Genomic DNA, 55,678 nt, shown 5'->3' on the forward strand with positions numbered 1-55,678 from the left:
GAGAAGGCGACCGTCCACGACGTGCTGCCCTCGTAGTCGACCGGGCCCTCGAAGCCGAACAGGCCGTACAGGACGTGCGTGATGCGATCGGCCAGGCTCGGGTCACCGACCATGCGCTCGGGGTGGACGCTGACGATGACGAGACCCAGCGCGAGGGAACCGGCGCCCATGAGAACGAAGTTGGCGAGCGCGCGCCAGCGGCTGCGCGGATCGGGCAGGGACGTGAACTGGTCCCGGTGCAGCAGCAGCGGCGCCAGGAGCGCCAGCGAGATCACCGCGCCCAGGAGCGAGTGCCGGTACGTGAACTGGGCGACGGCACCGACCGGCAGCAGCGCGACGGCGGCTCGCCAGGCGCGGCGCTTGCGGCGGCGCAGCCCGTGCGCGAGCAGCAGCAACAGCAGACCGGCACTGAGTGAGAGCGCCGCAGCGAACGGGCCCAGCGCGCCCGGCAACACCTCCGCGATGGCATGCACCCGGCTGCGCCGGAAGCCCGTGAAAACGCCTGCCAGCACGTCCAGCAGCCCGACGAACGCACAGGCCCTCGCGATCACGGCGGGCACGGCGTCGGGGCGGGAGGCGCAGACCGCCCGCCGCAGCCGGTTGCGCAGCAGCCCGTCCGACCTGTGCTCAGTGAGGTTGTCGGCCATTTCCTTCACCGCTTCGCTCCGTCCCATGCGTGCTGCCTGCCGCAGGAGGAGACAGGTGGGCGTCGCAGATGCCAGACGCGGGCTGGGGGCAGGTTGGCCCACACCGTCCACCTGCCGCCGGCGTAACTGCGTTGGTAGGCGGCCATGACCTCGTGCACCGCGGCACGTCTGCGTGCTTCGGCCTTTGAGGCGAGCAAGGCGCGGGCCCTGCTCATGCCGAGGTGGGCGAAGAACGTCAGGGTGCCACCGGGATGCAGCAGTTCCAGGTACCGGGCCATGATGCGCTCGACCTGCACGGGAGCGAGGTTGGTCAGCGGCAGCCCGGAGACGATCACGTCGTAGTGCTCGTCCGTGCCGAGGTCCTCGACTGACGCCTGATGCACGTTCACCTGCACGGGTCTGTCTGCCAGGCGGGGGTGCCCGGCGACGAGGTTGCGCACATGCGCGGCGCAGTGCGGGTCGGCCTCGACGATGTCCAGACGGCTGCCCCGGGGCAGCTGGGAGATCAGGGTGCGGGTGACACCGCCGGAACCGGCGCCCGCAAGCAGGACCACCAGCGGTCGGGGGGCCTGGGCCCGCACAGGACCGGTCAGCAAGCGGGCCAGGGCGTTGCCGCCGGGGGTGACCGCGGGGGCGGTCCGCAGATCGCGGGCCGCGTCGATCAGGAACATCCAGCCCTCGGCCTGACGCTGCGCCAGGACACGTTCGTGAGAGGTCGTCCAGTCGTTCATGGCTTCGACGCTAGGAACCCGCACCCGCCGGCGGATCAGCCGTTGTGCCACGGTCTCCCCCTACGAAAGTAGGGGGCCCATGCGGCAGATCGTCGGTCAGGTGGTGAGTCCCGCGTCACGCGCCATGAGGGCGGCCTGGACGCGGTTGGTGACCTCCAGCGCGGTCAGGATGCGACTGACGTGGGCCTTGACCGTGCCCTCGCGCATGGTGAGGCGGGTGGCGATGTCGGCATTGGTGTCGCCCCGGGCGAGCAGGGCGAGCACGTCGCGTTCGCGAGGGGTGAGTCGGTCCAGCCGGGCCTGGGCCGCGGTGGCCCGCGGCTGGTCGGACGCGTGATACCGGTCGATGAGGCGACGGGCCGCGGCGGGGTGGAGCATGGCCGACCCGGCGGCAACCAGGTGGACGGCGCGCAGGATTTCAGTGGGGTCGGTGTCCTTGAGCAGGAACCCGTCGGCCCCGGCCGCCAGGGCGTTGTAGACGTATTCGTCGAGGTCGAAGGTGGTCAGAGTGATCACCTTCGGTGGGTGGGGGAGGCCTCGCAGCCGGGTGGTGGCGGTGATGCCGTCCATGCGGGGCATCCGCACGTCGACCAGGGCGACATCGACGCGGTGCGCGGTGGCCTGCTCAATGGCCTGGAGGCCGTCGGCGGCCTGGGCGACCACTTCGATGCCTTCGTCCGCCCCGAGGAGATCGGCCAGGCCCAGGCGGACCAAGGCGTCATCGTCGACGATCATGGCGCGGATCATGTGAGGGTGCCGTTCTGTCCGATGTCGGTGGGATGGGGGAGACGGGCTGCCAGCCGCCAGGCGCCCCCGCCGGCGGGTCCCGCAGCCAGGTGACCGCCGAGGGTCGTGACGCGTTCCCGCAGACCGACGAGCCCGTAGCCTGAGCTGACGGTGTTCTCGCTGGGCGTGCCGGGGGTGTTGGTGACCTCGACGAGTGTGACCGGTGGCCGGTAGTCGATACGCACCGTCACTTGGGCACCGTCGGCGTGCTTGCGGGCGTTGGTCAGCGCCTCCTGGACGATGCGGTAGACGGCGAGGCGGTGCGTGGTCGGAGCCTGTTCAGGGAGGCCGTCGGCCGCTATGTCGATGTGCTGTCCGGCAGAGCGGGCCTCGTCGACCAGTTCCCGCATCTCCCGCATGACGGGCGTGAGTACGGAGCTCGGCCGGGTGGCATCCGGGTCGCGCAGAGCGCCGAGGACGTCACGCAGGTCGGTGAGGGCTTCGACGGACGTGGTGCGCAGCAGGCCGAGGCGTTCGGCGACCGGGGCGGGCAGGGTGTTGCTCTTGGTGGTCAGGACGCCGGTGTGCAGGGCGATCAGGCTCAGGCGGTGGGCCAGCACGTCGTGCATTTCCGCGGCGATCCGGGACCGCTCCGTGGCACGGGCCGCCTCCTCACGGAGCCTCGACTCGATGCGCAGGTGCTCGACGTCGGCGGCCAGGGCCTCCAGCAGGCGTCGCCGATTGCCCAGCCACAGTCCGACGACGACGGCCAGCAGCGGCAGGAGCAGCGTGGACGCGTAGCTCTGGGCCGTCCAGAGCGCGGTGGCCGGGTAACTGAGCAGGTTGGCGCCCAACGCGGCAACGGCGCATCCCACCGCCGCCCGAGCTCGGAGGTCCACCGCCATGCTGAACAGGGCGAGCACCAGCAGCGGCAGCAGCGGCCATCCCCACCACGCAGTGGCCACGGTGACCAACAGCGGCGCGACGGGCCACCGCAGCCGGGGCACGAGCAGGGCCGCTGCGCACAGCACGGCCACCACGGTTACGGGGAGCAGGTAGCGGCCGCCGTCGAGCGACGCTGCGTTCAGCGCGGCGGCCGGCACACACAGAGCCACCAGGCTCACGCGCCCGTAGCCGGTCCACCTTCGGCTTTCTTTCCTGCTCACCCTCGCAAGCCTAGGCAGACGCCGGTGCTCTTTCCGTCCGACGATCTGCCATGCTCACCCCCGACTTTCGTAGGGGGACGTCGTCGCACAACGACGGATCCGATGCCTGACGCCGGTTTCTAGCGTCACCTTCATGAACGACTGGACCACCTCTCACTCTCACGACCGTGTGCCGGCGCAGCGCCGTGCCGAAAGCTGGATGTTCCTGACCGAAGCGGCACGCGATCTGCGGACCACCGGCGCCATAGCACCCAGCGGCAAGGCCCTCGCCCGCGCCCTGACGGATCCCGTACGGGTCCAGCCCGCTCGCCCGCTGGCCGTCCTCGAAGTCGGCGCCGGCACCGGCGCGGTCACCCGAACCCTGATACCCCAGCTGCCCCGGGGCAGCCGCCTGGACATCGTCGAGGCCAACCCGCGCTTCGCCGCCCGACTGCGCCACCTCGTCGACACGCACCCGCACCTGGCCGACCGGCTCGCACAGGTGAACGTTCATCAGGCGGCCGTCGAGGACCTCGACACGGACGAGCACTACGACGTGATCGTCTCCGGGCTGCCGCTGACCAACTTCGCTCCCGTGCAGGTCGAGCGCATCATGGCCCGGTACCTGGAACTGCTGCACCCCGGCGGCACCCTGACCTACTTCGCCTACGTCGGCACCCGCAAGGCCCGGGCCTTGACGGCATCACGCGCCGAAGCACGCCGACATGCCGCGGTGGACGAAGTCATGGCCGCCTACCAGCGCAACTACGCCACCGGCCGTTGGACCGTGTGGGCCAACCTTCCCCCCGCCCACGTCTGGCACCTGCGACTGCCCCTCATCCGCGAGCAGCAGCCACTCCCCGGAGGGCGGCGGTGAGCGCGCTGTCCGTCATCCTCACCCACCTCCCCCCGTCCTCGGCCTACGCGATGCTGGCCGCGGCCGTCCTGGCCGAGTCGATCCTGCTGATCGGCGCCTTCATCCCCACGTTCACCCTGCTGCTGACCGCCGGCGCGCTGGCCCGCACCGGCCACATCGGTCTTCCCCTCGTCATCACTGTCGCGGTCGGCGCCGCGGTCGCGGGTGACTTCCTCGGCCACCGCACCGGCAGGCTCCTCCGTGATCAGCTACGCGCAGGCCGGGTGGGACGTCGTATCCCCGGCGCCGCCTGGCACCGGGCCGAGACCCTGATGGCGCGCCATGGAGGCCGAGCGGTGTTCCTGGCCCGCTTCCTGCCGGTGGTCCGCACCCTCGCCCCCCACCTCGCGGGTGCCACCCGCCTGCCCTACCGCCGCATCGCTCCGTACAGCGTCCTTGCCGCGTGTCTGTGGGCCACGGTCGAAGCCGGCATCGGGTATGCCGCCGCAACATCTCTTGAGCGGGTTCTCACTCTCGGCGGCCCGGCTGTCGCCCTGGTCGTCCTGATCGCGATCGGGGCCACGGTCCTGTCGGTGAAGAAGCGCCGCCGCACTGCTCGACCCCAGACATGAGCGCCGTCCCATGAGGATCAGCTGTGACTCCTGACCCGTGCCTCTCTCGTCAGCGGGCGCCCGGGCCATACCGCGCTCGCGAAGCTGTGAGCACGCGAAAGGGCCCGTACGACCGAAGTCGTACGGGCCCCTTCAGGAGCTCAGCTCAGGCTGTGCTACCAGTCAGGCTCAAGATCACTTCGTGATCTTGGTGACCTGGCCGGCGCCGACCGTCCGGCCACCCTCACGGATGGCGAACTTCAGGCCCTCCTCCATGGCGATGGGCTGGATCAGCTCCACCTTCATTTCGGTGTTGTCGCCCGGCATGACCATCTCCGTGCCCTCGGGGAGGGTCACAACACCGGTCACGTCAGTCGTACGGAAGTAGAACTGCGGACGGTAGTTGTTGAAGAACGGCGTGTGGCGGCCACCCTCGTCCTTGGACAGGATGTAGGCCTGGGCCTCGAAGTCCGTGTGCGGCGTGACCGAACCCGGCTTGATGATGACCTGGCCGCGCTCGACGTCCTCGCGCTTGATGCCACGGAGGAGCAGACCGACGTTCTCACCGGCCTGGCCCTCGTCGAGCAGCTTGCGGAACATCTCGATGCCGGTGACCGTGGTGGTGGTCTTCTCCTGCTTGATGCCCACGATGTCGACGGTCTCGTTGACCTTGAGGACACCACGCTCGATACGGCCGGTGACGACCGTACCGCGACCGGTGATCGTGAAGACGTCCTCGATCGGCATCAGGAACGGCTTGTCGACGTCACGCTCGGGCTGCGGGATGTTCTCGTCGACGGCCTTCATCAGGTCGAGGACGGACTGCGTCCACTCCGAGTCGCCCTCCAGCGCCTTCAGCGCGGAGACCTTGACGACCGGCAGGTCGTCGCCCGGGAACTCGTACTCGGAGAGGAGCTCACGAACCTCGAGCTCGACGAGCTCCAGGATCTCCTCGTCGTCCACCATGTCGGCCTTGTTCAGGGCGACGACGATGTACGGAACGCCGACCTGGCGGGCCAGGAGCACGTGCTCCTTGGTCTGCGGCATCGGGCCGTCGGTGGCGGCGACCACGAGGATGGCGCCGTCCATCTGCGCCGCACCCGTGATCATGTTCTTGATGTAGTCCGCGTGACCCGGGCAGTCGACGTGGGCATAGTGACGCGCCTCGGTCTGGTACTCGACGTGCGCGATGGAGATGGTGATACCGCGCTGACGCTCTTCGGGCGCCTTGTCGATGTTGTCGAAAGCGGTGGCCTCGTTCAGGTCCGGGTACGCGTCGTGCAGCACCTTGGTAATGGCGGCCGTGAGGGTCGTCTTACCGTGGTCGATGTGACCGATGGTGCCGATGTTGACGTGCGGCTTAGTCCGCTCGAACTTCGCCTTCGCCACTGGGGTCCTCCTGTGGAGTGGTTCTGTACGCCTTGGTTCGTCGGCGCCAGGTGATCTTTGCTGTTAAGTCCCGGGCCCCGGGACAAACGCCCGCGAACAACCATGAACGCGGATGAATGCCCCTGGAGGCTCCGGAGTCAAGCCTACGGCGTGGAGACGCGCTCCGTTACTCGCCCTTGGCCTTCGCGATGATCTCCTCGGCGACGTTCCGCGGAACCTCGGCGTAGGAGTCGAACTGCATCGAGTAGCTTGCGCGACCCGAGGTCTTGCTGCGGAGGTCGCCGACGTAGCCGAACATCTCCGACAGGGGCACGAGGCCCTTGACGACGCGGGCACCGGCCCGCTCCTCCATGGCCTGGATCTGACCACGGCGGGAGTTGATGTCGCCGATGACCTCACCCATGTAGTCCTCGGGCGTGGTGACCTCGACGGCCATCATCGGCTCGAGCAGCACGGGGCTGGCCTTGCGCGCGGCCTCCTTGAAGGCCTGCGAACCGGCGATCTTGAACGCGAGCTCGGAGGAGTCGACCTCGTGGTAGCCACCGTCGATGAGCGTGACGCGGACGCCCGTCATCTCGTAGCCCGCGAGGATGCCGAACTGCATGGCCTCCTGCGCACCGGCGTCCACCGAAGGGATGTACTCCTTCGGGATACGGCCACCGGTGACCTTGTTCACGAACTCGTACGAGGCGTCGCCGCCCTCGATCGGCTCGATCGCGATCTGCACCTTGGCGAACTGGCCGGTACCACCAGTCTGCTTCTTGTGCGTGTAGTCGACGCGCTCGACGGCCTTGCGGATCGTCTCGCGGTAGGCGACCTGCGGCTTGCCGACGTTGGCCTCGACCTTGAACTCACGGCGCATACGGTCGACCAGCACCTCGAGGTGCAGCTCGCCCATACCACCGATGATGGTCTGGCCGGTCTCCTCGTCCGAGTGGACCTGGAAGGACGGGTCCTCCTCGGCCAGGCGCTGGATGGCGACACCCAGCTTCTCCTGGTCACCCTTGGACTTGGGCTCGATGGCGACCTGGATGACCGGCGCCGGGAAGTCCATGGACTCCAGGATGACCGGGTTCTTGTCGTCGCTCAGCGTCTCACCGGTGGTGGTCTGCTTCAGGCCCATGACGGCGACGATGTCGCCGGCGCCCACCGAGTCGATCTCCTCACGCTTGTTCGCGTGCATGCGGTAGATCTTGCCGATGCGCTCCTTCTTGCCCTTGACGGAGTTCAGCACGGCGGTGCCGGACTCCAGGCGGCCCGAGTAGACCCGGACGAAGGTGAGCTTGCCGAGGTGCGGGTCGCTCATGATCTTGAACGCGAGGGCGGACAGCGGCTCGTCCTCGGACGGCTTGCGCTTGACCACGACCTCGGGGTCCTTCACGTCGTGGCCCTCGATGGCCTCGACGTCAAGCGGGGTCGGGAGGTAGCGCACGACCGCGTCGAGCAGGGGCTGAACGCCCTTGTTCTTGAACGCGGTGCCACAGAACACCGGGGTGACCGTGGTGTCGCTGGACTTGCCGGACGCGATGGTGATGCGACGGATCGCGGCGTACAGCTGCTCCTCGGTGGGCTCCTGGCCCTCCAGGAACAGCTCCATGATCTCTTCGTCGTTCTCCGCGACGGCCTCGACGAGCTTGTTGTGCCACTCCTCGGCTGCCTCGGTGTGCGTGGCCGGGATGTCGACGACGTCGTACATCTCGCCCTTCGCGGCCTCGGCGGACCACACGAGCGCCTTCATGCGGACCAGGTCCACGACGCCCTTGAAGTCGGCCTCGGCACCGATCGGGAGCTGCATGACGAGCGGCTGGGCGCCCAGGCGGTCCGAGATCATGTCCACGCAGCGGTGGAACTCGGCGCCGGTACGGTCCAGCTTGTTGACGAAGCAGATGCGGGGCACGCCGTAACGGTCGGCCTGACGCCACACCGTCTCGGACTGGGGCTCGACACCGGCGACACCGTCGAACACCGTCACGGCACCATCGAGCACACGCAGGGAACGCTCCACCTCGACGGTGAAGTCGACGTGCCCCGGGGTGTCGATGATGTTGATGGTGTAGTCGTTGTCCTCGAGCGGCCAGTGACAGGTGGTCGCAGCAGACGTGATCGTGATGCCACGCTCCTGCTCCTGCTCCATCCAGTCCATCGTGGCGGCGCCGTCGTGGACCTCACCGATCTTGTACGAAACGCCGGTGTAGAACAGGATCCGCTCGGTGGTGGTCGTCTTGCCCGCGTCGATGTGGGCCATGATCCCGATGTTGCGGACCCTGGCCAGGTCAAGTGAAGTGGTAGCCATAAGGCTTCAGTCTTCTCTCGGTCTCGATGTGGGTAGCGACTACCAGCGGTAGTGCGCGAAGGCCTTGTTGGACTCGGCCATCTTGTGCGTGTCCTCGCGCTTCTTCACAGCGGCACCAAGGCCGTTGGAGGCGTCGAGAAGCTCGTTGAGCAGACGCTCGGTCATGGTCTTCTCGCGACGGGCGCGGGAGTAACCGACCAGCCAGCGCAGCGCGAGCGTGTTGGCACGACCGGGCTTGACCTCGATCGGAACCTGGTACGTCGCACCACCGACACGGCGGGACTTGACCTCGAGGGTCGGCTTGATGTTCTCCAGCGCGCGCTTCAGCGTGATGACCGGGTCGTTGCTGGTCTTCTCGCGCAGGCCCTCCATGGCGCCGTACACGATGCGCTCGGCGGTGGAGCGCTTGCCGTTCAGCAGCACCTTGTTGATCAGGGAGGTCACCAGAGGAGAACCGTAGACCGGGTCGATGATGACCGGGCGCTTCGGGGCGGGGCCCTTACGAGGCATTTCTACTTCTCCTTCTTGGCGCCGTAGCGGCTGCGGGCCTGCTTGCGGTTCTTGACACCCTGGGTGTCGAGCGAACCGCGGATGATCTTGTAGCGAACACCGGGCAGGTCCTTCACACGGCCGCCGCGCACGAGCACGATGGAGTGCTCCTGCAGGTTGTGTCCCTCACCCGGAATGTAAGCAGTGACCTCGATCCCGCTGGTCAGACGCACACGCGCGACCTTACGCAGGGCCGAGTTCGGCTTCTTCGGGGTGGTCGTGAACACACGCGTGCAGACGCCACGACGCTGAGGGGAACCCTCGAGTGCGGGCGTCTTGTTCTTCTCGACCTTGTCCTGCCGGCCCTTGCGGACCAGCTGCTGGATCGTAGGCACTACTTCTCCGGTTTCTGTGTGCCGAATGGTGAAGCTAACCTGGAACGTCGCCGACCCACGCGGTCGGGTGTGTCGAATCCAGCAGACCCTCGCCGCGAGGCGGGAAGGGCGCAGATTACGGTGGCCACTCACGGCCCCGGTGCGGTTTGGAGGCACGCACGAGGGCCAGGGCACACCCCAGGCACAAGGACTGAGCGTACCTACCTCATTCGCTGTGGTCAAAACAAATGGGCAGGCCCGGGCAGAGCCGCAGCAATCATCGTAAATCGCCCGCTCTGCCGGGTGCCCGCATCCGGAGGTCTCAGTCTTCGGTTCTCCCTCTTCGGTTTCAGCCCTCGGTTTCAGCCCTCGGTTCCGGCCCCGTTTCGTCCGCCGGTGCGGCGGGCGGCCGCACGCGTGGCGCGTTCCGCGGCGAAGACGTCCTCCAGGCGGAACAGCAGCGCGCGGCCGGCCCGGCCCGCGGCGGTGAGGCGGCCCAGCTGGACCCACTTGCGGATGGTGGCGGGGGCGACCCCGACCTCGCGGGCGGCGAGCTCACCGGGGATGAGGGCGGGGGCGCCGCCCCGTCGGTCGTACGGCATGGTCATCGGGCGGCCTTCCGGTCGGTCCGCGCGGCCGCGGTGGTACGGCGCTTCCACTCCCCCTCGGTCCAGGTGTGCCGGTAGGCGGGGTCGTCGCGACAGCCGCAGTGCGGGTCCGCGCAGCGGCAGGCCGGGTTGATGCAGAGGACGGCGCCGCGGTCGGGGAAGGCCCGCAGGGACACCGAGTCGCACCAGGGGCAGCGGCCGGACATGCGTACGACGGTCTCGGTGTCACCGAGGGCGCGGGCGCAGCGGCGGGCCATCCGGCGGGCCTCGTCGCGCACGTGGGCGGCGAGGACGGGGTCGGCGGCGACGTCGTCGAGGAGCGCGGCGATCCGGCGCAGCCGCTCGGGGACGGTGGCGCGGCGCGTGCGCGGCAGGCCGAGCCGGTCGCGTACCGCTTCCTCCAGCTCCACCACGCCGTCCGTGATGTCGCGGATGGTGTCGGAGATGTGCAGGCGCAGCGGGGCCGCGCTGTGGCCCGGGGCCGTGAGGCCGTGGCGCTGCTGGAGGAGGAGGGCTTCCTCGCGCTCCTCGCGCAGCCGGGCGCCGAGGTCGGGCGGGGGCGCGGACGCCGGGCGGCCGGTGGCCGAGGTGCGGCCCGGGACGAGTTCGGTGGCGAGTTCGGGGAACTGCTGGACCAGCTGGCCGATCCAGAGGGCGGCTTGCGCGGTCGGCTGATCCTCAGCCAAGGGTGTCTCCCGGGAGAGTGGAGGAGGAGAGGGTGACGGAGCGCGGGGCGGAGCGCGTGGGTGCGGGGGTCGGGACCGGGCGCCCGGAGCGCCAGAGGCGGCCCGCGCAGACACCGTCGAAGCCGCTGTCGGCCGGGGCCACCGCCTCCTCGCAGGGTCGGCGCACGGGACAGACGGCACAGGCGCGCAGCGCGGGGGCGGCCTCGGCGGGGCGTCGGGAGAAGACGACGCGCGGCGGGAGGCCGGCGCAGGCCGCGGCGGAGTGCCAGTGACTCGGGTCGGGCGGGTCGGAGTGCCCACGTGGGCCGGTGGTCGGCATGAGGTCCCCCTGTTGGTTCGGGTCGAGCCTGGTGAGGCGAACACCCCCAACCCTGCCAGATTGCGTGCGCGCCCGCAACGTACTTCGATCAAGGCATCCCCGGAATCTCCTTAAGTTGCACTTATTTTCCTTAGTGCTTGCCCGAGAGCACGTAATTCCGCGCGCGCAAGCAAGCTAAACTTGCCTCCTCCAAGGGAAGCGAGCAGAGATGACCAGCCAGGATCTGGACGCGTTCGCGGCATGGGTCGAGGACCTCATGCGGGAGCGCGGCTACGACATCGACAGCCCTCGCGGTGGGGGCAAGTCCCGGATCGCGGACGAGGCGGGCGTGCACCGCGCGGCCGTCACGCGCCTGCTCCAGCGGCAGAGCATGCCGGACCTCGAGACCACGCGCCGGCTCGCGCGCGTGCTCGGCGTGCCCGTGCGCGACATGCTCATCCGCTCCGGGCGGCTCACCGCCGAGGAACTGGCCGATCCCCAAGCGTACTTGACCTCCCCGCATCCACCGGGCGCGGACATCGGCCGCCGCCCCACCCTCGAGGAGGTGGCCGATCTGCTGGGAGTGCCCGCCGACCGGCGCGAGATGTTCGTCAGAGTGGTGGAGCAGTTCCTGCCGACTGACACGGAGTCGGCGGCTCAGGGCCTCGCGTCCTTCTCGTCGTCCGCCGACCGATCCGCCGACTGATCCCCACGTACGGCTCAACCCGCCGCACGGCCGCCGAGGCAGTGGCATCCGCCCACTGACGGGGACGGCGGCCAGCGTTGCGTTCCCTCCCTTCGCACCACTGGCTCACCTCGCACCACTCGCCCCCCATCTCCGGCAGAGCACTGGGGACGGCCTTCCGACCAGCGCCCCTCCCCCCTTCCGCACCGCCCTTCGGGACTCATCCACCGAATAAGTTGCGTGCGCGCACGATCTCTGTCACAGTTGGTGCAGCGGCGGAGCTGTGCCCGCGAGGCGGGCGGCGCCCGCCCTTCCTCCACGTACCGCGTCTCTCCCGACGTCGTACCGGGCGCCCCTTTCCGTACTCGCGCCCCTCTTCCGCACCCCGCGCCCCGCGCGCCCAGCAGCCCCGAGGTGACCCGGCATGACCACGCCCACCCCACCGAGCGCCTTCCCCGACGTCGAGGCCCTGGTCGTCGACATCCTGGAGGCCGACTCCGCCCTCTCCACGGTCCTCGTCAGCGTCGACGCGCCGGACGGGTTCGACGGCAGGACCGCCGCCGTCCTCGTCAACCGGCGCGGCGGCGCCTGGATCGGCGAACTCCACGTCGACCAGCCGCTGATCGAGCTGGAGGTGTACGGCCCGACCAAGGAGGTCGCGCACACCCTGGCCAACGCCGCCCGCCGCGCGCTGCTCGCCGCGGCCGGCAACCGCTACGGCCGCAACCAGATCACCGAGGTCGAGGAGCAGGACGGCCCGCGCTGGCTGCCCGACTACCTCTACGCCGCGGCCAACCGCTACGTGTGCGTGCTCAAGGTGTTCCTGAACGTCTACTGAGCACCACCCGTGGCGCACTCGCGCCGCCCCACAGACCGAAGGCCCCGTCACCCGGCGGGGCCTTCGTCGTACCCGGAGCACCGCTCCGGGCGCACCCACAGCTGCGCGTCGCCTTGACGCGCCGCCCTCTGGAAAACAAGGAGAACCCCCACCATGGCAGGTACCAACTCCTCCGAGATCCGCATCGCCGGCGTCGGCCGCCTCTACGTCGCCAAGGCCGACACCAAGCTGCCGACGGCCTTCTCCGGCATCTCCGCCACCGACTGGGGCGCCGACTGGACGGACCTCGGCTACACCTCCGGCGACGGCGTCACCTTCAGCAAGAAGGACAAGCTGGAGCCGGTCGACGTGTGGCAGGCCGTCAGCCCGGTGCACTTCGTGTACTCGGACCGCGACCTGACCCTGAAGTTCTCGCTGCTGCAGTTCAACGAGGACACGCTGCCGTTCTTCATGGGCGGCGGCAAGGTCGACCCGGTCGCCGGCGCCACGGACGTCTTCAAGTACGACATCGCGGACCGTCCGTACGCCAATGTCCGCGCGCTCGGCCTGGAGTTCACCGACGTCCAGGCGAGCGACGGCTCCGCCGTGACCTACCGCTTCGGCATCCCGCGCGGCCAGGTCACGGCGGCGGACGACATCAAGCTGGCCCGCAAGTCCGCGGCCCAGCTCGGCATCACCTTCACGGCCATGGCCAACGCCGACGGTTCGGCGCTGGCGAGCTTCGTCATGAAGGACGACTCGTACGCGGCCTGATCCACCGGGCGGGGCGGGTTCGTCCGCCCCGCCCGCCCTCTCCCCGCTTCGACAACACCTCCGACAGCACCTCCGACACCCCTCCGAATACCCCGAGGAGTACGTATCCCCATGACCCGTTTCGACGTCAACGCCGCCCGCGCCCAGCGCCTCGAAGCCCTCGGCCGCACCTGGTCGTTCGAGCTCGACGACGAGTCCTTCACGCTGCCCACCGAGCTGACCCGGGCCACCGCCCGCGCCCTGCGGGGGCTCGACGACAACGACGTCGACGGGCTGCTCGGACTGCTCATGGGCGAGGAGCAGTTCGCCCGCTTCGAGCGGCACGAGGTCACCATGCAGGACATCGCCGCCATCCTGGAGGCCTACGGCAAGGAGACGGGGCTCGGCCTGGGGGAAGGCTGAGCCTCGTCGGGTTCGTCGACGAACACGCCGAGGCACTCGAAGCGGACCTGCTCCGCTACTACGGCATCGACCTGCTCGACTGGCACCGCGAGCGCCTCACCGCGCGGCGGCTCTCGGTGCTCATCAGGCACCTGCCGCGCGACAGCGCCGTCAACCGGGATCTGTACGGCGAGGCCGCGGAGTGGTCGGTGACCGACCATCTGCTGGCCGCCGTCGTGGATCATCTGGCGGCCGCCAACTGGATGTTCGCGTGCGTCAACACGGCCGAGGACGGCGACCAGCCGGAGCCTCCGGCACCGGTGCCGCGCCCGGGCGACACGACGCCGGATCAGGACCCGGGGCACACGTCCGACGGCCCGTCGAACGCGTCCCAGGACACTGGGGCCCCGTCACCGGTCCAACTCGCCCGCTTCTTCGGCTGACCCCGCGGTGCGAGGCCCCACCAGCGCACACCACCACACGGGCGGGGACACGGCGACGGAGCGGGCGTCGGCTCAGTGCGGGCGGCGTGTGCTCGGGGGCCGGCTCGGCTCGTCGGGCCGGTTGTGCGGGGTGTGTTCGTCGCGGCCGGTGTCTTGGTTCCGCTTGTCGGGCGGGTCACGGTCGTCGTCCTCGCGGCGGCGACCGGTCGCTCTGCCCTCCAGTTCGTCGGCGAGTGCCCGGGCCCTGTCCGAGAGGCGGGGTCGGTCCTCGTCACGGGAGGGCCGGGGGTCGGAGGGGCCCTGGGGGCGTTCCGGCGCGTCCGGGCGGCGGTCCTTCTCGCGCCCGGAAGTGTTGTCACCCGGCCTGGTCAGCGGTGGCACGCTGGGGCGGCCGTTGCGCCGGACCACCGGACGCCGGTCGGAGCCCGTCGAACGCTTCTCCCGCACGTCACGGGCGGAGAGCAGTATGTCGCCGGTCTCCGAACCCGTGTCCGAACCCGTCTCAGAGCCCGTCTCCCGCTCCTCACCACCCGCTCCCTCAGGCCCCGGCACCGGCGCCGGTGCACCGTCCGCCACGGACCGCTCCCGTTCGCCCCGCTCCTCTACCCGCGTCACCTCCGAGGGAGGCCGCAGGAGTTGGACGTACGGCAGGGGGATGACCTCGCCGCCCTGTTCGCCCTCGGGGCGGCGGGCCCGGCGGGGGCGGTGGCCGGTGCGGGGGCGGTGGCCCGTGCGGGCGTCCTCCTGACCCTGGAGGTAGGCGGAGGTGATGCGCTCCTCGTAGGCGCGCCGGACGGCGGGCAGTTGTTCGGCGATCACGTCGGCCCAGCCCGCGCTGTAGGCGGCCAGTTCGCGCCGGTCGAGTTCGGCGCGGGGAAGGATGAGGAGGTCTTCGGGGGCGTGTCCGAGCCGGTGGACGAGTTCGGACAGGCGAGCGATGAGGTGCGGCAGATCAGGGGACTGTTCAAGCCAGTCGATCGCACGGTCGTCCCGCGCGTTGCTCGCGTCGCCGTCCACCCCGTAAGGCACCCCGTAGGCCTTGCTCTCGTCCCCTGCCCCATCGCGCCCCCGCGCGAGGACGGCCGCCCGTAGCCGTCCACCGTCGCCTGCCAGGCCCTCCAAGTCCCTTGGGTGGCCTGTTCGTTCACTTTCCATTCACCGACGGGAGAACGGCCGGATCCTAACCCACGAACCTGACGGACCGTTCACTGCGTCCCCCGTATCACCGCAGGTCCGCACACGGGTGAGGGTGGGCCTCCGGGCCAAACACCGCCCGAACCACAGGATTACTCGTACACTAGTTCGAACACGCGTTTCGAACGCCTCCGTAGGCGCCACGTGTACCACCAGCCCAGCGGACACAAGGGAAAGCAGGCCGACATGGCGACTGGCACGAGCAACCACCCGCAGCAGCCGATCGACACCTACACCCGCCTCGCCCATCTCCTGCGCACCCCCGCCGCCAGTCGCGAGGCCCTGATCGACCGGGTGTACGAAGAACTGCTGGACCGGGAGTCCCGCGCCTATGCCGCCGGCTGGTCCGACGCTCTGACCGAAGCCCGCAGGGCCGCACCCCGCGCCGGCTCGTAGCGGGCGGGAGCCGTCAGGAGGTCAGCAGGGTCACCAACTGGTAAGGAACCATGTAGAGCCCGATCAGCAGGACCGGCAGCCCGAATATCACGACCCCCAGCGCCCTGAGGACGAGGACCGGCGTCGGCATCAGCGCGACGGCCCGTGTCGGGCGCAGCGGGTCATAGGTGACCTCGATGCGCTGCGGGTCACCGTCGAGCCGCACGGCGGCATAGTCGGCCAGGATCTCGCGGGAGACACCTTCCTCGTCGGTGAACCGGAAGAACCGCTTCTTTCCATGGGCCCGGTCGAACATGGCCACCACGGTCACGCCCCGGCCCCGCAGTATCCAGCGGTCGCGCACCGCCCCGACCGCGGGGACGACGACCAGAAGGCCCGCGGCGAGCGGCATCACCCCCAGCCCCCACAACAGCGGCTGGGCGGCTTCCCCCGCCAGCGCCAGCACGACCAGGCCGGCGACGTAGACCGCGAGGAAGGCCAGCAATACGGCGCGAGCCCGTGGATCCGCACGCTTCGCCCCGGCGGCCGATCCCAGGGGCAGTACCTCGACCAGCTCCACACCGCCGAGCAGCGCCTCGCCCGGCAGTGCCTGGTTGACCGTGACGACGAGGCGGCCCGCCGCGGTGGCGTCACGGCCCTCGATCCCGAACACCGGGCCCGGTACGCCGTCGCTGCCCCGCACGACTATCTCGACCGTCCGCCGCGAGGCGCCCGTCACCCGTGCCTCCGCGATCGCCGCGACCGGTATCCGGCGGCGCACCCCGTCCCGCTCCAGCAGCACCGCTCTGCCCTGTAGCCAGATCCGGCCGTCGCTCCCGCGCAGTGTGAGCGACGGCAGAGCGGACGGCTCGGGCGAACGGGTCATGACTACCTCTCTCCGGCTGGCAACGGGCGGCGGTGGTCGCTGCCCAGATTCGCACACCCCAGGAGGAGCCCGTGTCCACACCGCCCGATCCGTCCGCCGACATCAAGGAACTCAAGAAGAAGCACGACGAGCAGCAGACGCAGCTCGACCAGCTGACCTCCAAGGTCGGCAGCAAGCTCACGGCCTCCGAGTTCGGAAAGCTGTGGGACCAGAAGAAGCAGCAGGCCGACGACCAGGCGAAGCTCGACAACAACAAGCTCTACGACGACTACGAGGGCTACCAGGCCACGGCACGCACGGGCCAGAAGTCCGAGCTGAACTGGGCCAAGGAGGAGATCAACGGCCTGAACGCCGCGGTCAACACCCTCGAGGCCTCGTGGAGCATCACGAAGCTCGAGCTCAAGCCGCTGTACACCTTCAAGATCAACGACAAGCTCAACGACCTCATCGGCAGGTTCCAGGACTGGGCCGGTCTGCCCAACCCCGAGCGGGAGGCCGAACAGCGGCTCGTGCGGATGGAGACCGGGATCGATGGTCTCAAGACCCGCGCCGGACGCCTGGATACCGCGGCGGGTCATCTTCAGAACCGGGCCAACGACGCGCACGTCCGGATCGGCAAGACCAACAAGCGGATCGACGAGCTTCAGCGCAAGGCTGCCCAGACGCGCCGCGACCTGCGTTCGAACGACGGCTCGGCCCGCTCCACGTCCCCCGGAAACCTCTCCGGCACGGAGGCGGACCTCCGGCGCCTTGAAAACCGCGTCCAGGCCCTGGTGCGCAGCCTCGGGTGAACGCCCGGCCCCATCTGATCGTCGACACCAGGGAGTCCCGTATCCATGTCCCTCAAGAGTGCTCTGCAGAACACATCGTCAACTCTCAGCAGGTTCAAGCAACAGGCCGAGGGAGCCGGTCGCGCCACCGACGCCCTCAAGAGCAAGGCGGGGGCCGGCGCCGGTGACCTCAAGCGCCTCCAGAGCGCCAGTCAGTCCGCCGAGAAGGAGCTGAAGGACCTCAAGACCGCCTCCGACCAGGCCGAGAAGTCCCTGTCCAAGGCCGGAAAGACCGGCGCAAGCGCCGGCAAGAACCTCGGCAAGTACGAGTCGGGGGCGAGCAAGGCGGCCAAGGGCCAGGACAAGATGAACAAGTCGATGAAGGGCAACTTCTTCGGCATGCTCATGAGCCTGCTGCAGCCCCTGATCGAGAAGGTCATCGACATGGCCACCCGGTCGAAGACCATGCAGAAGGTGCTGAAGACGGCCTTCGACGCCATCAAGTCGGTGATCAGCAAGGTCATGAAGGCCATCGGGCCGATCATGAAGAACGCCGCGAAGCTGATCAAGTCGGTCTGGAACGGCATCAAGAAGGCCGTCTCGGCCGTCGTCAAGGCCATCGCCACGGTCATCAAGACCTACGTCAACATCTGGAAGAAGGTCATCAGCACCGCGCTGAAGGCGATCAAGACGGTCGTCAGCAGCGTCTGGAAGGGCATCAAGTCCGTCGTCTCACCCGTCGTCAGCTGGATCAAGTCGGCGATCCCGAACGCCTTCCGGGCCGTCAAGGACAAGCTGTCCAGCATCTGGGGCGGTCTGAAGGGCATCGCGAGCCGGGCCTTCGACGGCATCAAGGGCGCGGTGAAGGGCCCGATCAACGCGGTCATCGGCATCATCAACTCCGCGATCGGCAGGCTCAACGGCATCAAGGTGTCGATCCCGGGCTGGGTGCCGAAGGTCGGCGGCAAGTCCTTCGGCGTCAGTCTGCCGAGGATCCCCGCGCTCGCCACCGGCGGTGTCGTCATGCCCCGCTCGGGCGGTGTCCCGGCGCTGCTCGCCGAGGCCGGTGAGGCGGAGGCCGTACTGCCGCTGAGCAAGCTGGACCGGCTGCTGAAGCGGGCCGCCGCCCAGGGACCGGCGTACGCCGGAGCATCCGGGGCGGCGGGCGGCGCGCTGCACATCGAGCACTACTACGCGGCCGAGACGAGCAGCCCGCAGCGGACCGCGGACGCCCTGATGTTCCTGGCGAAGGCACGCGGATGAGTGCCGCCACGACATCGGCCCGCGCACCCGTGGACCTGTTCGCCGGTGTGGCCTCCGCGGTGAGCTCCTTCCGGTCTCAGGTGCAGCAGGGCGACAACACCCTGCGCGCCCTCACGGACCGGGTCAGGAACGCCGCCACCGCCACCGACCGCCTGCGCTCCGCCACCTCCCCGGTCGCCACCCGTCTGCGCGCGCTCAGGACGAACACGGATGCCGCCGCCCGCTCCGTCACCAGGACCGGGCAGACCGCCACCGGCGCGGTGACCGGAGTGCGGTCCGCCGGCACCAACGCCCGAACCGGCACCAGGTCCCTGGGCAGGCTCAGGTCCGGACTCGGCGGCGTCCTGGCGGTCGTGGGCGGGCTCATCGGCGCCGCCGGAATCGTCGGCGGTCTCCTGAGCACCTTCGGCACCGCCATGGGAATCGGCTCCGGTGTGATGACGGCGATCAACATCCTCACCCGCGCCAACCCCATCGGCTTCGTCACCGGCCTCCTCCTCCCGGTCGCCGGCTGGCTGCTGGACCTCGCGATGAACTCCGAGGCCGGGCAACGGTTCATGGAACAGCTCAGCACGCTCGTACTGAAGTACGTCGAGCTCTACGTGACGATCATGGGCCCCCTGCTGAAAATGATCGGGACGGCGGTGAGCACGTACGTCACCGGCTACCTCGCCGTCATCCGCGGAGCGCTCACCGGCATCGCCGCCCTCATCACCACCGGCTTCGCCGTCCTCAGGGCACTCACCACCGGCGACACCCGCGCCCTCAGCGGCAAGGTGTCCGCGGTGTGGCGGGGGTTCAAGGACGCGGTCGGGCCGGCCCTGAAGTGGATCAGTCAGGACATCCCCCGGATGTTCACCCGGATCAAGGAGGCCCTCTCCGGGGCGATGCGCGGGCTCGGGCAGTTCGTGACGACCGGCGCGCAGACCGTCGCGGGTGTGATCAAGGGCCCGGTCAACGGCCTGATCGCGTTCGCCAACTGGATCGTCGACGGGCTCAACAGCCTCAGCTTCAGCCTGTTCGGCAAGAAGTTCGGCGTCGACCTGGACAAGATCCCGATGCTCGCCGAGGGCGGCGTCGCGATCCCCGGCGCCACCCGCCGGGCGGGCAAGGTACTGCCGCTCACCGCCCTGCACCGACAGCAGGCGCTCGCCCTGCGCAACCGCAACCGGCCCCAACCCCCGCACCGGATCACGAAGTTCCACGAGAGCCGGGGCGCCGGTGCCCACGGCACGGCGGAGGACCTGCTCTTCCTCGCGGCGGCCCACGCACGCACCCCAGCCTGAGAAGTGAGGTGACGGCCCCCATGGCCGAGACGACAACCGCATACACCGAAGACGTGGCCCCCGGCTCACTCATCACCCGCGACGGGCAGATGCAGTGGGCCGGACTTCTGTTGGGCCCCGGCACCCCCTACGAAATCGACCGCGGCGGACTGAGCGGCTGGGAGGACCTGCCCGAGTACGACGCCTCGGACGCCGACCGCCCCACCGCGCACGGCGCCTGGCCGGGCGCCCGCTACGCCCGGCCCCGCAAGATCGGCGGCACGGTGTGGACCGTGCCGTCGGAGGACAGCACCGAGTCCTCGCTCTCCGCGATGCGCGCCCTGCGCCAGGCCCTGCTGCTCGGCGACGCGGAGCGCTGGCTCGCGGTGCGGCTGCACGGCGAGACGCTCGCCGTGCGGGCCCGGGTCAGCCAGCGCGTCCTGGCCGCCGACCGGACGTACACCACACAGGGCGTGGCCAGGGCGTCCGTGCAGTGGTACGCCACCGACCCGCGCCGCTACTCGGTCACCGAGCAGAGCGCGGTCACCGGCGCCCCGCAGCCGGAGAGCGGTCTGACCTGGCCGCTGACCTGGCCGCTGTACTGGGGCCAGTCGGCCTCCACCGGGGACGTGATCGCCGCCAACTCCGGCTCAGCGCCCACGCACCCGGTGATCACGTTCACCGGCCCGTGCGCCAACCCGACGGTGACGGACCGCACTTCCGGCCGCCGGCTGCGCTACGAGATCACCCTCGCCGAAGGCGACGAGCTCGTCGTCGACACCGCCGCCGGCACGGTCACCCTCAACGGCACCGCCTCCCGCCGTGACACGGCCGCGGCGGACAGCAGTCCCGAGGAACTGTTCGCCTTCGAACCGGGCCGCGCCCAGCTGGCGTTCCGGCCCGACACCGACGAGACGGGCGCCCGGATGACGGTCCGCTGGCGCGAAGCGGAGTGGTGATCACATGACCGTACGAGCCGCCTGGCTCACCGAGACCGGCCAGACCCGGGAGGACACCCGCGTCACCCTGTCCGGTCTGCTCACCCCGAACGCCCTGGTCGCGGAGAACATCCCGCTCAAGGCGCGCGGCGGCATCGTCCCCGGTGGCTTCGCGCTCACCGGCACCACCGGCAGCATGACCTTCACCATCGGCACCGGCCGCGCCTTCGTCCAGGGCGGCCGGACCGGCCAGGGCGTCTACCCCGTGGCGGTGACCGAGCCGGAGACCCTGACCGTGCCCGACGGCGACTCCCTGTACAGCCGGATCGACCTCGTCGAACTCGTCGTACTGGACAGCGTCTACGACGGCACCCTGGACACGACCGCGCAGGTCCGCCTGGTCAAGGGCGATGCCTCGGCCACGCCCGTGGCGCCCACCAGCCCCAACGGCAGCGCCCTGCCGCTGTACCGGATCACGGTGCCCGCCAAGACGTCGGCCGGGTCGAACAGCCTGGTCTGGGACACCGCGGTCGTCAGCCTGCGCTACCCGACCGTGGCTCTCGGCGGCATCGTCCCCGCCGAGGGCTTCAGCGGCGCGTACGTGGGCCAGTACCGCGAGGACTCCGCCGGTCTGCTGCAGCGCTGGAACGGCACCGCCTGGCAGTACGCCGAGGGCCGTTCGACCGTGCTGCTCAGCGTCTCGCAGACGTCGGCGCAGTCCGTCACCACCGGCCCGTGGACGCAGATCACCCTGCAATCCACCGACGTGGACGACGCCACCGCCTGGTCCGGATCGAACACCTACACGGTGCCGAGGGCTGGCTGGTGGCGGGTGACCTGCGCGATCACCTGGTTCAACGAGGCCACGACCGGGTCGCGCGGCGCGCGCGTGTACGTCAACGGCTCCGGTGTCCCGCGCGGCACCTGGCTGGTCGGCGCGGGTCCGGGCGCGACCAGCGTGGGCGGCACCTGCCTGCTCAAGCTGGCGGCCGGCGACAAGCTCGCGCTGTACGGGCTGCAGAACTCCGGTTCCACGCTCACCACCCTCGGCGGCTCCGGCTACTCCACCAACCTCACGGCCGAGTGGCTCAGGTCCTGACCGCCCCCTCGCTTCCCCCGTACCTTCCGGAGATCACAGGAGACCAGCAGATGAACCTGCGCAGCTCATGGCTGGCCGAGACCGGCCAGACCCGCGAGGACACCCGCCTCACCCAGCTCGGCGCCACCACCCCGATCAACCCGCTGGAGGTCCGCTCCGGCATCCTCCCCGGCTCCTACGACGGCCTGTACCGCCTCTCCGGCTTCTGGATGGAGGGCGGCGCGGGCACCATGACGGGCAAGGTCCACGAGGGCCGGGCCGTCGTCCAGGCCGACAGCAACCAGGGCGCCTACCCCGTCACGCTCCCCGAACCGCTCTCCGTCACCTTCGTCGACGGCGAGGCCAACGACCGCATCGACCTCGTCGTCCTGAAGATCTCCGACAAGATCTACGACGGCTCCGCGCAGTCCACGGTCTCTCTGGAGATCATCAAGGGCGAGGCGAACGCCACCCCGGCCCCGCCGCCGCTCCCCGACATCGCGCTGCCGCTCTACCGGGTCCTCGTGCGGGCCGGGATCAGCGCCGGCAAGGGCGGCATCAACTGGAACAACGACGTGACGGACCTGCGCTCCACCACCGTCGCGATCGGCGGCATCCTCCCGGCGTACGGCGACACCGGCAGCGGCGCCTACCCGGGCCAGTACCGCGACTCCGGCGGCGCCCTCCAGCGCTGGGACGGCTCCGCCTGGGTCTCCTACCCGAGCGCCCTGGGCGGCATCGCCCCGGCCGGCGCGGTCACCACGGCCAGCTACACCGGGCAGTACCGCGACAGCTCCTCCGGCCAGCTCCAGCGCTGGAACGGCTCGACCTGGGTGTCGTACCAGCCGGTCGCCAACTGGACCGACTACACCCCGGTCTGGCGCTGCGAGAACGGCGCGGCGCCCGCCATCGGCAACGGCACGCTGGCCGGGTCGTACGTGAAGACCGGCAACGTCGTCCAGGTGCGGATCTATCTCAAGATCGGCTCGACGACCAACCTGAGCGCCCAGGACGCCAACGGCGACTGGACGTTCTCCCTGCCCCTCGCGCCGGTGTCCACCGCCTGGAAGCTCGACGGGCGGTTCATGACCGCGGAGGCGCACGACGTCTCGGGGCTCCTCACGTACCAGGGCGCCGGGCAGCTGTCGACGGCGAACGGCGGCATGGTCTGGCGGGTGCGTGACGCCCTCAAGACCAACGGAATCGTGTGGGACAAGGCGGCGCCCTTCACCTGGGCCCTCAACGACGTGCTGACCATCCACGGCACCTACGAGGCCGCCTCCTCCTGAGCGGCGCCCGCGGAAGGACCCGTCATGAACGCACGTTCCGCCTGGCTGTCCACGGACGGCCAGACCCGTGAGGACACCCGGGTCGCCGCCCTCGGTGCCCTCACCCCCACCTCGCCCATCGGCACCCGCTCCGGGATCCTGCCCGGCTCCTACAGCGGGGAGCACCGCGTCTCCGGCCTCTGGCTCGCCGGCGCCCAGGGCACGATGACCGCCACCGTCAGCTCCGGCCGGGCCGTCGTCCAGGCGACCGAGTCCCGCGGCGCCTACCCGGTGGCGGTCACCGACGGCGTCCCCCTCACCTTCGAGGACGGCGACGCCCTGTACGACCGCGTCGACCTCGTCGTGCTGCGGATCCACGACGACGCCTACGACGGCACCGACCGCACCGAGGCCGCCGTCGAGATCGTCAAGGGCAAGCCCGAGGCCACCCCGACCGCGCCCGCGGCACCCGGCCTGTCCCTGCCGCTGTTCAAGGTCGTCGTCCCGAAGGGCCGCAGCACCGGCACCGGCGGCATCGACTGGGGCACGGCGCTGACCGACCTGCGGACCACCACCGTCGCCGTCGGCGGCATCCTGCCGACCCGCGCCGACGACACCGCGATCGGCGCCTATCCGGGCCAGTACCGCGACACCGACAGCGCGCTCCAGCGCTGGAACGGCACGGCCTGGGTGCCGTACCCGAGGGACGTCGGCGGCATCGTCCCGGCCGGCGCGCTCGCCAACGGCGGATACGCGGGCCAGTACCGCGACTCCGCCGCCGGTCAGCTCCAGCGCTGGAACGGCTCGGCGTGGCTGCCGGCCGTGCCGGGGCCGGCGTTCGCCAACACCCTGGACGCTGGGTCGACGGCCTCGACCACGTACACCGCCACGCTCGCGGCGGCGTCGGCCACCCCGCTGACCGTCACCTTCACGGCTCCCCCGTCCGGCTCGGTGATCGTCGGCCTGGGCGCCCGCCTGCTCACCCGGGACAGCGAGACCGCGTCCGCGTACATGTCCCCGCAGGTCACCCAGGGCTCCACCGTCATCTGGGCGGCGGACGACGAGCGCTGCGCGACGAGCTCGGGGGACGTCGGCAAGACGGTGTCGACCCAGCTGCGCCTCAACGGCCTGACCGCCGGCACGACCTACACGGTCACCGCCCTGTACCGGTCGACCAGCTCCCAGGTCACGTGCTGGTTCGACGCCCGGTACCTGCGCGTCGACCCCATCGCCTGAACCCACACCAACCTGAAAGGAGTCGACCATGCCCGTACGTTCCGGCTGGCTCTCCCCCGACGGCCAGTCCCTGGAGGACACCCGGGTCGTCCCGCTCGGCACCCTCACCCCGACCTCGCCCGTCGCCACCCGCTCCGGCATCCTGCCGGGCTCCTCCGACGGCACGTCCCGCATCTCCGGGTTCACGGTGGCCGGCACCGCCAACACCATGACCGCCACGGTCAGTCCGGGCCGGGCCGTCATCCAGGGCCCGGACTCACGGGGCGCCTACCCGGTCGCGCTGACCGAGCCCCTGCCCCTCACCTTCGAGGACGGCGACGCCCTGTACGGCCGCATCGACCTGGTCGTCCTGCGCGTCTACGACGACCCCTACGACGGCGACGGCCGCACGGAGGCCGCCGTCGAGATCGTCAAGGGCAAGCACGAGGCCACCCCGACCGTCCCGGCCACGCCCGCCCTCGCCCTCCCCCTGTACGAGGTCGCGGTGCCGAAGGGAGCGAGCGCGGGCACCAACGGCATCCCCTGGGGCTCCGCGCTCACCGGCCGCCGCACCGCCACGGTCTCCGTCGGCGGCATCCTGCCCGTCACCACGGACACCGCGAACGGCGCCTACCCGGGCCAGTACCGCGACAACAACGGCGTCCTGCAGCGCTGGACCGGCACCGCGTGGGCCGACTACCAGACGCCGGTCGCGGTGGAGACGGCCACCACGGGCGTCACCGCGTCCGGCAACTGGTCGCTGACGGCGTTCAACGCCCGCCGCACCCGCGGCGTGGCCTCCTTCACCGTCACGCTGGCCCGCACCACCAGCAACCTCACCGCCACGGCCGCCGGCACCCAGAACCCGGGCAACGTCGCCGACGAGCTGATCTGCACCCTGCCCGCCGGCTGGCGGCCCGTCACCGAGACCTACGCGACCGCGAGCGACGGCTACGCCGACGGCTCCGTCCGGATCTCCACCGACGGCTCGGTCTACCTGGTCACCTGGTCGACGAGCGGTGTCATCCAGGTCGGCAACAGCCTGCGGTTCTCCACCTGCTTCGTGCTGTGACCGCCGCCTCACCCAGGAGCTGACCGCCGTATGACCACCAACACTCCCTACCGCGCGATCTTCTGCGATCTGCGCGAGGACACCACCATCGACATCCTGCCGCTGCGGGACGTCACCGTCGACGACTACATCGGCAAACCCGGATCCCTCTCCGGCACCATCCCCGTGCCCGACGCGGCGATGGCCGCCCGGGTCCGCCGCATCGAGGAGGGCCGCACCGCGGTCTACCTCCAGCGCGGCAACGACCTGTGGTGGGGCGGCATCGTCTGGACCAGCACCCTGCAGAGCGACGACCGGGGTGTGCTGACCCTCGGCATCCAGGCGGCCACCTTCGAGTCGTACGCGGGCCGCCGCCGCATCCGCGCGAACCTCTACTACAAGGACGCCGACCCGCTGGTCGTGGTCCGCGCGGTGTGGACCTACATGCAGACCCACCTGTCCGGCAGCAACATCGGCGTCAGCTACGGGGACGAGACCTCCAAGATGGTCCGCTCGGGCACCTGGCGCGACGGGGACGAGACGATCTACCTGGAGGCGATCGACGCGCTCGCCGCCATGGACCCCGGCTTCGAACACCACATCGCCGTCTACCGCGACCCGGCCACCGGCAAGCGGGTGCGCCGGCTGCGCCTGGGCAGCCCGACGATCGACACCGGGACCACCGACCTGGTCATGGACCGGCCGGGCAACATCCTGGCGTACTCCTTCCCGCGCGACGCCACCCGCGGCGGCACCACCGCCCGGGCACGCGGCGCCACGGACAACTCCAACCAGGCCGCCGAGTCCCGCCCGCTGTTCGCCGACGCCGACGAGGCCACGGCGCTGATCAACGCGGGCTATCCGCGCATCGACCTGTCCTCGGACCACAACGAGGTCTCCGACGTCGCCACCCTGAAATCCCTGGCCAAGGCCGAACTGGACGAGGCCACCGGGGCGGTGGTGATCCCCGAGATCACCGTCCGCCTCGACGACCTGGTGCCGCCCGCGCTGCTCGGCCGGACCGTCCGCATCCGGATCACCGACGAGTGGTTCACCGAGGGACTCAACAACCGCTACCGGATCATCGGCGTCAAGGTCAGCCCTTCGCAGCGCGGCCGCCCCGACACCGCCGAGCTCTACCTGGAGGAGGTCTGATGCCCCAGCTGCCCGAGGACATCATCGACCGGCTGACCGCGATGGAACGCCGGATCCAGCAGTTGTCCACCGCCGTCAACACCCGGCCCGCCCTCAACAGGGTCTCCAAGGGTGGCGTGGAGATCAGCGACGGCGGCTATCTCACCGTGTGGCCGCCGGAGGGCGGCCCGGCCGTGTTCGCGGTCGGCGCGTGGTCCGGCGAGGAGTACGGCCTGGCCGTGCGCCGCCAGACCGGCTCCATGGCCATGAGCCTGCACAACGGCGACGGCACCGCGACCTCGCAGCAGCCGCTGCGGATCTGGGACCGCAACGGCAAGGAGATCTTCGCCGACGACGTCGACACCGGCGGCCTGGCCCGCCCGTGGCTGTCGATGACCATGCCGACCGACACGGCCCTGGAGCGCTGGCCGCGCACCACGTCCGGGGACTGGTCGACCGTCGCCCGGTCCTGGAACCCGCTGTGGCAGCCGAGGATGCGGATGTACATCTCCACCTCGGTGACCTCCGGCGCCACCGGAGAGGTCCGGATCATGATCAACGACACCCAGTGGGGCGGCACCGTCACCGCCCCCGGGGCGCTCGACTACACCGGCTTCGTCGTCAGCAACTTCAACGCCTCCTTCGGCAACCTGCTGAAGTTCGAGATCCAGGCCCGGGTCACCAGCGCCTCCGGCACGGTCTACGCCCAGCCGCGGATGATGTACGGCCTCCAGACCACCTAGTGCCCCACCAGGCAACGTTCGCGCCCGGCACGCCCTCTCGCCGCACCGGGCACAAGCCCAAGTACATCCAGTACGAGGACGTGCACCCGGCACGCCGAGAGCACGCACCGGACGCCGCTCCTTGACGGGCAAACGTTGCCTGCCGGGGCACTAGCCACCCATTCCAGCACCAACAGCCGCTCCCGTAGCCGCGGAGGAACCATGGACATCGACCCCACCCAGCCCTGGGGCATCGCGATCGACTACGCCGGCCGCGCCACCCTCACCGAGGACGGCCACACGGTCTACATCAACGTCTCCGACACCAGCCTCAGCAGCATCATCACGCCCGACCCGCTCAGCGGCCGCTACCCGTCCGCCAGCGTCACCGCCCAGTTCACCGAGACCGGCACGAACGGCGCCGTGCTGCGCGGCTACGGACGGATCGGCGTCGAGCCAGTCGGCACGGACCCGGTCGCCCCCGACCAGACGGCCGTACCCCGCGCCGTCTCCGCCGCGGTGGCCGACTTCCAGGCCAACACGGCGGCGTACGTGGACCTGTGCGCCCAGTGGTCGCCGGCCGACGGCGGCTCGGACGAGGAGCCGGCCCCGGAAACCACCGCCTGACGCCCTCACCCCCACACAATCCGCACCCCGAGCCGCCCGACCGGCCGGGGTTTTCTCATGCCCGGGAGGCACCGCCCATGGCCAGACCCCTGTCCGCCGACGCCCTCGTGTCCGCTCTGCGGGCCGAGGGCGTCACCGTCGTCGAACACACCGGTTGGCGCACCAACAACCGTAATCACAAAGGAAGTTGGGGCCCTCTCAACGGCGTGATGATCCATCACACCGTGACCTCCGGGACCACCTCCAGCGTCAGCCTCTGCTTCAACGGCCACTCCGCCCTGCCCGGCCCGCTCTGCCACGGCGTGATCGCCAAGGACGGCACGGTCCACCTCGTCGGCAACGGCCGCGCCAACCACGCCGGCGTCGGCGATCCCGACGTCCTCGCCGCGGTCAGCGCCGAGCGCGCCAAGCTGCCCGCCCCGAACCAGTCCACCACGGACGGCAACGCCCACTTCTACGGCTTCGAGTGCGTCAACCTCGGCGACGGCAAGGACCCGTGGCCCGAGGCCCAGATCGACGCCATCACACGGGCCTCCGCCGCCCTGTGCCGCGCACACGGCTGGAGCGCCAACTCCGTGATCGGCCACAAGGAGTGGACCAGCGCCAAGATCGATCCACGCGGCTTCACCATGACCGACCTGCGCGCCCGTGTGGCCGCCCGCCTGGCCAAGAAGCCGACCGGCACTGGCACTGGCACTGGCACCACGGCCCCGCAGTACCAGCCGTTCCCCGGCGCCCAGTGGTTCAGGAAGAACCCCCGGTCCGCAATCGTCACCGCGATGGGCAAGCGCCTGGTCGCCGTCGGCTGCTCCGCCTACACCTCGGGCCCCGGCCCCCAGTGGACCGAGGCCGACCGCCGCGGCTACGCCAAGTGGCAGCGCAAGCTCGGCTACACCGGGGCCTCCGCCGACGGCTGGCCCGGCGCCAAGTCCTGGGCGGCGCTGAAGGTCCCGTACAGCTCCTGAAAGACGAGGTCCACCGTGTCAGAGGCCGCCAAGCGAACCCTCCGTACCGTTGTCCAGACCGCTGTCGGCCTGTGCGTCCTGCTGCCGGCGGTCGTCGACGCCGTCGGCGTCCCCGAGACCCTCCCCTGGGTGGCCGGCGCCCTGGCCGTCGCCGCGGGCGTGACCCGCGCCATGGCCCTGCCCGCCGTACAGGCCGCGCTTCCTTCGTGGTTGCGGACGAGCGCGCCGGCCGAAGAGCCCGAAGATCACCGAGAGGAGGACAAAGCGTGACCGACCCCTCCTCCGTCTCCGATCGAGCCGTCGTCGCCGTCGAGCTCGAACGCCTGCGGGGCACTGTCGAGGCCGGCTTCGCCCGGGCCGACGGGCAGCTCGCCCTGCTGGTGCAGCGCAGCGACCAGACCGACAAGCAACTCGCCGACCACGAGCAACGGCTGGACGCGCTGGAACGCACCCGCTGGCCCATCGCCAGCATCGGTGCCCTGGCCGCCATGGCGACGGCTGCCATCGCGGCCTGGGAACTGACCGGCCGCTGAACACGCCGAAGGGCGGCCACCCCCACGGGGGTGACCGCCCTTCAGTGCTTCAAGCGATCGCTCGCCGCTTACTGGTTGTACGGACCGTAGTCGTAGTCCTCCAGCGGAACGGCCTGGCCGGAGCCCGTGCCGAACGGCGAGTAGTCGATGTCGTCGTAGCCGACTGCCGAGTACATCGCGGCCTTCGCCTCCTCGGTCGGCTCGACCCGGATGTTGCGGTAGCGGGACAGACCCGTACCGGCCGGGATGAGCTTACCGATGATGACGTTCTCCTTGAGGCCGATCAGGGAGTCGGACTTGGCGTTGATCGCCGCGTCCGTGAGGACCCTGGTCGTCTCCTGGAAGGACGCCGCCGACAGCCAGGACTCCGTGGCCAGCGAGGCCTTGGTGATACCCATGAGCTGCGGACGACCGGAGGCCGGGTGACCGCCCTCCTGGACCACACGACGGTTCTCGGTCTCGAACTTCGAGCGCTCGACCAGCTCGCCGGGCAGCAGCTCGGCGTCGCCGGACTCGATGATCGTCACACGGCGCAGCATCTGCCGGATGATGATCTCGATGTGCTTGTCGTGGATCGACACACCCTGCGAGTTGTAGACCTTCTGGACCTCGCCGACCAGGTGGACCTGGACGGCACGCTGGCCCAGAATGCGCAGCACGTCGTGCGGGTTGGTGGCACCCACGGTGAGCTTCTGGCCCACCTCGACGTGCTCGCCCTCGCTGACCAGGAGTCGGGCACGCTTCGAGATCGGGAACGCCGTCTCGTCGCTGCCGTCGTCCGGGGTGACGACGATCTTCTTGGTCTTCTCGGTCTCCTCGATCCGCACGCGGCCGGAGGCCTCGGAGATCGGGGCGACACCCTTCGGGGTACGGGCCTCGAAGAGCTCGACGACACGCGGCAGACCCTGGGTGATGTCGTCACCGGCCACACCACCGGTGTGGAAGGTACGCATCGTCAGCTGGGTACCGGGCTCACCGATGGACTGGGCGGCGATGATGCCGACCGCCTCACCGATGTCCACCAGCTTGCCGGTGGCCAGCGAACGGCCGTAGCACATGGCGCAGGTGCCGACGTGGGACTCGCAGGTCAGGATCGAGCGGGTCTTGACCTCCTCGACACCGTGGTGCACGAGCTGGTCGATGAGCACGTCGCCCAGGTCCACGTTGGCCGGCGCGATCACCTTGCCGTCGATGACGACGTCCTGGGCGAGCATGCGGGCGTAGACGCTGGTCTCGACGTCCTCCGCCTTGCGCAGCGTGCCGTCGGCGTCGCGCGAGGCGATCCGCAGCTTCAGACCGCGCTCGGTGCCGCAGTCCTCCTCGCGGATGATGACGTCCTGCGACACGTCCACCAGACGACGGGTCAGGTAACCCGAGTCGGCGGTACGCAGGGCGGTGTCCGCCAGACCCTTACGGGCACCGTGCGTGGAGATGAAGTACTCCAGCACGGACAGGCCCTCACGGAACGAGGCCTTGATGGGACGCGGGATGGTCTCGTTCTTCGCGTTCGACACCAGACCACGCATACCGGCGATCTGACGCATCTGCATCATGTTTCCTCGGGCACCCGAGTCAACCATCATGAAGATGGGGTTCGTCTTCGGGAAGTTCGCGTTCATCGCCTCGGCGACCTCGTTGGTCGCCTTGGTCCAGATCGCGATGAGCTCCTGCGTGCGCTCTTCCTTGGTGATCAGACCGCGCTCGTACTGCTTCTGGACCTTCTCGTCCTGCGCCTCGTACCCGCGGACGATCTCCTTCTTCGCCTCGGGAACGACGACGTCGGAGATGGCCACGGTGACACCGGAACGGGTCGCCCAGTAGAAGCCGGACGCCTTCAGGTTGTCGAGCGTCGCCGCCACGATGACCTTGGGGTAACGCTCGGCCAGATCGTTGACGATCTCGGAGAGCTGCTTCTTGCCCACCGAGTAGTCGACGAACGGGTAGTCCTCGGGCAGCAGCTCGTTGAAGAGCGCACGGCCCAGGGTGGTGCGCAGGCGGAACGTGTCCCCCTGCTGCCACTCCGGCTCGCCCTCCTCCTGCGCCGGCGGCGTCCAGCTGCGCGGCGGGATGGTGCCCACCGGGAAGCGGATGTCGATCGCCGACTGCAGCGCGAGCTCACCGGCGTCGAACGCCATGATCGCCTCGGCCGTGGAACCGAAGGACCGGCCCTCGCCCTTGGTGTCGCGCAGCTCGCCGTCGGTGGTGAGGAAGAACAGACCGAGGACCATGTCCTGGGTCGGCATCGTCACCGGACGGCCGTCGGCGGGCTTGAGGATGTTGTTCGAGGACAGCATCAGGATGCGGGCCTCGGCCTGCGCCTCCGCGGACAGCGGAAGGTGCACGGCCATCTGGTCACCGTCGAAGTCCGCGTTGAACGCGGTGCAGACGAGCGGGTGGATCTGGATGGCCTTGCCCTCGACCAGCTGCGGCTCGAAGGCCTGGATGCCGAGGCGGTGCAGCGTGGGCGCACGGTTCAGCAGAACCGGGTGCTCCGCGATGACCTCTTCCAGCACGTCGTACACGACCGTGCGGCCGCGCTCGACCATGCGCTTGGCGCTCTTGATGTTCTGCGCGTGGTTCAGGTCGACCAGGCGCTTCATCACGAACGGCTTGAAGAGCTCCAGCGCCATCGCCTTCGGCAGACCGCACTGGTGCAGCTTCAGCTGCGGACCGACGACGATCACGGAACGCGCGGAGTAGTCCACACGCTTACCGAGCAGGTTCTGACGGAATCGACCCTGCTTGCCCTTCAGCATGTCGCTGAGGGACTTCAGCGGGCGGTTACCGGGACCGGTGACCGGGCGACCACGACGACCGTTGTCGAACAGCGCGTCGACGGCCTCCTGGAGCATGCGCTTCTCGTTGTTCACGATGATCTCGGGCGCACCGAGGTCGAGAAGGCGCTTCAGTCGGTTGTTCCGGTTGATCACACGGCGGTACAGGTCGTTCAGGTCGGAGGTCGCGAAGCGGCCACCGTCCAGCTGCACCATCGGGCGAAGGTCCGGCGGGATGACCGGCACGCAGTCGAGCACCATGCCCTTGGGGCTGTTGGAGGTCTGCAGGAAGGCAGACACGACCTTCAGCCGCTTCAGCGCACGGGTCTTCTTCTGGCCCTTGCCGGTACGGATGATCTCGCGGAGGCGCTCGGCCTCCTCGTCGAGGTCGAAGGACTCCAGACGCTTCTGCAGCGCCGCGGCACCCATCGAACCGTCGAAGTACGTGCCGAAGCGGTCACGCAGCTCGCGGTAGAGGAGCTCGTCGCCCTCGAGGTCCTGGACCTTGAGGTTCTTGAAGCGGGTCCACACCTCGTCGAGACGGTCGATCTCGCGCTGCGCACGGTCGCGCAGCTGCTTCATCTCGCGCTCGGCACCCTCACGCACCTTGCGGCGCACGTCGGCCTTGGCACCCTCGGCCTCGAGCTCGGCCAGGTCGGTCTCGAGCTTCTTGGCCCGGCCTTCGAGGTCGGAGTCGCGACGGTTCTCGATCTGCTGCCGCTCGACGGAGACGTGCGCCTCCAGGGAGGGCAGGTCGCGCGTACGGCGCTCCTCGTCGACGTACGTGATCATGTACGCCGCGAAGTAGATGACCTTCTCGAGGTCCTTGGGAGCCAGGTCGAGCAGGTAGCCCAGCCGGCTCGGGACGCCCTTGAAGTACCAGATGTGCGTGACGGGGGCGGCCAGCTCGATGTGGCCCATCCGCTCACGACGCACCTTGGCGCGAGTCACCTCGACGCCGCAGCGCTCACAGATGATGCCCTTGAACCGGACACGCTTGTACTTGCCGCAGTAGCACTCCCAGTCCCGGGTCGGACCGAAGATCTTCTCGCAGAAGAGTCCGTCCTTTTCGGGCTTGAGCGTGCGGTAGTTGATCGTCTCGGGCTTCTTGACCTCGCCGTGGCTCCACTGACGGATGTCGTCCGCGGTGGCCAGGCCGATCCGGAGCTCGTCGAAGAAGTTGACGTCGAGCACTATGCGTCAATCCCTCTCAGGGTTGTAAGTCATGGGGTCTGAAACGGGGGTCCCGGGGCCGGCCGGGCTCATGTCGAGCCCGGCCGAACTCCCGTCAGACCTCTTCGACGCTGCTCGGCTCACGCCGGGACAGGTCGATGCCAAGCTCCTCCGCTGCGCGGAAGACGTCCTCGTCGGTGTCGCGCATCTCGATGGACATGCCGTCCGAGGACAGCACCTCCACGTTGAGGCACAGGGACTGCATCTCCTTGATGAGCACCTTGAAGGACTCGGGGATGCCGGGCTCGGGGATGTTCTCGCCCTTGACGATGGCCTCGTAGACCTTCACGCGGCCGGTGACGTCGTCGGACTTGATGGTCAGCAGCTCCTGGAGGGCGTAAGCGGCGCCGTACGCCTCCAGCGCCCACACCTCCATCTCGCCGAACCGCTGGCCACCGAACTGGGCCTTACCACCCAGCGGCTGCTGGGTGATCATCGAGTACGGACCGGTCGAACGGGCGTGCAGCTTGTCGTCGACCAGGTGGTGGAGCTTGAGGATGTACATGTACCCGATGGAGATCGGGTCCGGGAACGGCTCACCGGAGCGGCCGTCGAACAGCCTCGCCTTGCCGGTCGGCTGCACCATGCGCTCGCCGTCGCGGTTCGGGATGGTGTGCTGGAGCAGACCGGCGAGCTCGTCCTCACGGGCACCGTCGAAGACCGGGGTCGCGACGTTGGTGCCGGGGGCGACGGAGTCGGCGCCGATGACCTGCAGACGCTGGGCCCAGTCTTCGGCGAGACCGGAGACGTCCCAGCCGCGGCTGGCGAGCCAGCCGAGGTGGATCTCCAGAACCTGTCCCGGGTTCATTCGGGACGGCACACCGAGCGGGTTGAGGATGATGTCGACCGGGGTACCGTCCTCCAGGAACGGCATGTCCTCGATCGGCAGGATCTTCGAAATGACACCCTTGTTGCCGTGTCGGCCGGCGAGCTTGTCACCGTCGGTGATCTTGCGCTTCTGCGCCACGTACACGCGCACCAGCTGGTTCACACCGGGGGGAAGCTCGTCGCCCTCCTCGCGGTCGAAGACACGCACACCGATGACCTTGCCGGTCTCGCCGTGCGGCACCTTCAGCGAGGTGTCACGGACCTCACGGGCCTTCTCGCCGAAGATCGCGCGCAGCAGGCGCTCCTCCGGCGTCAGCTCGGTCTCACCCTTGGGCGTGACCTTGCCGACGAGGATGTCACCGGCGATGACCTCGGCACCGATGCGGATGATGCCGCGCTCGTCGAGGTCGGCGAGGACCTCCTCGGAGACGTTCGGGATGTCCCGGGTGATCTCCTCGGGGCCGAGCTTGGTGTCACGGGCGTCGACCTCGTGCTCCTCGATGTGAATCGAGGAGAGGACGTCGTCCTGCACGAGGCGCTGCGACAGGATGATCGCGTCCTCGTAGTTGTGACCCTCCCACGGCATGAACGCCACGAGCAGGTTCTTGCCCAGCGCCATCTCGCCGTTCTGGGTGGCCGGACCGTCGGCGAGGACCTGGCCCTCGATGATCCGGTCGCCCTCGTTGACGATGACCTTCTGGTTGACCGAGGTGCCCTGGTTGGACCGGGAGAACTTGGCCAGGCGGTACGTGATGTACGTGCCGTCGTCGTTCGCGGTGGTGATGTAGTCCGCGGAGACCTCCTGGACCACACCCGCCTTCTCGGCCTTGACCACGTCGCCGGCGTCGACGGCGGAGCGGTACTCCATGCCGGTGCCGACGAGCGGGGACTCGGACTTGATGAGCGGCACGGCCTGACGCATCATGTTCGCGCCCATGAGGGCACGGTTGGCGTCGTCGTGCTCGAGGAACGGGATCATGGCGGTCGCGACCGACACCATCTGGCGCGGCGAGACGTCCATGTAGTCCACGTCGTCACCGGGAACGTAGTCGACCTCGCCGCCACGACGGCGGACCAGGACGCGGTTCTCGGTGAAGCGCAGGTCGTCGTCGAGCGTGGCGTTGGCCTGCGCGATGACGAAGCGGTCCTCTTCGTCGGCCGTCAGGTAGTCGACCTCGTCGGTGACGACACCGTCGGTGACCCGGCGGTACGGCGTCTCCACGAAACCGAACGCGTTGACGCGGCCGTAGGAGGCGAGCGAACCGATCAGACCGATGTTGGGGCCTTCGGGCGTCTCGATCGGGCACATGCGTCCGTAGTGGGACGGGTGCACGTCACGGACCTCGAAGCCGGCCCGCTCACGGGACAGACCACCCGGGCCAAGAGCCGACAGACGGCGCTTGTGGGTGAGACCCGACAGCGGGTTGTTCTGGTCCATGAACTGCGACAGCTGGCTGGTGCCGAAGAACTCCTTGATGGAGGCGACGACCGGCCGGATGTTGATCAGGGTCTGCGGCGTGATCGCCTCGACGTCCTGAGTCGTCATGCGCTCGCGGACGACACGCTCCATACGCGCCAGACCCGTACGGACCTGGTTCTGGATGAGCTCGCCGACGCTGCGCAGACGACGGTTGCCGAAGTGGTCGATGTCGTCGGTCTCGACGACGATCGTCTGACCGTTGTCGGCGGTCGTCTCGATCTCACCGGCGTGCAGCTTCACCAGGTACTTGATCGTCGAGATGACGTCCTCGACGGTCAGGACGCCCGCGTCGAGCGGAGCCTCCGCACCCAGCTTCTTGTTGACCTTGTAACGGCCGACCTTGGCGAGGTCGTAGCGCTTCGGGTTGAAGTAGAGGTTCTCGAGCAGCGTCTGCGCGGCCTCACGCGTGGGGGGCTCGCCCGGGCGCAGCTTGCGGTAGATGTCGAGCAGCGCGTCGTCCTGGCCCTGGGTGTGGTCCTTCTCCAGGGTGGCGCGCATCGACTCGTACTCGCCGAACTCCTCGAGGATCTGCTCGGTGGTCCAGCCGAGCGCCTTGAGCAGGACGGTGACGGACTGCTTGCGCTTGCGGTCGATGCGGACACCGACCATGTCGCGCTTGTCGATCTCCAGCTCCAGCCAGGCACCCCGGGAGGGGATGACCTTGGCGGAGAAGATGTCCTTGTCGGACGTCTTGTCGATGCTGGAGTCGAAGTAGACACCGGGCGAACGAACCAGCTGCGACACCACGACACGCTCGGTGCCGTTGATGACGAAGGTGCCCTTGTGCGTCATGAGCGGGAAGTCGCCCATGAAGACGGTCTGGGACTTGATCTCGCCCGTCTCGTTGTTGGTGAACTCGGCCGTGACGAAGAGCGGCGCGGCGTACGTGAAGTCGCGCTCCTTGCACTCGTCGATCGAGTTCTTCGGCGGCTCGAAACGGTGGTCACGGAAGGTCAGCGACATCGACCCGGAGAAGTCCTCGATCGGGGAGATCTCCTCGAAGATCTCCTCCAGACCGGACTTGGTGGGGACGTCCTGCCCGTTCTCCAGAGCCTCCTCGACCCGACTCTGCCAAGCGGTGTTGCCGAGCAGCCAGTCAAAGCTCTCGGTCTGCAGCGCGAGCAGGTTCGGAACCTCGAGAGGCTCCTTGATCTTTGCAAAGGAAATGCGCAGCGGGGCGGTGCTGGCGCCGTTGTTCGTATTCGCGGTCGAGGCGTTGCGCGAGGCGGCCAAGAGGGGGTCCTTCCGAGGGCTCGGACTCACTACGCGCGTACCGGCCCCTCTCCTGGGCACAGAGACAGGTCTTGCCGTATCTGGCCAAAGGGCCAGGTCAGGGAATTCCGGTCGTCGATGCTCAAGGGAGGGCATGCCCCTGGTGACGGGCAGGGGACAGCTAACAGGCAGCGCAAAGGGTCAGTGTAGCCACTTGGCACACTGATGTCCAGTGCGGGTTTTTCGAGACCCTCGTTGTTCTCAACGCCCTCGGTCTGCTTGCCCTCAACGCACGGTGATACTGCCCTCTTCGTCGTCGATCCATGCCTCGGAACGTGGATCGTTGTGACGACGCGTCCTGAGAATTGCGCGCTGCGTGCGGTTCGTCAAGGCCCCTTGCCCGAACGCTGGGACACCCGGAGACACGACGAAGATCACCATACCCCTCGGCAACCGAGAGGCAAGGTAACCGTGGCCGACCCCCGACAACGCCGAAGAGCGACCACCCAGATGGATGATCGCTCTTCAGTGCGTGAGCGTTACAGCCCCAGGAGGACTGTTTCAGCCTTCGCGAAGGTCTTACTTGACCTCGACGGAGGCGCCGGCGCCCTTGAGGGACTCGGCGGCCTTCTCGGCGGCGTCCTTGGCGACCTTCTCGAGAACGGGCTTCGGGGCGCCGTCCACGAGGTCCTTGGCCTCCTTCAGACCCAGGGAGGTCAGCTCGCGCACGACCTTGATGACCTGGATCTTCTTGTCGCCGGCACCGGTGAGGATGACGTCGAACTCGTCCTTCTCCTCCTCGGCCTCGGCGGCGCCACCAGCGGCACCACCGGCGACGACGACCGGCGCGGCAGCGGCGGCGGTGACGTCGAACTTCTCCTCGAACGCCTTCACGAACTCGGAGAGCTCGATGAGGGTGAGGTTCTCGAACTGCTCGAGCAGCTCTTCCTGGGACAGCTTCGTCGCCATGTCGGGCGATCCTTCCACTAATTCGGCTGGTGCCGGATGTACATGTCTGGCGGGCGTACGTTCGGCCCGCTACGACCACTCCCCGAGGCGCACAGCCTCAGGCCGCGGTCATTTCGCGAGCCGAGTTACTCGGCACCGCCCTGCTCGTCCTGCTTGGCGCGCAGCGCGTCCACGGTGCGGACGAGCTTCGACGGCAGCGCCTGGAAGACAGAGGCAGCCTGAGACTGCTTGCCCTTCAGAGCACCGGCCAGCTTGGAGAGCAGAACCTCGCGGGACTCGAGGTCCGCAAGCTTCTTGATCTCGTCGGCGGACAGCGCCTTGCCGTCAAGGACACCGCCCTTGATGACGAGGTTCGGGTTGTCCTTGGCGAAGTCACGAAGACCCTTGGCCGACTCCACCGGGTCACCGGTGACGAAGGCGACCGCCGTCGGACCGTTGAACAGGTCGTCGAGCGTCGTGATCCCGGCCTCGTTGGCCGCAATCTTGGTCAGCGTGTTCTTCACCACGGCGTACTGGGCGTTCTCACCGAGCGAACGGCGCAGGTTCTTGAGCTGCGCCACGGTGAGACCCCGGTACTCGGTCAGCACGGCGGCGTTCGAGCTGCGGAACTGCTCCGTCAGCTCGGCCACCGCGGCAGCCTTGTCGGGCCTTGCCATAGAGCGTCGGCCTCCTTCCGGGTGATGAGGACCGCTCGGAAGGGGCCGGCATAAAAACGAAACGCCCCGGCGCAGGCGCACGGGGCGTTGCTCGACCAGGGTTCGCACGCACATCGGCGGCGGACTCTGGGAGCACTTCCACTGACACCTGCGCGGGTCGTCCGCTGTTCAGCGGATCCTTCGGCCACCGAACCCTCTTGCGAGAGAACGGCAACGACCAGCGGTCTTTGGCTTCTGTAGGAGAGTACGTGAACGGATCCCCGTCGAGCAAATCCGCTCCTACGGGGCTCAGGCCTCGTCGAGGTCCTTCATCATCTCGGCCAGGTCCATGGTGTCCTTCGCGGGCGGTGCCGTGATGGTGACCGGCTTGTTGTAGTCGACGAAGGTGAGGGTCAGGTCGAGCTTGCCCTTGTCCCCGTCGCCGCGCATGCGGAACCGCTTGGTGTGGTCGTCGCCGTCGACCCACATGTCCATGGCGAAGCTGTCGACGCCCATGTCCTCGTACTGCTTCATGCTCTTCTCGCGCCGCTCGCGGGTGGCCTTGCTCTCGTCCTTGAAGCTGTCGCGCAGGTCGTCGAGGGTGGCGGTGCCCTTGTAGTGCGTGGTCTTCACCCCGTCGATCGTCTCGGTGCCGACCCTCTCGACGTCCTTGGCGCCGGTGAGGAAGGCGGACTCCGAGGTCGGGTTGCGGTCGGCCTCGGCGAGGCCCTTGGAGTCGGAGTTCAGACCCTTGTCCGCGCCGCCCAGCTCGGAGACGCCGAGCTTCATCCAGCTCTTGCCGTCCATCTCGCCGGCGACCGAGGAGCCACCGATGTACAGCGCCTTGCCGATGACGCGCATCTCCACCGTGCCCTTGACCTCGGGGTCGTCGGGCATGCTGATCTTCATGCTCATGGCCGGGGGCTTCATGCGCATCGCCGCCTCAGCCTCGACGTGGCCCTCCTCCGGCGTCACGCCGGTCATCTTCCAGCGCAGTGAGCTGATCGCCTCCGTCTTCTTCGCCGCCTTGGCGACGGCCGCCACGGGCGACATGGCCGGCGACTCCCCCGAGCCCCCGGCGCAAGCGGTCGCGCCGGAGGCGAGCAGCAGGGCGGCGAGCCCGGCGCCCGTCGCCCGACGGCGCGCGGAACCACGTACGGCAGTCTTCATCGATTCCCCCCAGGAAACACACGGCTGACACACAGCCGGAACCGCGAGCGTATCCCAGGCAAATCGAACGGTCCTCTGATTTCCGTGAGGTTCAGGGGTAGGCCCAGGGGGCGGGGCCGACTTCAGGACGTGGTGCCGCCCTGCTTCCTCAGCAGCGCCCTGAAGTCCTCCGTGTCACCCGCCGGAGGCACCTGCGCGGAGACCTTCACGCCGTAGTCGCTGTAGTACGCGGTCTGGGTCAGCTCACCGGTCGCCGTCTCCCCCTTCTCGACCTTCTTGACCAGCAGGTCCTGGTCGTCGACCCAGATGTCGATGGTCTCGGTGGTGACGCCGGCCTGTTCCAGCTGCTTCTTCAGCGCGGCGAGCTGGCTCGCGCTGAGGCTGGAGTTCTTGGCGGCGAGGTCCGCTACCTCCACCGTGCCCGAGTAGTGCGTGGTGTGCACGCCGCGCACCGTCTCCTCGCCGGCCTTCTTCACATCCCCGGAGGCAAGCAGCAGCTTCACCGACTGGTTGGGCGTGGTGTTCTGCATCTGGTCCTTGAGGTACGCGCCGGAACTGCCGGCGAGCTTCTCCAGGTCGTCGTACGCGTACCTGATCCAGTGCTTGCCGCCCGCCTGCTCGGCGAACTTCTCGCCCATCTTCGCGTAGTAGGCGTCGGGCAGGTAGCGGGCCTCCATCGATGTGGTGCCCAGCTGCTTGCGCATCGTGTCGGCCACGGTGCCGCCGGTGTACGTGAGGGTGAGGGTGCCGTTGAGGCCGTCGCTCCAGGCGAGGGCACCCTCGGACTTCAGGGACATCATCGAGCCCATGACGGTCGTGGCCTCGATCCTGGCGGAGTCGGCCTTGTCCGTGGACTGCTCGGCGGAGCGCAGGGCGGCTATCGGGCTGACGCGGGTCGTGCCCCTGCCCGCCGCCTTGCCGTCGTCCTGCTTGCCGCCCGCGTCCGAGCCCCCCGAGGACGTACAGGCAGCGACCCCCGTCAGCGCGGTCGCCAGCGCGATGGTCAGGGCCACGCGGCGCGCACTCGTGCTCTTCATTTCTCGTCCCACCCCTAAGCGATTGCTGTGCCCGCACGCTAACCCAGGGCACTGACAACCGTGCCCAAAGGCCGCACAAGGCCCCACCAAGAAAGGGCCACAAAGAAAGGGACGGGCCCCGCACCTCGAGAGGTTGCGGGGCCCGTCCTTCTGTGACGCGTTCCGGACGCGGCTACCGGGGAGAGCGCGGGGCTCAGACGGCGGCCGGGTCCTCCTCGACGAGGAGGTTACGGGTGCGGTTCGGGTCGACCGGAATGCCGGGGCCGATCGTGGTGCTGACGGCGGCCTTCTTGATGTAGCGACCCTTGGCGGCGGACGGCTTCAGACGGAGGATCTCCTCCAGCGCCGCGCCGTAGTTCTCCACCAGCTTGGTGTCGTCGAACGACGTCTTGCCGATGATGAAGTGCAGGTTCGAGTGCTTGTCGACGCGGAACTCGATCTTGCCGCCCTTGATTTCGGTGACGGCCTTGGCCACGTCGGGGGTGACGGTGCCGGTCTTCGGGTTCGGCATCAGACCACGCGGACCGAGCACGCGGCCGAGGCGGCCGACCTTGCCCATGAGGTCCGGGGTGGCGACGACGGCGTCGAAGTCCAGGCGGCCCTTCGAGACCTCGTCGATCAGTTCGTCGGAGCCGACGATGTCGGCGCCGGCGGCCTCCGCGGCCGCAGCACGGTCACCGGTCGCGAAGACCAGGACCCGGGCGGTCTTACCGGTGCCGTGCGGAAGGTTCACGGTGCCACGGACCATCTGGTCGGCCTTGCGCGGGTCGACACCCAGACGGAAGGCGACCTCGACGGTGCCGTCGAACTTGGACGTGGAGGTCTCCTTGGCGAGACGGACGGCCTCGAGCGGGGCGTAGAGCTTGTCCCGGTCGACCTTGGCGTCCGCAGCGCGGAGAGACTTGCTGCGCTTGCTCACTACTGCTCCTGTGTGTTCTGAAGGAGTCGTGGTAAGGGCCGAGCAGGCCCTGCCACGCGCGGCCGAAGCCGCATTACTACGAAGGTGGGGGTCAGCCCTCGACCGTGACGCCCATGGAACGCGCGGTACCGGCGATGATCTTCGCGGCGGCGTCCAGGTCGTTGGCGTTGAGGTCGGGCATCTTCGTCGTGGCGATCTCGCGGACCTGCGCCTCGGTGATCTTGGCGACCTTGGTCTTGTGCGGCTCGCCGGAGCCCTTCTCGATGCCCGCGGCCTTGAGGATCATCTTGGCGGCCGGAGGCGTCTTGGTGACGAAGGTGAAGGAACGGTCCTCGTAGACCGTGATCTCCACCGGGATGACCCAACCGCGCTGCGACTCGGTCGCGGCGTTGTAGGCCTTGCAGAACTCCATGATGTTGACGCCGTGCTGACCCAGCGCGGGGCCGACCGGCGGAGCCGGGTTGGCGGCACCGGCCTGGATCTGGAGCTTGATGAGCCCCGTGACCTTCTTCTTCTTGGGAGGCATAGCTCTCCGGGTCCTTTCGAATCGAGTTTGCCCTCGCCCGGGTCGCGTCCCGGATGAAGGCATACCGCACAACGATAACGGGTATGGATGCGCGGCCAAAAACCGAGCAGGTCAGACGGGCAAGAGCCCACCTGACCTGGCACGGAGATGGCGTGCGGCACGCCCCGTCAGAGGCGCGGGGGAACTGCGCGACCAGCCCCCACCGGCGCGCACGGGGCGAACCGGCCGACGAAGCTCTAGTTCTTCTGGATCTGGTCGAAGCTCAGCTCGACCGGCGTCTCGCGGCCGAAGATCTCCACCAGGCCCTTGACCTTCTTCGAGTCGGGGTTGATCTCGTTGATGGTCGCCTGCAGCGTGGCGAACGGACCGTCGGTGACGGTGACCGAGTCGCCCACCTCGAAGTCCAGCACCTGGACCTCGACCTTGCGCTGCGGAGCCGGCTTGCCCTCGGCCTCGGCGGCCTCGCGGGCGGCCTTCTCCTCGGCCTCCGGAGCGAGCATCTTGACGATCTCGTCCAGCGTCAGCGGGTACGGGTCGTAGGCGTTGCCCACGAAGCCGGTGACACCGGGGGTGTTACGGACGACGCCCCAGGACTCGTTCGTCAGGTCCATGCGCACCAGGACGTAGCCAGGGAGCTTGTTCTGGCGGATGGTCTTGCGGTCGCCGTTCTTGATCTGGACGACCTCTTCCTGCGGCACCTCGGCCTGGAAGATGTAGTCCTCGACGTTCAGCGAGACGGCACGCTGCTCGAGGTTGGTCTTCACGCGGTTCTCGTAGCCGGCGTAGGTGTGGATGACGTACCACTCGCCGGGCAGGGTCCGCAGTTCCTCGCGCAGGGCCTCGATGGGGTCGACGGGCTCGGACTCCTCGTCCTCCTCCTCGGCGACCTCGTCCTCGCCGGTGACCTCGTCCTCGCCGGTGACCTCGTCCTCGCCGGTGACCTCGTCCTCGCCGGTGACCTCGTCCTCGCCGGTGACCTCGTCCTCGTCCTCGTCCACGGCGTGCAGGGCGGCCTCCTCGGCCGGCTCCCCCGCCTCGGCCTCGGCAGCCTCGAACTCGTCCTGCTCGTCCGCGCCCTCGACGATGTCGAGCTCGTCATCGACCGCCTTGTCGGGCTCGATGGCGTCGTTCAGGTTCGGGTCAGACACGATGGCTGCTTCTTCCTGGATACATAGGGGTGGAACATGCGAAAAGGGGCGCCGGGTACCTCGGCGCCCTTCGCTCTCGGCTCAGCCGAAGACGTACTTGGCGGCGTGACTGAGTCCATAGTCAATCACGGTCACCAGGCCGATCATGATGACGACGAAGACGATCACAACGGTCGTGTACGTCGTCAGCTGATTACGCGTCGGCCAGACGACCTTGCGCAGTTCAGCGATGATCTGACGATAGAAGAGCGCGAGGCGCTTCAGCGGGCCCTTCTTGGCGCGCTTGCCGCCCTTACGAGCCTTCTTCTTGGACTCGGGCGCCTCGTCCTGGGCATCAGGCGTATCGATGGAGCCCACGGCGTCCGCCATTCGTCCTCACCTGTTCCCGGGTCGTGGCCGTGCCGCGCCCGGTCTGAGCCGCACGGCGGTGCATTGCTGTACGTACATGCGCACACATCCTGGCGAAGGTGTGTGTAGCAGGGCCGGAGGGACTTGAACCCCCAACCGCTGGTTTTGGAGACCAGTGCTCTACCAATTGAGCTACGACCCTTTGTGTGTCCCCAACGTACCGCATCCGACCGGGTGCTCGGTGTGCACCTGTGGTGGCACGGCTGTTGGAGGCCAACGAGGTGAGAGTGTACGTGTTCCTGGGCGCCTCGTCGAACAGAAAGTGGCCGGCCGGGCCCCGAGAACGCAAGATCGCCGGTCGGGAGGGCGAAGATCGCCAGGCCACTGCCCGGTTTCCGGACAGTTGTTCAGGACCTGGTCCGGTGCTGTTCAGTCTGTGAAACCCGCGTGCCGGGGGAGTTTCCGGTCTGAAACGATGGGCTCCATGAGCGCTGCAACCCCTCCCACCGAGCGCCGGGTCTCCGCCCGCATCGGCGCGATCTCCGAGTCCGCGACCCTTGCCGTGGACGCCAAGGCGAAGGCCCTCAAGGCCGCCGGGCGTCCGGTGATCGGCTTCGGCGCGGGTGAGCCCGACTTCCCGACGCCCGACTACATCGTCGACGCCGCCGTCGAGGCCTGCAAGAACCCCAAGTACCACCGGTACACCCCGGCCGGCGGCCTGCCCGAGCTGAAGGCCGCGATCGCCGCGAAGACCCTGCGCGACTCCGGCTACGAGGTCGACGCCTCCCAGGTCCTGGTGACCAACGGCGGCAAGCAGGCCATCTACGAGGCCTTCGCCGCGATCCTCGACCCGGGCGACGAGGTCATCGTCCCGGCGCCGTACTGGACGACCTACCCGGAGTCGATCCGCCTGGCCGGCGGTGTCCCGGTCGAGGTCGTCGCCGACGAGACGACCGGGTACCGCGTCTCCGTGGAGCAGCTGGAGGCGGCCCGCACCGAGCACACCAAGGTGCTGCTCTTCGTCTCCCCCTCCAACCCGACCGGCGCGGTCTACACGCGCGCGCAGATCGAGGAGATCGGCCGCTGGGCCGCCGAGAAGGGCCTGTGGGTCCTGACCGACGAGATCTACGAGCACCTGGTGTACGGCGACGCGGAGTTCCACTCCCTGCCGGTCGTCGTGCCCGAGCTGGCCGACAAGACCATCGTGGTCAACGGTGTCGCCAAGACGTACGCGATGACGGGCTGGCGCGTGGGCTGGGTCATCGGCCCCAAGGACGTCGTCAAGGCCGCGACGAACCTCCAGTCGCACGCCACGTCGAACGTCTCCAACGTGGCCCAGGTGGCCGCCCTGGCCGCCGTCTCCGGCAACCTCGACGCCGTCGCGAAGATGCGTGAGGCCTTCGACCGGCGCCGCAAGACCATCGTGCGGATGCTCAACGAGATCGACGGCGTGCTCTGCCCGGAGCCCGAGGGCGCGTTCTACGCCTACCCCTCGGTGAAGGGGCTGCTCGGCAAGGAGATCCGGGGCAAGCGCCCGGCGGACACGGTCGAGCTGGCCGCGCTGATCCTGGAGGAGGCCGAGGTCGCGGTCGTCCCTGGTGAGGCGTTCGGCACGCCGGGCTACCTGCGGCTGTCGTACGCGCTCGGTGACGAGGATCTCGTCGAGGGCGTGAGCCGGATCCAGAAGCTGCTGGCTGAGGCCAGGGACTGACGCCCACGTCACGTACGGGGGTCACCTTCACCTACGGATTTTCGTGGGTGAAGGTGACCCCCGTTGCTGTGTGCGAGCAAGACCACGTTCGGGGAAAGAGCTACCGGCACGGCGTCCACGTACGGCAGGATCTTTGGATGGAGCGTGTACGTGATGTCTCTGACCTGCCGAAGGCCCATCTGCACCTGCACTTCACCGGTTCGATGCGGCCCGGCACCGTGCTGGAACTGGCCGACAAGCACGGCGTGCGCCTGCCCGACGCGCTGACGGAGGCGCTGACGAGCGGGGAACCGCCAAAGCTGCGGGCCACGGACGAGCGGGGCTGGTTCCGCTTCCAGCGCCTGTACGACGCCGCCCGGTCGTGCCTGCGGACGCCGGAGGACATCCAGCGCCTGGTCAGAGAGGCTGCCGAGGAGGACGTGCGGGACGGCTCGGGCTGGCTGGAGATCCAGGTGGACCCGACGTCGTACGCGCCACGCCTGGGTGGTCTGATTCCCGCTCTGGAGATCATCCTGGACGCCGTGGAGACGGCGTCGCGCGAGACGGGCCTCGGCATGCGGGTCCTGGTGGCCGCGAACCGTATGAAGCACCCGCTGGACGCCCGCACGCTGGCCCGTCTGGCCGTCCGCTACGCCGACCGCGGCGTGGTCGGGTTCGGGCTCTCCAACGACGAGCGCCGGGGCATGGCGAGGGACTTCGACCGTGCCTTCGCGATCGCGCGGGAGGCCGGCCTGATGTCTGCGCCGCACGGCGGCGAGCTGACCGGCCCGTCCTCGGTCCGCGACTGCCTGGACGACCTGCACGCACACCGCATCGGCCACGGCGTCCGGGCGGCGGAGGACCCGCGCCTGATGAAGCGGCTGGCGGAGCGGGGCGTGACGTGCGAGGTGTGCCCGGCCTCGAACGTGGCCCTGGGCGTCTACGAGAAGCCGGAGGACGTCCCCCTGCGCACCCTCTTCGGGGCGGGCGTCCCGCTGGCCCTCGGCGCCGACGACCCCCTCCTCTTCGGCTCCCGGCTGGCCGCCCAGTACGACATCGCCCGCCGCCACCACGCCTTCACCGACGAGGAGCTCGCCGAACTGGCCCGCCAGTCGGTACGGGGCTCGGCGGCGCCGCAGGACGTGAAGGACAAGCTGCTGGCAGGCGTGGACGACTGGCTGGCACAGCCGGTCTAGAGCCGCTCGACGCGCCTGGAAGAGCTGGAGCCTGACGCGCCTGGAAGACCTGGAGCCTAGAGGCCGACCCCGACCGTCACCGGTTCGTTGGCCAGGGTGATACCGAAGGCCTCACGCACCCCGGCGACGACCTCGCGGGCCAGCGCCAGCAGGTCCTCCGTGGTCGCCTCTCCCCGGTTGGTGAGGGCGAGCGTGTGCTTGGTGGAGATGCGGGCGGGACCGGTGCCGTAGCCCTTGGTGAAGCCCGCCTTGTCGATCAGCCAGGCCGCGGAGGTCTTGGTGCGCCCCTCCCCCGCGGGGTAGGCGGGCGGCTCGACGTCTTCGCCCAGGCGCTCCTTCACGCGCGCGTGGAAGACGGCGAAGTCGGCGTTCGTGAGGATCGGGTTGGTGAAGAACGATCCGGCCGACCAGGTGTCGTGGTCCTCGGGGTCCAGCACCATGCCCTTGCCCGCGCGCAGCTTCAGCACGGTCTCGCGGGCGTCGGCGAGCGGCACGCGGTCGCCGGGCTCCACGCCGAGCGCCCGGGCCGTCTCGGCGTACTTGAGCGGCGCCGACAGCCCGCCCGCGTCCTCCAGCTCGAAGCGGACGCGCAGGACGACGTACCGCTCGGGGTCCGCCTTGAAGCGGCTGTGGCGGTAGGAGAAGGCGCACTCGGCGTTGGTGAGAGTGACCGTCTCGCCGGTGCGGCGGTCGTAGGCGATCACCTCGGTGATCGTGGAGGACACCTCCTGCCCGTACGCCCCCACATTCTGGATCGGCGTCGCACCCGCCGAACCGGGAATCCCGGCCAGACACTCGACACCGGCCAGCCCCGCCTCGACGGTCCGCGCCACGGCGTCCGTCCACACCTCACCGGCCGCGAGTTCCAGACGCGTGCCGACCAGCTCGAACCCGCGCGTGGCAATCCGCAGAGCGGTCCCCGCGAAGCCCTTGTCACCGATCACCAGGTTCGACCCACCCCCGATGACCAGCAACGGCGTCCCCGCGGCGTCGGCCTCCCGCACCGCGTCGATCACCTCGGCGTCGGTCGCGGCGGTGAGCAGCCGGGTCGCGGGCCCACCCAGCCGAAAGGTGGTCAACGGGGCGAGAGACGCATCATGAAGTTCCTGCACCCGCCCAAGACTACGAGACACCACCGACGCCCAGCCGCGGGCAGTCGCGCCGCCACCACCCCCAGCCCGCCACGCGCGCGTACGGCCCCGCCGACAGTGGCGGGGCCGTACGCGCGCGTGCTCAGTGACCGACGCTCTCCAGAACGGGCGCCGACTCGGCTCCGGTCACGACCTGGGCCGTGCGTCGCCGACCCGGGATCAGCAGCGCCGCGACACCGGCCAGCGCCACCACACCCGCCCCGGTGAACAGCGCCGGCCGCAGCCCGTCCACAAACGCCTGCCCGCTCTCGTAGCCGCCCTGCGCCGAGAAGATCGACGACATGATCGCGATGCCGAGCGCCCCACCGACCTCACGCAACGCGTTGTTCGCACCGGACGCGACCCCCTGCTCCTGCGGTCGAACGCTGGACATCACCAGATTCGAGGCAGGGGCGAAGAACAGCGCCATGCCGATGCCGCTCATGATCAGACCGGGCAGCTGCACGGCGTACGACGCGTCGACGGTGACCACGAAGGCCATCCAGCCGAGGCCGGCGGCCTGGAAGAACAGGCCGGTCGCGACGACGGGCCTGCCGCCGATGCGGTCGGAGAGGATTCCGGCGATCGGCGCGACGAGCATCGGCATGCCGGTCCAGGGCAGCATCCTGAGCCCCGCCTCGGTGGGCGAGTACCCGAGCACCCCCTGGAGGTACTGGCTGAGCAGGAAGATCGACCCGAACATCCCGAGGAACATCAGCAGACTCGCGGCGTTGATCCCGGAGAAGGCGCGGGAGCGGAAGAGCCGCATCGGCAGCATCGGGTTCGCGTTACGGATGCCGTGGTGGACGAAGCCGGTCAGCAGCGCGGCGCCCGCGAACAGGCCGATCAGGACGAACGGGCTGGTCCAGCCGTCGGCGGGCCCGCGCACCAGGCCGTAGACGATCCCGAAGAGGCCGCCGCTGGCGAGCAGGGTGCCGGGGATGTCGAGCGGGGCACCGGTGCCGTGGGACTCGGCGAGGCGCAGCCGGGCCAGCGGCAGCAGGGCGAGGCCCAGCGGGACGTTCAGCCAGAAGATCCACTGCCAGGAGATGTGTTCGGTGAGGCTGCCGCCGATGAGGGGCCCGGAGGCGACGGCGAGTCCGTTGACGGCGCCCCAGATGCCGTACGCCATCCCGCGCCTGGCGGCGGGCACGGCAGCGGTGAGCAGGGTCAGCGTCAGCGGCATGAGCACGGCCGCGCCGACCCCCTGCACCGCGCGGGCGGCGATCAGGGAGCCGATCCCGGGCGCCAGGGCCGCCGCGGCGGAGGCGCCGGTGAAGACGGTGAGCCCGGCGAGGAAGAGTCGGCGACGGCCGAAGCGGTCGCCGAGTGCCGCGCCGAACATCAGCAGGACGGCGAAGGTGAGCGTGTAGGCGCTCACGGTCCATTCCAGGTCGTCCAGCGCTCCCCCGAGGTCCTCGCGGATGGAGGGCAGGGCGGTGGTGACGACGAGGTTGTCGAGGGCCGCCATGAATCCGGCGACGCTGGTGATCACGAGGGCCCAGGCGGCTCCTCCGCGACCTGTGGCCTGTGCGGTCTGCTGTGACATCTCTCCCCCAGAGGATGCTTGCATCTCTACTAATTAGTTATTGCTGACTAACTTTCGTGCCCATGAAAAGGCGCCGAACCGCCGCACCCTTCTTCTACTTCTCCAGCCGCCCCGTGGCCCGGGCCGACGGGTACATCCCCTGCCAGACCTGGTGCTCGGGCGGGAACCCCATCGCCTGAAGGGTGTTGACGAGCATGCCGTACGCCAGGAACGTCGTCGTCTCGTTCAGATCGGCGCCGAGCGGCAGGTGCACCGTCTCCCAGAGCCTCATCCAGCCGGCCCGCACGGCCTCGCCGAACTCGTGGTCACCCTCCGCCTCGGCGGCCGCGACCGTGATGTACGTCTGCATCTGCATCAGGAGCCGCTCGGGGTGCTCCTCGATCAGTTGCACATACGCGTTGGCCATGGCGTGCAGGGCTTCCTCGCCCGTCAGCCCCTCGGCCGCCTCCTCGAAGACGCGACAGACGTCCTCGACGCACCGGAGCGAGGCGGCGGCGAAGATCGCCTTCTTTCCCGGGAAGAGCCGGAAGAGGTACGGCTGCGAGACACCCACGCGCCGGGCGATCGCCTCGGTGGAGGTGCCGTAGTAGCCCCTCTGCGAGAACTCGGCGATCGCCGCGCGGACGACACTCTCGCGCCTCTCCGCTGCACTCATCCTGACCATGAAGAGAAAGTTAGTGCTCAATCACTAACTAAGTCAAGGAGGTCTCTTCAGTCGCTCCAAGAGGGGCTCCCGCGGTGGCGCATGGGTAAGGGGCGTCCGCCCTTGCGGACGCCCCTTACCCATGCGCTCGGCGCCGGTCTCAACCCAGCCGTACAACCGCCCGCGACATGCCCAGCACCTTCTGGCCGTCGCTCGTCGCCGTCAGGTCGACCCGCACGGTGTTGTCGTCGAGCTTGGCGCCGACCTTGCCGGTGACCTCGATGACGGCACCCTTGTCGTCGTCGGGAACGACGACCGGGCGGGTGAAGCGCACGCCGTACTCGACGACCGCGCCCGGGTCGCCGGCCCAGTCGGTGACCACGCGGATCGCCTCGGCCATGGTGAACATGCCGTGCGCGATGACGTCCGGCAGCCCGACCTCCTTGGCGAACCTCTCGTTCCAGTGGATCGGGTTGAAGTCCCCGGACGCGCCCGCGTACTGGACGAGGGTGGCGCGGGTCACGGGGAAGGTCTGGGCCGGCAGTTCGGTGCCGACCTCGACGTCGTCGTAAGCGATCTTCGCCGTCATCGTGTCCTCACGCCTCCTCGGCCGCGCGGGCCACCAGCTTGGTCCAGGCGGTCACGACGTGCTCGCCGGCCTCGTCGTGGACCTCACCCCGGATGTCCAGGATGTCGTTGCCCGCGAGGGACTTGATCGCCTCGATGGTCGAGGTGACCGTGAGCCGGTCGCCGGCGCGCACCGGGCGGACGTAGGCGAACTTCTGGTCGCCGTGCACCACACGGCTGTAGTCCAGGCCGAGCTGCGGGTCCGCGATGACCTGCCCCGCGGCCTTGAAGGTGATCGCGAAGACGAAGGTCGGCGGGGCGACCACATCGGGGTGGCCGAGCGCCTTGGCGGCCTCCGGGTCCGAGTAAGCGGGGTTGGAGTCCCCCACCGCCTCGGCGAACTCGCGGATCTTCTCCCGGCCGACCTCATAGGGGTCGGTGGGCGGGTAGGTCCGCCCCACGAAGGACTGGTCGAGCGCCATGGGCTCGGCACCTCCTGGTTGCTCTACTGACCGGTATGGGTCGCTCAACGACGCGAGGCCGCCCCCGATCACTCGGGGACGGCCTCGTGTACGAGCCTGTTTTATCGCGTTTCGCGGTGCGCAGTGTGCGCGTTGCAACGCGGGCAGTGCTTCTTCATCTCAAGACGGTCCGGGTTGTTACGCCGGTTCTTCTTGGTGATGTAGTTCCGCTCCTTGCACTCCACGCAGGCCAGCGTGATCTTCGGGCGGACGTCGGTGGCAGCCACGTGAGTGCTCCTTGACGGACGGATTGACTGTATTAACGCAGAAATAGTAGCCGATCGAAGGACCGACCCCGCAATCGGCTACTGCGTGTAGCGGTGACCGGACTTGAACCGGTGACACAGCGATTATGAGCCGCTTGCTCTACCGACTGAGCTACACCGCTGAGATGCGATCGGGCCCCGCCTCGCGGCGGGAACCTCTCACACCAGAGCCCCAATACGGAATCGAACCGTAGACCTTCTCCTTACCATGGAGACGCTCTGCCGACTGAGCTATTGGGGCGAGCGATGAAGACATTACACGCTCGACAGCCGTTCACCCAAATCCGTTTCGCGCCGCTCATCGGGCCCCGTTCCACGGCCTCCACAGCGGCCTCCGACGCCCCTCGGACCCGGCCAACCACACCGGTACGACTAGTTCGCTCCTCCCCGCCGGGGGCAGGGCGCCGCCCTAGGCTCGACTCACTCTGCGTGATCTTGAGCCCCCGTGCGCAGCACCGAGCACAGCCTGAGCAGAGCCCGAGCACAGCCTGCAGAGCCCGAGCACAGACGCGAGCACAGCCCGAGCACCTGGAGCCCGATGCCCGACAGCCCGCCGCAGTCGTCCCCGTCGTCGCCCACGCCGGGCCGGGCCTCCGAGCCCTCCCTCCTGCTGTGCGGGGCAAGGCTCGCCGACGGCCGGGCGGTCGACGTACGGCTCGGCGGCGGGCGCATCGAGGCGGTCGGCACGGCGGGCAGCCTGGCGACCGGCCCGGCGCCCGGCGGCGGCGCCCGGGTGGACCTCAGCGGCTATCTACTCCTGCCCGCCCCGGCCGAGGCCCACGCCCACGCCGACACCGCGCTGTCCGCCGACGGCGACGGACCGGTCTCGTACGCCCCCGAGGACGTCCAGTGCCGGGCGACGGAGGCCGCGTTGCTGCAACTCGGGCACGGGGCGACCGCACTGCGCGCACACGTGCGTGTGGGCGACGTGCAGGGGCTCGGCGCGCTGGCCGCCGTCCTGCAGGCCCGGCGTTCGCTGCGCGGGCTCGCCGAGGTGACGACGGTGGCCGTACCGCGGGTGCTGACCGGGGTGGCCGGAGCCGACGGGCTGGCGGTGCTGCGGGACGCCATGAAGATGGGCGCCTCCGTGGTGGGCGGCTGTCCCGACCTGGACCCCGATCCGACGGGCTACGTGGAGGCCGTCCTGGAGGTCGCCTCCGAGCACGGCTGCCCCGTCGACCTGCACACCGACGCCGACGACCCGGCCCGCCTCGCCCGTCTCGCGGCGATGGCCGGCGGACTGCGCCCCGGCGTCACCTTCGGCCCGTGCGGCGGCCTGGCGCGGCTGCCCGCCGAGATGGCCTCCCGTACCGCCGGCCGGCTCGCGGCGGCCGGGGTGACGGTGGTGTGCCTCCCGCAGGGCGGCTGCGGGGGCGCCGAGGGCCGCGACACGGCACCGGTCGGGCTGTTGCGCGCGGCCGGGGTGCGGGTGGCAGCCGGCAGCGGCGCACTGCGGGACGTGTCGAACCCGGTGGGCCGCGGGGACCCGCTGGAGGCGGCCTACCTGCTGGCCTCCCGCCACGGCCTGCGCCCCGAGGACGCGTACGACGCGGTCAGCGCGTCCGCGCGAGCGGCGCTGGGCCTGCCCGAGGTCCGCGTCGAGGCGGGCTTCCCCGCCGAGTTGCTCGCCGTGCGCGGGGACGGGCTCGCGGGCGCGCTGTCACTGGCGTACAGCCGGATCGTGATCCACCGGGGCCGGGTGGTGGCGAGGACGAGCGCGGTACGGGAGTACTGCGACTCGGCGGCGGCCGCGGAGTTGGGGTTGCCACGACAGGGGCGGGGGGAGCCGTCGTAGGCGCGGGGGCGGGGCCTTGGGCGGGTGGGCTGACGTGGGCGTGCGTGGAGGCGTGAACCTCGGGGGTGGGCGGACGTGGGCCTGGGCGGGGGGCGTGGACTTCGGCGGACGTGGGCCTGGGCGGGGGGCGTGGACTTCGGGGGTGCGCGGGCGCGGGCCAGCGCGGGGGCGTGAACCTCGGGGGCGCCGGACGCGGGCCCACGCTGAGGCGGGCCTGCGGGCCTGCGGGGATGCGGGCCTGCGGGGATGCGGGCCTGCGGGGATGCGTGGGCGGGGCCTTCCCGCTGTGCGCAGGTCACGGTGTCGTATTCCTGGGGCGCGGCCGAAGTCATGGGGCGGATGCGGCCGTCCGGGCGTACGGTCGAAGGCATGCGCATTGTCATCGCTGGTGGTCATGGTCAGATCGCGCTGCGGCTGGAGCGGTTGCTCGCCGGGCGTGGGGACGAGGTCGCGGGGATCATCCGCAAGGCCGAACAGGGCGACGCCCTGCGGGAGGTCGGCGCCGAACCGGTCGTACTGGATCTGGAGTCGGCCTCGGTCGAAGAGGTCGCGGCGCGGTTGCGGGGCGCGGACGCGGTGGTGTTCGCGGCGGGCGCGGGCCCAGGCAGCGGGGTGGGCCGCAAGGAGACGGTGGACAGGGGCGCGGCGGTGCTGTTCGCGGACGCGGCGGTCGAGGCGGGCGTACGCCGCTTCGTGGTCGTGTCCTCCATGGGCGCGGACCCGGAGCACCGGGGCGACGAGGTGTTCGACGTGTATCTGCGCGCCAAGGGTGAGGCCGACGCGTACGTCCAGGGTCGGGATGCCCTGGACTGGACGATCCTGCGCCCCGGTTCGCTGACGGACGACCCCGGCACCGGTCTCGTCCGTCTGGAGGCCCACACGGGCCGCGGCCCGGTCCCGCGCGACGACGTGGCCGCCGCACTCGCGGAGCTCGTGGACACCCCGGCGACGACCGGTCTGACCCTGGAGCTGATCGGCGGTTCGACGCCGGTGTCGGTCGCGGTGAAGTCCGTCGCGGGGAACTGAGCATGACCGTGCCGGCCTCGCGGGAGGACATGCTGCGCCGCATGTACGAGGTGTTCTCGACGGACGAGCGGGACACCTTCGTCGCAGGGTGCCTGGCGACCGACGTGGACTGGCCGAACGTGCTGGACGGAACCCGGCTGCACGGCCGGGAGGCGGTACGGGCGTACTGGGCACGGCAGTTCGCCTCCGCCCATCCCCTCGTACGACTGGAGGGGCTGCGGCTCGACCGGGACGGCGAGGCGGTGGTGGTGACCGTACGGCAGGGGTTGCGGACCGCGGACGGGGATCACTGGGCCGGGACGGTGGAGCACGTGTACCGCTTCGGCGGGGACGGGCTGGTGACCCGGATGGACGTACGGACGGTGTCCTAGAACGCCTCGGATGCCGGGCCTGGAACGGGTGGGGCGTCGGGCCTGGAACGGCTGGGCCGCCGGGCCTGGAACAGCTGGGCCGCCGGGCCTAGAACAGCGGCAGCTGCCCGGGGAAGTCCGGCAGGACGTGACCGTCCAACGACGGCTGGACCGCGCCCAGTTGGGCCTGGCGGCGGGAGCCGGGACAGGAGGTCAGTTCCCCGTGCTCCCGTGCGCCAGGCGGGTCATGGCGTGCGAAGCGGCCCGCGACGACGGCGATCTCCCGACGGCACTCGGGGCAGGTCCTACGGCGGGACGACATACGTCCGTCAACTCCTTCGGTTCGGCGGCCGGTCCAACGGGTTCCACCGGTCCCGATTCTCCCCTCCGCCCCCCTGCGCTCGCCCCTCCGCTCGCCGGTCGGGTCGACACACCTCGACACGGACCCCTGCTCGGCGCGCGGAAACGCGCTCGACTCCTTAGGATCCGACCACGTGGCACACACTTTCGAGGAACTCGTGGAGAAGCAGCGCACGGCGAACGAGGCGCATGGCAGGGTCGTGCAGCTGCGGGACACGTTCGGGGCTCCCACCGCGGAGCCGTGGACCAAGGAACAGACCGACACCTACGAGACCGCGTGGCGGGCGTGGCGCGACCTGGCGCGGGACGTGCAGTCAGCGGTGACCGAGTACGCCAAGGGCGAGGGGAAGCTGCGCCACGACGTCGAGGCGGACGTGAAGAAGGCGGCGCGGGCGAGCACGGACGAGCCGGGCGGGGAGGAGTAGCCGGGGGCTCGACGGGCGGACGACCGCGGTCCTTATCGCCTACCGCCGTGGAGTCGACCATGACTAGGATCTACGGCAGCATCGCGTGTCGGTCACCGACTGGGTGAGGCATGGAGGTGTCGGGACATGCCCATGGAGGCATTCCTTGTCAGTCGAGTTGAACCACACGATCGTCCATGCCCGGGACAACCGGGAGTCCGCCGAGTTCTTCGTGGACCTGCTGGACCTTGAGATCACCGCCGAGTGGGGCCCGTTCATCGCGGTCGCCCTGAACAACGGCGTCACCCTGGACTTCGCCACGATCCCCGCGGACCGGATCACCCCGCAGCACTACGCCTTCCTCGTCTCCGAGGAGCAGTTCGACGGGGCGTATGCACGGATCAGGCAGCACAACATCGAGCACTACGCCGATCCGCAACAGCAACAGCCGGGCACCATCAACCACAACGACGGCGGCCGCGGCGTCTACTTCATGGACCCCACAGGCCACGCCATGGAACTCATCACCGTCCCGTACGGCGGCTGGCAGTCGTAGGCACCTCCCCTGGGAAGACTGAGCCGGCAGATCGCACGGGCCGGCTCAGCTCCTGCCCATTGGGCCACCATGGCCGTTCAAGAGCCGTTCGAAGCCGGGTCGCCCGGGT

Annotated in this window: 58 protein-coding genes, 3 tRNA genes and 1 pseudogene; 29 read left to right on the forward strand and 33 right to left on the reverse strand. The window is 69.4% G+C overall.

Annotated elements, in window-relative coordinates; translation table 11 throughout:
• From ACFYWX_RS27345 to ACFYWX_RS27360, 4 genes and pseudogenes are all read right to left on the reverse strand, one after another.
• A pseudogene (locus tag ACFYWX_RS27345) lies at positions 1-647 on the reverse strand (hypothetical protein); the annotation flags it as partial.
• Positions 648-652: 5 nt separating this feature from the next.
• Positions 653-1,378, reverse strand: a complete 726-nt coding sequence (locus tag ACFYWX_RS27350; protein WP_389426760.1) for a class I SAM-dependent methyltransferase — start codon at positions 1,376-1,378, stop codon at positions 653-655.
• Positions 1,379-1,474: 96 nt separating this feature from the next.
• Positions 1,475-2,125, reverse strand: a complete 651-nt coding sequence (locus tag ACFYWX_RS27355) for a response regulator (protein WP_389426761.1) — start codon at positions 2,123-2,125, stop codon at positions 1,475-1,477.
• Positions 2,122-3,270, reverse strand: a complete 1,149-nt coding sequence (locus ACFYWX_RS27360) for a sensor histidine kinase (RefSeq protein ID WP_389426762.1) — start codon at positions 3,268-3,270, stop codon at positions 2,122-2,124. Before ACFYWX_RS27360 ends, ACFYWX_RS27355 begins: the two co-directional genes overlap by 4 nt.
• A 133-nt stretch (positions 3,271-3,403) precedes the next feature.
• On the opposite strand from ACFYWX_RS27360, the gene ACFYWX_RS27365 reads away from it, so the two are divergent.
• A complete protein-coding gene (locus ACFYWX_RS27365; protein WP_389426763.1) occupies positions 3,404-4,126 on the forward strand; it encodes a class I SAM-dependent methyltransferase in 723 nt (240 codons plus the stop codon).
• The gene (locus ACFYWX_RS27370) at positions 4,123-4,737 is read left to right on the forward strand and encodes a DedA family protein (protein ID WP_389426764.1); all 615 of its coding nucleotides are present in this window, start codon (positions 4,123-4,125) and stop codon (positions 4,735-4,737) included. Before ACFYWX_RS27365 ends, ACFYWX_RS27370 begins: the two co-directional genes overlap by 4 nt.
• Before the next feature lie 174 nt (positions 4,738-4,911).
• Here the strand turns inward: ACFYWX_RS27370 and tuf are convergent, their stop codons facing one another.
• The 7 genes from tuf to ACFYWX_RS27405 all read right to left on the reverse strand — a co-directional run bounded on the left by tuf (position 4,912) and on the right by ACFYWX_RS27405 (position 10,874).
• The gene (tuf, locus tag ACFYWX_RS27375; protein WP_389426765.1) at positions 4,912-6,105 is read right to left on the reverse strand and encodes an elongation factor Tu; all 1,194 of its coding nucleotides are present in this window, start codon (positions 6,103-6,105) and stop codon (positions 4,912-4,914) included.
• A gap of 166 nt (positions 6,106-6,271) precedes the next feature.
• On the reverse strand, positions 6,272-8,398 hold the full coding sequence (gene fusA / locus ACFYWX_RS27380) for an elongation factor G (RefSeq protein ID WP_389426766.1): 2,127 nt from the start codon (positions 8,396-8,398) through the stop codon (positions 6,272-6,274).
• Positions 8,399-8,437: 39 nt separating this feature from the next.
• The gene (gene rpsG / locus ACFYWX_RS27385; protein WP_005481264.1) at positions 8,438-8,908 is read right to left on the reverse strand and encodes a 30S ribosomal protein S7; all 471 of its coding nucleotides are present in this window, start codon (positions 8,906-8,908) and stop codon (positions 8,438-8,440) included.
• Between the two features lie 2 nt (positions 8,909-8,910).
• Entirely contained in the window at positions 8,911-9,282 is a 372-nt protein-coding gene (gene rpsL / locus ACFYWX_RS27390; protein WP_003948652.1) for a 30S ribosomal protein S12, read from the reverse strand.
• Between the two features lie 341 nt (positions 9,283-9,623).
• Positions 9,624-9,863, reverse strand: a complete 240-nt coding sequence (locus ACFYWX_RS27395; protein ID WP_389426973.1) for a hypothetical protein — start codon at positions 9,861-9,863, stop codon at positions 9,624-9,626.
• Between the two features lie 2 nt (positions 9,864-9,865).
• Positions 9,866-10,555, reverse strand: a complete 690-nt coding sequence (locus ACFYWX_RS27400; protein ID WP_389426767.1) for a hypothetical protein — start codon at positions 10,553-10,555, stop codon at positions 9,866-9,868.
• On the reverse strand, positions 10,548-10,874 hold the full coding sequence (locus ACFYWX_RS27405; RefSeq protein WP_389426768.1) for a WhiB family transcriptional regulator: 327 nt from the start codon (positions 10,872-10,874) through the stop codon (positions 10,548-10,550). The genes ACFYWX_RS27400 and ACFYWX_RS27405 overlap by 8 nt, the downstream gene beginning before the upstream one ends.
• Before the next feature lie 208 nt (positions 10,875-11,082).
• Between ACFYWX_RS27405 and ACFYWX_RS27410 the strand changes: the two genes are divergently transcribed.
• The 5 genes from ACFYWX_RS27410 to ACFYWX_RS27430 all read left to right on the forward strand — a co-directional run bounded on the left by ACFYWX_RS27410 (position 11,083) and on the right by ACFYWX_RS27430 (position 13,953).
• Positions 11,083-11,559 (forward strand): helix-turn-helix domain-containing protein, encoded by a 477-nt coding sequence (locus ACFYWX_RS27410; RefSeq protein WP_389426769.1) that lies wholly within the window; start codon positions 11,083-11,085, stop codon positions 11,557-11,559.
• Between the two features lie 403 nt (positions 11,560-11,962).
• Positions 11,963-12,376: a hypothetical protein gene (locus tag ACFYWX_RS27415; protein ID WP_389426770.1), complete on the forward strand. Its 414-nt coding sequence runs from the start codon at positions 11,963-11,965 to the stop codon at positions 12,374-12,376.
• A gap of 153 nt (positions 12,377-12,529) precedes the next feature.
• Positions 12,530-13,129, forward strand: coding sequence for a phage tail protein (locus ACFYWX_RS27420; RefSeq protein ID WP_389426771.1), 600 nt, complete (start codon positions 12,530-12,532; stop codon positions 13,127-13,129).
• A 111-nt stretch (positions 13,130-13,240) separates the two neighbouring features.
• Complete coding sequence (locus ACFYWX_RS27425) at positions 13,241-13,531, forward strand: hypothetical protein (protein WP_389426772.1); 291 nt, start codon at positions 13,241-13,243, stop codon at positions 13,529-13,531.
• Between the two features lie 65 nt (positions 13,532-13,596).
• Complete coding sequence (locus ACFYWX_RS27430) at positions 13,597-13,953, forward strand: hypothetical protein (RefSeq protein ID WP_389426974.1); 357 nt, start codon at positions 13,597-13,599, stop codon at positions 13,951-13,953.
• A gap of 72 nt (positions 13,954-14,025) precedes the next feature.
• Here the strand turns inward: ACFYWX_RS27430 and ACFYWX_RS27435 are convergent, their stop codons facing one another.
• Positions 14,026-15,075 carry a hypothetical protein gene (locus ACFYWX_RS27435; protein ID WP_389426773.1) on the reverse strand — a complete coding sequence of 350 codons (1,050 nt, stop codon included), beginning with the start codon at positions 15,073-15,075 and terminating at the stop codon, positions 14,026-14,028.
• Between the two features lie 258 nt (positions 15,076-15,333).
• On the opposite strand from ACFYWX_RS27435, the gene ACFYWX_RS27440 reads away from it, so the two are divergent.
• The gene (locus ACFYWX_RS27440; RefSeq protein WP_389426774.1) at positions 15,334-15,543 is read left to right on the forward strand and encodes a hypothetical protein; all 210 of its coding nucleotides are present in this window, start codon (positions 15,334-15,336) and stop codon (positions 15,541-15,543) included.
• Positions 15,544-15,556: 13 nt separating this feature from the next.
• Here ACFYWX_RS27440 and ACFYWX_RS27445 read toward each other — a convergent pair whose 3' ends face one another.
• Positions 15,557-16,408 (reverse strand): hypothetical protein, encoded by an 852-nt coding sequence (locus tag ACFYWX_RS27445; protein WP_389426775.1) that lies wholly within the window; start codon positions 16,406-16,408, stop codon positions 15,557-15,559.
• Positions 16,409-16,479: 71 nt separating this feature from the next.
• Between ACFYWX_RS27445 and ACFYWX_RS27450 the strand changes: the two genes are divergently transcribed.
• From ACFYWX_RS27450 to ACFYWX_RS27515, 14 genes are all read left to right on the forward strand, one after another.
• On the forward strand, positions 16,480-17,199 hold the full coding sequence (locus ACFYWX_RS27450) for a hypothetical protein (RefSeq protein ID WP_389426776.1): 720 nt from the start codon (positions 16,480-16,482) through the stop codon (positions 17,197-17,199).
• Positions 17,200-17,244: 45 nt separating this feature from the next.
• Entirely contained in the window at positions 17,245-18,441 is a 1,197-nt protein-coding gene (locus tag ACFYWX_RS27455) for a phage tail protein (protein ID WP_389426777.1), read from the forward strand.
• On the forward strand, positions 18,438-19,727 hold the full coding sequence (locus ACFYWX_RS27460; RefSeq protein ID WP_389426778.1) for a tape-measure protein: 1,290 nt from the start codon (positions 18,438-18,440) through the stop codon (positions 19,725-19,727). The genes ACFYWX_RS27455 and ACFYWX_RS27460 overlap by 4 nt, the downstream gene beginning before the upstream one ends.
• A gap of 20 nt (positions 19,728-19,747) precedes the next feature.
• Positions 19,748-20,665, forward strand: a complete 918-nt coding sequence (locus tag ACFYWX_RS27465) for a phage distal tail protein (RefSeq protein ID WP_389426779.1) — start codon at positions 19,748-19,750, stop codon at positions 20,663-20,665.
• A 4-nt stretch (positions 20,666-20,669) separates the two neighbouring features.
• Positions 20,670-21,743, forward strand: coding sequence for a hypothetical protein (locus tag ACFYWX_RS27470; RefSeq protein WP_389426780.1), 1,074 nt, complete (start codon positions 20,670-20,672; stop codon positions 21,741-21,743).
• Positions 21,744-21,793: 50 nt separating this feature from the next.
• Complete coding sequence (locus tag ACFYWX_RS27475) at positions 21,794-23,011, forward strand: hypothetical protein (protein ID WP_389426781.1); 1,218 nt, start codon at positions 21,794-21,796, stop codon at positions 23,009-23,011.
• Positions 23,012-23,035: 24 nt separating this feature from the next.
• Positions 23,036-24,226, forward strand: coding sequence for a hypothetical protein (locus ACFYWX_RS27480; protein WP_389426782.1), 1,191 nt, complete (start codon positions 23,036-23,038; stop codon positions 24,224-24,226).
• A 28-nt stretch (positions 24,227-24,254) separates the two neighbouring features.
• On the forward strand, positions 24,255-25,277 hold the full coding sequence (locus ACFYWX_RS27485; protein ID WP_389426783.1) for a hypothetical protein: 1,023 nt from the start codon (positions 24,255-24,257) through the stop codon (positions 25,275-25,277).
• Positions 25,278-25,307: 30 nt separating this feature from the next.
• Entirely contained in the window at positions 25,308-26,411 is a 1,104-nt protein-coding gene (locus ACFYWX_RS27490; RefSeq protein ID WP_389426784.1) for a hypothetical protein, read from the forward strand.
• A complete protein-coding gene (locus ACFYWX_RS27495) occupies positions 26,411-27,133 on the forward strand; it encodes a hypothetical protein (RefSeq protein ID WP_389426785.1) in 723 nt (240 codons plus the stop codon). The genes ACFYWX_RS27490 and ACFYWX_RS27495 overlap by 1 nt, the downstream gene beginning before the upstream one ends.
• Positions 27,134-27,334: 201 nt before the next feature.
• A complete protein-coding gene (locus ACFYWX_RS27500; protein ID WP_389426786.1) occupies positions 27,335-27,739 on the forward strand; it encodes an ATP-binding protein in 405 nt (134 codons plus the stop codon).
• Between the two features lie 77 nt (positions 27,740-27,816).
• Positions 27,817-28,704: a peptidoglycan-binding protein gene (locus ACFYWX_RS27505; RefSeq protein WP_389426787.1), complete on the forward strand. Its 888-nt coding sequence runs from the start codon at positions 27,817-27,819 to the stop codon at positions 28,702-28,704.
• A 15-nt stretch (positions 28,705-28,719) separates the two neighbouring features.
• On the forward strand, positions 28,720-28,974 hold the full coding sequence (locus tag ACFYWX_RS27510) for a hypothetical protein (protein WP_389426788.1): 255 nt from the start codon (positions 28,720-28,722) through the stop codon (positions 28,972-28,974).
• On the forward strand, positions 28,971-29,237 hold the full coding sequence (locus ACFYWX_RS27515; RefSeq protein ID WP_389426789.1) for a hypothetical protein: 267 nt from the start codon (positions 28,971-28,973) through the stop codon (positions 29,235-29,237). The genes ACFYWX_RS27510 and ACFYWX_RS27515 overlap by 4 nt, the downstream gene beginning before the upstream one ends.
• A gap of 68 nt (positions 29,238-29,305) precedes the next feature.
• Here ACFYWX_RS27515 and ACFYWX_RS27520 read toward each other — a convergent pair whose 3' ends face one another.
• The 11 genes from ACFYWX_RS27520 to ACFYWX_RS27570 all read right to left on the reverse strand — a co-directional run bounded on the left by ACFYWX_RS27520 (position 29,306) and on the right by ACFYWX_RS27570 (position 43,718).
• Positions 29,306-33,205, reverse strand: a complete 3,900-nt coding sequence (locus ACFYWX_RS27520; RefSeq protein ID WP_389426790.1) for a DNA-directed RNA polymerase subunit beta' — start codon at positions 33,203-33,205, stop codon at positions 29,306-29,308.
• 94 nt (positions 33,206-33,299) lie between these two features.
• Entirely contained in the window at positions 33,300-36,785 is a 3,486-nt protein-coding gene (gene rpoB, locus ACFYWX_RS27525) for a DNA-directed RNA polymerase subunit beta (protein WP_389426791.1), read from the reverse strand.
• A gap of 558 nt (positions 36,786-37,343) precedes the next feature.
• Positions 37,344-37,733, reverse strand: a complete 390-nt coding sequence (rplL, locus tag ACFYWX_RS27530) for a 50S ribosomal protein L7/L12 (protein WP_389426792.1) — start codon at positions 37,731-37,733, stop codon at positions 37,344-37,346.
• 125 nt (positions 37,734-37,858) lie between these two features.
• Positions 37,859-38,389, reverse strand: coding sequence for a 50S ribosomal protein L10 (gene rplJ, locus ACFYWX_RS27535; RefSeq protein ID WP_389426793.1), 531 nt, complete (start codon positions 38,387-38,389; stop codon positions 37,859-37,861).
• Between the two features lie 288 nt (positions 38,390-38,677).
• Entirely contained in the window at positions 38,678-39,538 is an 861-nt protein-coding gene (locus ACFYWX_RS27540; RefSeq protein WP_389426794.1) for a DUF1396 domain-containing protein, read from the reverse strand.
• Between the two features lie 122 nt (positions 39,539-39,660).
• Positions 39,661-40,575, reverse strand: a complete 915-nt coding sequence (locus ACFYWX_RS27545) for a hypothetical protein (protein WP_389426795.1) — start codon at positions 40,573-40,575, stop codon at positions 39,661-39,663.
• A 193-nt stretch (positions 40,576-40,768) separates the two neighbouring features.
• On the reverse strand, positions 40,769-41,494 hold the full coding sequence (gene rplA, locus ACFYWX_RS27550) for a 50S ribosomal protein L1 (RefSeq protein WP_389426796.1): 726 nt from the start codon (positions 41,492-41,494) through the stop codon (positions 40,769-40,771).
• 91 nt (positions 41,495-41,585) lie between these two features.
• The gene (gene rplK, locus ACFYWX_RS27555; RefSeq protein WP_033528316.1) at positions 41,586-42,020 is read right to left on the reverse strand and encodes a 50S ribosomal protein L11; all 435 of its coding nucleotides are present in this window, start codon (positions 42,018-42,020) and stop codon (positions 41,586-41,588) included.
• A gap of 236 nt (positions 42,021-42,256) precedes the next feature.
• A complete protein-coding gene (nusG, locus tag ACFYWX_RS27560; RefSeq protein ID WP_389426797.1) occupies positions 42,257-43,168 on the reverse strand; it encodes a transcription termination/antitermination protein NusG in 912 nt (303 codons plus the stop codon).
• Positions 43,169-43,249: 81 nt separating this feature from the next.
• A complete protein-coding gene (gene secE / locus ACFYWX_RS27565) occupies positions 43,250-43,537 on the reverse strand; it encodes a preprotein translocase subunit SecE (protein ID WP_037680499.1) in 288 nt (95 codons plus the stop codon).
• Positions 43,538-43,645: 108 nt separating this feature from the next.
• Positions 43,646-43,718: transfer RNA gene (locus tag ACFYWX_RS27570), tRNA-Trp, on the reverse strand.
• Positions 43,719-44,000: 282 nt separating this feature from the next.
• On the opposite strand from ACFYWX_RS27570, the gene ACFYWX_RS27575 reads away from it, so the two are divergent.
• Positions 44,001-45,227 (forward strand): pyridoxal phosphate-dependent aminotransferase, encoded by a 1,227-nt coding sequence (locus tag ACFYWX_RS27575; RefSeq protein ID WP_389426798.1) that lies wholly within the window; start codon positions 44,001-44,003, stop codon positions 45,225-45,227.
• A 137-nt stretch (positions 45,228-45,364) separates the two neighbouring features.
• Positions 45,365-46,402: an adenosine deaminase gene (locus tag ACFYWX_RS27580; protein WP_389426799.1), complete on the forward strand. Its 1,038-nt coding sequence runs from the start codon at positions 45,365-45,367 to the stop codon at positions 46,400-46,402.
• Between the two features lie 56 nt (positions 46,403-46,458).
• Here the strand turns inward: ACFYWX_RS27580 and ACFYWX_RS27585 are convergent, their stop codons facing one another.
• The 8 genes from ACFYWX_RS27585 to ACFYWX_RS27620 all read right to left on the reverse strand — a co-directional run bounded on the left by ACFYWX_RS27585 (position 46,459) and on the right by ACFYWX_RS27620 (position 51,319).
• Positions 46,459-47,514, reverse strand: a complete 1,056-nt coding sequence (locus ACFYWX_RS27585) for a UDP-N-acetylmuramate dehydrogenase (protein ID WP_389426800.1) — start codon at positions 47,512-47,514, stop codon at positions 46,459-46,461.
• 121 nt (positions 47,515-47,635) lie between these two features.
• Positions 47,636-49,081 carry a DHA2 family efflux MFS transporter permease subunit gene (locus ACFYWX_RS27590; RefSeq protein ID WP_389426801.1) on the reverse strand — a complete coding sequence of 482 codons (1,446 nt, stop codon included), beginning with the start codon at positions 49,079-49,081 and terminating at the stop codon, positions 47,636-47,638.
• A 94-nt stretch (positions 49,082-49,175) separates the two neighbouring features.
• Complete coding sequence (locus ACFYWX_RS27595; protein WP_389426802.1) at positions 49,176-49,745, reverse strand: TetR/AcrR family transcriptional regulator; 570 nt, start codon at positions 49,743-49,745, stop codon at positions 49,176-49,178.
• 139 nt (positions 49,746-49,884) lie between these two features.
• Positions 49,885-50,313 (reverse strand): MaoC family dehydratase, encoded by a 429-nt coding sequence (locus ACFYWX_RS27600; protein ID WP_389426803.1) that lies wholly within the window; start codon positions 50,311-50,313, stop codon positions 49,885-49,887.
• A gap of 7 nt (positions 50,314-50,320) precedes the next feature.
• A complete protein-coding gene (locus ACFYWX_RS27605) occupies positions 50,321-50,773 on the reverse strand; it encodes a MaoC family dehydratase N-terminal domain-containing protein (protein ID WP_389426804.1) in 453 nt (150 codons plus the stop codon).
• A 101-nt stretch (positions 50,774-50,874) separates the two neighbouring features.
• Positions 50,875-51,039, reverse strand: coding sequence for a 50S ribosomal protein L33 (rpmG, locus tag ACFYWX_RS27610; RefSeq protein WP_003948671.1), 165 nt, complete (start codon positions 51,037-51,039; stop codon positions 50,875-50,877).
• Positions 51,040-51,127: 88 nt separating this feature from the next.
• Positions 51,128-51,200 (reverse strand) — tRNA-Met (locus ACFYWX_RS27615).
• 46 nt (positions 51,201-51,246) lie between these two features.
• Positions 51,247-51,319 (reverse strand) — tRNA-Thr (locus ACFYWX_RS27620).
• Between the two features lie 297 nt (positions 51,320-51,616).
• On the opposite strand from ACFYWX_RS27620, the gene ACFYWX_RS27625 reads away from it, so the two are divergent.
• From ACFYWX_RS27625 to ACFYWX_RS27635, 3 genes are all read left to right on the forward strand, one after another.
• Positions 51,617-52,873 carry an amidohydrolase family protein gene (locus tag ACFYWX_RS27625; protein WP_389426805.1) on the forward strand — a complete coding sequence of 419 codons (1,257 nt, stop codon included), beginning with the start codon at positions 51,617-51,619 and terminating at the stop codon, positions 52,871-52,873.
• 369 nt (positions 52,874-53,242) lie between these two features.
• Positions 53,243-53,899 carry an SDR family oxidoreductase gene (locus ACFYWX_RS27630; protein ID WP_389426806.1) on the forward strand — a complete coding sequence of 219 codons (657 nt, stop codon included), beginning with the start codon at positions 53,243-53,245 and terminating at the stop codon, positions 53,897-53,899.
• Between the two features lie 2 nt (positions 53,900-53,901).
• Positions 53,902-54,270, forward strand: coding sequence for a nuclear transport factor 2 family protein (locus ACFYWX_RS27635; RefSeq protein ID WP_389426807.1), 369 nt, complete (start codon positions 53,902-53,904; stop codon positions 54,268-54,270).
• A gap of 88 nt (positions 54,271-54,358) precedes the next feature.
• On the opposite strand, the gene ACFYWX_RS27640 is transcribed toward ACFYWX_RS27635, so the two are convergent.
• Positions 54,359-54,571 (reverse strand): hypothetical protein, encoded by a 213-nt coding sequence (locus ACFYWX_RS27640; RefSeq protein WP_389426808.1) that lies wholly within the window; start codon positions 54,569-54,571, stop codon positions 54,359-54,361.
• Positions 54,572-54,743: 172 nt separating this feature from the next.
• Here ACFYWX_RS27640 and ACFYWX_RS27645 point away from each other — a divergent pair, with 172 nt between their 5' ends.
• Positions 54,744-55,034 (forward strand): hypothetical protein, encoded by a 291-nt coding sequence (locus ACFYWX_RS27645; protein ID WP_389426809.1) that lies wholly within the window; start codon positions 54,744-54,746, stop codon positions 55,032-55,034.
• Positions 55,035-55,179: 145 nt separating this feature from the next.
• The gene (locus ACFYWX_RS27650; protein ID WP_389426810.1) at positions 55,180-55,569 is read left to right on the forward strand and encodes a VOC family protein; all 390 of its coding nucleotides are present in this window, start codon (positions 55,180-55,182) and stop codon (positions 55,567-55,569) included.
• Positions 55,570-55,678: the final 109 nt, after the last annotated feature.

The organism is Streptomyces sp. NPDC002888 (assembly GCF_042888465.1).
GTDB lineage: Bacteria > Actinomycetota > Actinomycetes > Streptomycetales > Streptomycetaceae > Streptomyces.

Bases quoted from the DNA above. Each gene is read 5' to 3' on its own strand.
- ACFYWX_RS27350 (WP_389426760.1), bottom strand. From the start codon at position 1,378: ATGAACGACTGGACGACCTCTCACGAACGTGTCCTGGCGCAGCGTCAG.
- ACFYWX_RS27355 (WP_389426761.1), bottom strand. From the start codon at position 2,125: ATGATCCGCGCCATGATCGTCGACGATGACGCCTTGGTCCGCCTGGGC.
- ACFYWX_RS27365 (WP_389426763.1), top strand. From the start codon at position 3,404: ATGAACGACTGGACCACCTCTCACTCTCACGACCGTGTGCCGGCGCAG.
- fusA (WP_389426766.1), bottom strand. From the start codon at position 8,398: ATGGCTACCACTTCACTTGACCTGGCCAGGGTCCGCAACATCGGGATC.
- rpsG (WP_005481264.1), bottom strand. From the start codon at position 8,908: ATGCCTCGTAAGGGCCCCGCCCCGAAGCGCCCGGTCATCATCGACCCG.
- ACFYWX_RS27395 (WP_389426973.1), bottom strand. From the start codon at position 9,863: ATGCCGTACGACCGACGGGGCGGCGCCCCCGCCCTCATCCCCGGTGAG.
- ACFYWX_RS27405 (WP_389426768.1), bottom strand. From the start codon at position 10,874: ATGCCGACCACCGGCCCACGTGGGCACTCCGACCCGCCCGACCCGAGT.
- ACFYWX_RS27410 (WP_389426769.1), top strand. From the start codon at position 11,083: ATGACCAGCCAGGATCTGGACGCGTTCGCGGCATGGGTCGAGGACCTC.
- ACFYWX_RS27415 (WP_389426770.1), top strand. From the start codon at position 11,963: ATGACCACGCCCACCCCACCGAGCGCCTTCCCCGACGTCGAGGCCCTG.
- ACFYWX_RS27420 (WP_389426771.1), top strand. From the start codon at position 12,530: ATGGCAGGTACCAACTCCTCCGAGATCCGCATCGCCGGCGTCGGCCGC.
- ACFYWX_RS27425 (WP_389426772.1), top strand. From the start codon at position 13,241: ATGACCCGTTTCGACGTCAACGCCGCCCGCGCCCAGCGCCTCGAAGCC.
- ACFYWX_RS27440 (WP_389426774.1), top strand. From the start codon at position 15,334: ATGGCGACTGGCACGAGCAACCACCCGCAGCAGCCGATCGACACCTAC.
- ACFYWX_RS27445 (WP_389426775.1), bottom strand. From the start codon at position 16,408: ATGACCCGTTCGCCCGAGCCGTCCGCTCTGCCGTCGCTCACACTGCGC.
- ACFYWX_RS27455 (WP_389426777.1), top strand. From the start codon at position 17,245: ATGTCCCTCAAGAGTGCTCTGCAGAACACATCGTCAACTCTCAGCAGG.
- ACFYWX_RS27460 (WP_389426778.1), top strand. From the start codon at position 18,438: ATGAGTGCCGCCACGACATCGGCCCGCGCACCCGTGGACCTGTTCGCC.
- ACFYWX_RS27465 (WP_389426779.1), top strand. From the start codon at position 19,748: ATGGCCGAGACGACAACCGCATACACCGAAGACGTGGCCCCCGGCTCA.
- ACFYWX_RS27470 (WP_389426780.1), top strand. From the start codon at position 20,670: ATGACCGTACGAGCCGCCTGGCTCACCGAGACCGGCCAGACCCGGGAG.
- ACFYWX_RS27475 (WP_389426781.1), top strand. From the start codon at position 21,794: ATGAACCTGCGCAGCTCATGGCTGGCCGAGACCGGCCAGACCCGCGAG.
- ACFYWX_RS27480 (WP_389426782.1), top strand. From the start codon at position 23,036: ATGAACGCACGTTCCGCCTGGCTGTCCACGGACGGCCAGACCCGTGAG.
- ACFYWX_RS27485 (WP_389426783.1), top strand. From the start codon at position 24,255: ATGCCCGTACGTTCCGGCTGGCTCTCCCCCGACGGCCAGTCCCTGGAG.
- ACFYWX_RS27490 (WP_389426784.1), top strand. From the start codon at position 25,308: ATGACCACCAACACTCCCTACCGCGCGATCTTCTGCGATCTGCGCGAG.
- ACFYWX_RS27495 (WP_389426785.1), top strand. From the start codon at position 26,411: ATGCCCCAGCTGCCCGAGGACATCATCGACCGGCTGACCGCGATGGAA.
- ACFYWX_RS27500 (WP_389426786.1), top strand. From the start codon at position 27,335: ATGGACATCGACCCCACCCAGCCCTGGGGCATCGCGATCGACTACGCC.
- ACFYWX_RS27505 (WP_389426787.1), top strand. From the start codon at position 27,817: ATGGCCAGACCCCTGTCCGCCGACGCCCTCGTGTCCGCTCTGCGGGCC.
- rplL (WP_389426792.1), bottom strand. From the start codon at position 37,733: ATGGCGACGAAGCTGTCCCAGGAAGAGCTGCTCGAGCAGTTCGAGAAC.
- rplJ (WP_389426793.1), bottom strand. From the start codon at position 38,389: ATGGCAAGGCCCGACAAGGCTGCCGCGGTGGCCGAGCTGACGGAGCAG.
- ACFYWX_RS27540 (WP_389426794.1), bottom strand. From the start codon at position 39,538: ATGAAGACTGCCGTACGTGGTTCCGCGCGCCGTCGGGCGACGGGCGCC.
- ACFYWX_RS27545 (WP_389426795.1), bottom strand. From the start codon at position 40,575: ATGAAGAGCACGAGTGCGCGCCGCGTGGCCCTGACCATCGCGCTGGCG.
- rplK (WP_033528316.1), bottom strand. From the start codon at position 42,020: ATGCCTCCCAAGAAGAAGAAGGTCACGGGGCTCATCAAGCTCCAGATC.
- secE (WP_037680499.1), bottom strand. From the start codon at position 43,537: ATGGCGGACGCCGTGGGCTCCATCGATACGCCTGATGCCCAGGACGAG.
- ACFYWX_RS27575 (WP_389426798.1), top strand. From the start codon at position 44,001: ATGAGCGCTGCAACCCCTCCCACCGAGCGCCGGGTCTCCGCCCGCATC.
- ACFYWX_RS27580 (WP_389426799.1), top strand. From the start codon at position 45,365: ATGGAGCGTGTACGTGATGTCTCTGACCTGCCGAAGGCCCATCTGCAC.
- ACFYWX_RS27590 (WP_389426801.1), bottom strand. From the start codon at position 49,081: ATGTCACAGCAGACCGCACAGGCCACAGGTCGCGGAGGAGCCGCCTGG.
- ACFYWX_RS27595 (WP_389426802.1), bottom strand. From the start codon at position 49,745: ATGGTCAGGATGAGTGCAGCGGAGAGGCGCGAGAGTGTCGTCCGCGCG.
- ACFYWX_RS27600 (WP_389426803.1), bottom strand. From the start codon at position 50,313: ATGACGGCGAAGATCGCTTACGACGACGTCGAGGTCGGCACCGAACTG.
- ACFYWX_RS27605 (WP_389426804.1), bottom strand. From the start codon at position 50,773: ATGGCGCTCGACCAGTCCTTCGTGGGGCGGACCTACCCGCCCACCGAC.
- ACFYWX_RS27625 (WP_389426805.1), top strand. From the start codon at position 51,617: ATGCCCGACAGCCCGCCGCAGTCGTCCCCGTCGTCGCCCACGCCGGGC.
- ACFYWX_RS27630 (WP_389426806.1), top strand. From the start codon at position 53,243: ATGCGCATTGTCATCGCTGGTGGTCATGGTCAGATCGCGCTGCGGCTG.
- ACFYWX_RS27635 (WP_389426807.1), top strand. From the start codon at position 53,902: ATGACCGTGCCGGCCTCGCGGGAGGACATGCTGCGCCGCATGTACGAG.
- ACFYWX_RS27640 (WP_389426808.1), bottom strand. From the start codon at position 54,571: ATGTCGTCCCGCCGTAGGACCTGCCCCGAGTGCCGTCGGGAGATCGCC.